Below are 43,968 nucleotides of genomic sequence, written 5' to 3'. Positions count from 1 at the left end.
GCGCGTGCTCGACGACGATCCCGCGCTCCTGCGCCACCCGGGTTTGGCGGCGGCGCTCGAGCGGCGGCTGGGGCAGGAGGAACGCGCCGCCCTGGCGAAGAACTGATGCAAAGTTCCCGCCTCCCCGGGCAGGATTCCTCGCCCCCAGGGCGCGGCAGCGCCCCTGAGAAGCTGATGCAAAGTTCCCGCCTCCCCGGGCAGGATTCCTCGCCCCCGAGGTGCGGCAGCGCCCCTGAGGGACTGGCGGGGGGCGCCGCGATGCCGAGCGGCTTCTCGCCCGTTCGCCGCGTCCTCGCTCACCGATCGGGGCGTGCGCCGGTATACTCGGTCCTTGTGCGCCCTTTCGCGGCGCCGCGAAAGGCTTCATCGACTGTGGACATCCTCGAGTTCGTGCTGCAGGTGCTGCTCGGTATCACCAGCCTCCTGCTGACACTGCTGATCCTCCTGCACAAGGGACGCGGCGGCGGCCTGTCGGACATGTTCGGCGGAGGCATGAGTTCCGCTCTGGGGTCGTCGGGACTCGCCGAGCGCAACCTGAACCGGTTCACGGTCGTCCTCGCTCTCGTCTGGTTCGTCGCGATCGTCGCGTTGGGCCTCATCACCAAGTTCCAGGGGATCTGATGGCTACCGGAGGAAACGCGATCCGCGGCACCCGCGTGGGTGCTGGGCCCATGGGCGAGCAGGACCACGGCCACCACGCCGACCGCGTCGCCGTCTCGTACTGGGATGCGCTCGGCAACGAGACCGTCCGCTACTTCGCTGCGGGGATCGCGGAGGAAGAGATCCCCGAGGTCATCGACTCACCGCACTCGGGGCTTCCCGCGGGGCGTGACAAGAACAACCCGCCGGCACTGGCCAAGACCGAGCCCTACAAGACGCATCTTGCCTATGTGAAGGAGCGGCGCACCGAGCAGGAGGCCGACGCCTTGCTCGAGGACGCACTGCAGCAGCTACGGGAGCGGCGCGGTCAGGGTTGAGTGATCCGGCTCGGCTCAGAACTCCGGGTCGATGAGTTCGGGAGGAACGCCACCGGCGGCGGCTTCATCGATGAAGAACAGCGTGCGCCTGCGTCCCTTGGCCCCGGCGGCGGGGACGGTCTCGTAGCTGGCGCCGGCCAGGGCGAGGCCGAGGGCGGCCGCCTTGTCGGTGCCCGAGACGACGAGCCATACGCATTGCGCCGAATTGATGACCGGACGAGTGAGGGTGATTCGCGCCGTCGGCGGCGTCGGGGCGTCGCGCACCGGCACGACGCTCCGGTCTGTGATCTGGATCTCCGCGCGGTCGGGGAAGAGCGACGCGATGTGCCCGTCGGAGCCGACGCCGAGGAAGCACACGTAGAAGTTCGGCCAGGGATGGATGGCGTCCCCGAATCGAGCCAGCTCGGCAGCGTAGGCGGCGGCCGCGGCATCCACCTCGGCGACGTCTTCGACGGCGGCGATGGTATGGACGTTGCGCGCCGGTACGTCGATGCGGTCGATCAGCGCGGCGCGTGCCGCGCGCTCGTGACGCTCATCGTCGGTGCGCGAAGCGAAGACTTCGTCGCTCCACCAGAAGTGCACGTGGGACCAGTCGATGTCGTAGCCCGAAGAGACGGCGCCGGCGGCGCGGAGCACGGCGGTCCCGATGGCGCCGCCCGCCAACGCGACGTGTGAGCGCTTTCCCTCGGCCGAGCGCCGCGCCAGGCGGGAGAGCAACCGTCCCGCAACCGCGTCTGCCAGCGCTTCGGCATCCGAACTGATCACGACCCGTTTCGTCGTTCCGAACTGCGTCATCGGAGCTCCTCGGACTCTGCGGAGGCGGGGGGGCCGATCAGCCCCCATCCTTGCGTGATCACTCGACCATACAGGAGGTCGGGATTGAGTCGACGCAACTCCTCGGCGAGACATTCGCGCAGCGTTCGCCGCGGTAGCACGATGTCGTGCGAAGGTTGGCCGGGCTGCGTCAGGGTCGCATTGATATCGTTGCTGCGCTCCAGCACGATGTCGCCGCTGGCGCGCGTCAGGCGCACCTTCTGGATCCCGTGAGCCCACTCCTCGGGCGTGGAGTACCGCCAGACGACGGGCACGTCGAGTTCGAGGCGCAGCCACGCCGCGAGCAGCGCCGTGGAGGGAGAGCTGCCGCCGCCGACGACCTCGACGGCGGTGATGGGCTCGTACGGTGGCTGGTCCAGCACGGCAGCGAGCTGCTCGCGCCAGTGCGTGAGCCGTGTCCAGGCCAGATCCGTATCTCCCGGCGAGTACGACGCACCCAGGTGCGAGAGGCGATCCGTCGTATAGGGCTCGGTCGACGCGTCGGTGATGCGACGCTGCGCCATGCGGCCGATGTCGGATGCCGACGGCACCTCCGGCGGGAAGTCAGGCCACCACGCGACGACGGGAGCATCGGGCAGGAGCAGGCCGGTCACGAGCCCCTCCTGGCCGGTGGCGGCCTCGCCGTGTGCACGCAGGACGACGACCTCGCTCGCCCCGGCGTCCCCGCCCACGCGGATCTGCGCGTCGAGCTTGGCGTCGCCCTCGGGCTGGGCGATCAGCACGATCACGCGCATCGGGTGCTCGCGGGAGGCGGCGTTGGCGGCCTCGATCGCCTCCTCCTGGAGGCCGTGGGTCGTCACGATGATGAGGGTCAGCACCCGGCCGAGCGCGACGGCGCCGCCCTCCTCCCGGACGCTCACGAGCGAGCGGGCGATCTTGGACACTGTGGTGTCGGGCAGGTCGACGATCACGGGCGCCTCCAGACGCGGCCGTCGCGGGCCATCAGCTCATCTGCGGACGGGGGACCCCATGAGCCGGGGGAGTACTGCTCCAGCGGTCCGCCCTGCGCGGTCCAGAAGTGTTCGAACGGGTCGAGGATCTTCCACGACAGCTCGACCTCCTCGTGCCTCGGGAACAGCGGCGGGTCGCCCAACAGCACATCGAGGATGAGGCGCTCGTACGCCTCGGGGCTCGACTCGGTGAACGCGTGGCCGTATCCGAAGTCCATCGTGACGTCGCGCACCTCGTTCGCCGCGCCCGGGACCTTCGAACCGAACCGGATCGTGACTCCTTCGTCGGGCTGCACACGGATGACGAGCGCGTTCTGGCCCATTTCCAGCGTCTGGTTGCGCTCGAACAGATGCTCCGGCGCCCGCTTGAACACGACCGCGATCTCGGTGACTCGGCGGCCGAGCCGCTTTCCGGTGCGCAGGTAGAACGGGGCCCCGGCCCAGCGCCGCGTCGCGATCTCGAGCTTCACGGCGGCGTACGTCTCCGTCGTGGACTCTCGATTCATCCCGTCCTCTTCGAGGAACCCGGTGACCTTCTCGCCGCCCTGCCAGCCGCCGGCGTACTGACCGCGCGCCGAGGCGAGCGACAGGTCGGCGGGCAGTCGGACGGCGGCCAGCACCTTCTCCTTCTCGGCGCGGAGATCGGCGGCGTCCATCGAGATGGGCTCCTCCATCGCGGTGAGTGCGAGCAGCTGCAGCAGGTGGTTCTGGATGACGTCGCGCGCCGCTCCGATGCCGTCGTAGTAGCCGGCGCGCCCGCCGACGCCGATGTCTTCTGCCATCGTGATCTGCACGTGGTCGACGTAGTTGGCGTTCCAGATCGGCTCGTACAGCTCGTTGGCGAAGCGCAGCGCGAGGATGTTCTGGACCGTCTCCTTGCCGAGGTAGTGGTCGATGCGGAAGATCGAGTCGGCCGGGAAGGCGACCTCCAGCGCGGCATTGAGCTCGCGTGCGGTCTGCAGATCGCTGCCGAACGGCTTTTCGATGACGACGCGGCGCCAGGCATCGGAGTTGGTCGAGCGGTCGTCGACGAGCCCCGACTGCTTGAGCTTCGTGGCCACGATGGGAAAGTCGCGCGGTGGAATCGACAGGTAGAACGCGTGATTGCCCATCGTGCCGCGCTCAACGTCGAGCTTCTCGACCGTCTCGCGCAGGCGACGAAACGCGTCGTCGTCGCCGAATTCGCCGGAGACGAAACGGATGCCCTGCAGCAGCTGCTTCCACGTCTCCTCGCGGAACGGCGTGCGCGCGTACTGACTCACCGCCTCATGGACGACCTGGGCGAAATCCTGGTCCTCCCAGTCGCGCCGCGCGAATCCGACGAGGGCGAAGCCTGGTGGCAGCAGTCCCCGGTTGGCCAGGTCGTAGACGGCGGGCATGAGCTTCTTGCGCGACAGGTCTCCCGTCACGCCGAAGATCACCAGTGCGCTGGGGCCTGCGATGCGGTTGAGGCGGCGGTCATCGGGGTCGCGTAGCGGATTGTGGTCGCGTGAAATCTCGATCTGCGGTCGCGGTGCGGCCGCACTCGATCCAAGAATCTCGACAGTCATCGAGGAACTCCTACTGTGCCGCTTCGAACAGCGACAGAACGTCGATCTGCGGGTCGGTGAGGGTGAGCGTCACGACGGGTCGGCCGCGCGCAACGAGGACATCAGCGTCGCCGGCGGCCTGCGCCGCGATCAGCTGACCGAAAGTGAATGGGCGGCCGGGGACCTCGAGGTCGACCTCGCCGGAACCGAGAATCTGCAAGAACACCCCGGTCGCCGGCCCCCCCTTGTGATACTGCCCCGTCGAGTGCAGGAACCGCGGTCCCCACCCGAACGTCGTCGGCCGGCCCGAGTCGGCCGCGATCAGTTCGCGCAGTCCGGCCAATTGCGGCACGGCGGTGCGATCCAGGTAGGCCTGCACCGCGACATACCCGGTGGGTCCGAGAACCCGCCAGAGCGCGTCGAGAACGCCGGCAAGTGTTCCCGGAGCGGCCAGCGCGGAATCGGAGACGCGCACCTCGACACCGTCGGCGCTGAACGCCGGCGCCACGCCGGTGGGGCGGACATCGAGGAGCCCTCGGGCGGCGGTCTTGGCGGACTCGACGTCGGGCTGGTCGAAGGGGTTGATCCCCAGCATCCGCCCCGCGATCGCGGTCGCGTACTCCCACACCACGAACTGCGCGCCGAGAGAACCGCTGATCAGCACCTCGTCCGGGTGCTGCTCCAGGATGCGAAAGTGCTCGGCGTCGTCCACCAGGCGAACCAGCTGCAGATCGGGCGGGGTCTCATCGACCTCGGGGGAAACCGGCAGCAGCACCACGGGGAGGATTCCGGTGCCGCTCTTGCCGGTCGACTCGGCGACGAGCTGCTCGATCCAGTCAGGCAGCCCCACGATGTGCGTGCCGTCGGTCACGAGTCCGAGCTTGTCGCGGCGCGCGCCGACCACGTCCGTGCCGGCGATCGCGGAGGCCAGGACGAGCGCGGGGTTGCGGGGGTCATCGATCGCGACCTCGAGAAGCGTCGCCTCCGCCTCGTCGAGCAGCTCGGCGATGTCGACCCCGGCCAGGCCCGCCGGCACGAGGCCGAACGCCGCGAGGGCGGAGTAGCGCCCGCCGACGTTCGGGTCCGATGCGAAGACGCGGTAGCCGGCGGCGCGTGCGGATTCCTCCAGAGGCGAGCCGGGGTCGGTGACGACGATGATCCGCTCCGCGGGATCGATGCCGAGGTCCCGCCACGCGGCCTCGAAGGCGCGTCGCACGGAGTCGGTCTCAATGGTCGAGCCCGACTTCGAGGACACGACCAGTACGGTCTCGGCGAGCCCGCCCGATTCGACGTCGCCGTCGATCGCGGACAGCACTTGACCGGGGTCGGTCGAGTCGAGGATCACGAGCGGCGCTCCCGCCGTCTGGGTGATGACTTCGGGTGCCAGCGACGAACCCCCCATCCCCGCCAGCACGACCCGGGTCAGCCCCCGCGCGACGAGATCGTTCCGCAGTTCGAGGATCGCGGGCACGAGCGGGCGCGACACCGTGACGGCATCCACCCATCCCAGCCGCCGCGATGCCTCCGCGGCGGCATCCACGCCCCAGAGATCCGCGTCGCCGGCGGTGATGCCGCTGGCGATCAGGCTCTCGACGAGACGAGGGAGTTCCCGCTCGACGACCTCCTTCACGCGGCCCGAGACGTGGATCTCGAAACTCACCGGACGCTCGCCGCCTGGGTGTTCTGTGATGCGAGGGCGGTGGTGACGGTGTTCTGGAGGTCGTGCCAGGAGGCGATGAATTTGTCGACGCCTTCGTCTTCGAGGACCTGGGTGACGTCGTCGAAGTCGATGCCGGCGGCGGCGAGGTCGGCGAACACCTGGTGGGCCGCGGCATACGTGCCGGTGATGGTGTCGCCGGCGATCACGCCGTGGTCGAACGTGGCCTGCAGGGTCTTCTCCGGCATCGTGTTCACGGTGCCGGGAGCGACCAGCTCCGTCACGTACAGGGTGTCCGGCAGGGACGGGTTCTTCACCCCGGTGGAGGCCCACAGCGGACGCTGCAGGTTCGCACCGGCCGCGACCAGGTCCTGCGCGCGCTTCGTGGCGAAGGTCTGCTCGAACAGTTCGTACGCGAGGCGGGCGTTCGCGATCCCCGCAAGCCCCTTCAACGCGGCCGCCTCCTCGGTACCGATAGCGGCGAGGCGGTTGTCGACCTCGGTGTCCACCCGGGACACGAAGAACGACGCGACCGAATGGATGCCAGACAGATCCAGGCCCGCAGCCTTGGCCTGCTCCAGCCCGGTCAGGTACGCGTCGATGACGGCCGCGTACCGCTCCAGCGAGAAGATCAGGGTGACGTTGACGGATATCCCCGCCGCGAGCACCTCGGTGATCGCGGGAAGACCCGCTTTGGTCGCGGGGATCTTGATCAGGGTGTTCGGGCGGTCGACCTTCGCCCACAGCTTCTTCGCCTCCGCCACGGTCCCGGCGGTGTCGTGCGCGAGAGTGGGGGACACCTCGATCGACACCCGCCCGTCGACCCCACCGGTCGCGTCGTAGACGGGACGGAAGATGTCGCACGCGGCCTGCACGTCCTCGGTCGTGAGCGCGAAGATCGCCGCATCCGCGTCGGCACCGGCAGCGGCGAGCTCGGCAAGCCCCGCCGCGTACGAGTCGTCGCTCGTGTTACCGATCGCGCCCTGGAAGATCGTCGGGTTCGTCGTCACCCCCGACACCGTCCGGGTGCGGATCAGCTCCGCAAGATTCCCCGTCGTGATCCGGGAACGAGACAGATCATCCAGCCAGATGCTCACACCGGCAGCAGCGAGGTCTTCAGTAGGGGTGCTCATGAGTTCTCCTTGACAGTGGCGCGCGCCGCGTCGGCGACGTGGTCGGCGGTGATGCCGAATTTCTCGAACAGGGTCTTGTAGTCGGCGGAGGCGCCGAAGTGGTCGATGCCGACGGTGCGGCCGTGGTCGCCGACGATCGCCTTCCACAGCGGGGTGGATCCGGCTTCGACGGAGACGCGGGCGGTGACGGATGCCGGGAGCACGCTCTCGCGGTAGTCGGCATCCTGCTCCGCGAACCACTCCAGCGACGGCGCCGAGACGACGCGCGCCTTGATGCCTTCGGCGGCGAGGGTCTCGCGGGCGGTGACGGCCAGTTGCACTTCGGAGCCGGTCGCGATGAGGATCACGTCGGGTTCAGCGCCGTCGGCCAGGTCGGGCGCGTCGATGAGGACGTACGCGCCCTTCGCGACACCATCGGTCGTGGCGAAGCCGTCCTCTCCGCGGGGGAAGACGGGGATGTTCTGACGGGTCAGGGCGATCCCTGTCGGGCCGCCGGAGGTGCGGCAAACGATCTCGAGCCATGCGGCGCTGGTCTCGTTCGCGTCGGCGGGACGCACCACCGCGAGGTTCGGGATGAGCCGGAGCGTCGACAGCTGCTCGATCGGCTGGTGCGTGGGGCCGTCCTCGCCGAGGGCGACGGAGTCGTGAGTCCACACGAACACCGACGGGATGTTCATGAGGGCGGCGAGCCGTACCGCGGGACGCATGTAGTCGCTGAAGATCAGGAACGTACCCCCGAACGGGCGGGTCGGGCCGTGCAGCTTGATGCCGTTGACGATCGCGCCCATCGCGTGCTCACGGATGCCGAAGTGCAGCACCCGCCCGTAGGGGTCGCCCGACCACTCGTGGGTCGACCACTCCGCGGGGATGAAGCTCTGCGCGTCCTTGATCGTCGTGAGGTTCGACTCGGCGAGGTCGGCCGACCCGCCCCACAGTTCCGGCAGCTGACCTGCGAGGGCGTTGATGACCTGGCCGGACGCCGCTCGCGTGGATACGTCTTTGCCGGGCGTGAACGTGGGGACCTGAAGGTCCGCGGGCAGCTCGGCCGCCTCCAGCCGGTCCAGCAGCGCCTTGCGCTCCGGGTTGGCCGCGGCCCACGCGTCGAAATCCGCCTGCCATGCCGCCCGCACCTCGGCGGCCCTGTCTGCGAGGGCACGCGTGTGGGCGATGACGTCGTCGGCGACGACGAACGAAGCTTCCGGGTCGAAGCCGAGCACCTTCTTCGTCGCAGCCAACTCCTCGGCACCGAGGGCGGAACCGTGGATCTTGCCGGTGTTCTGCTTGCCGGGGCTCGGCCATCCGATGATCGTCTTCAGGATGATCAGCGACGGCTTGTCGGTCACGCCCTTCGCCGCCTCGATCGCCGCATACAACTCGGCGACGTCCTCGACGTACTCGCCGGTGCCCTTCCAATCCACCGTCTGCACGTGCCAGCCGTACGCGTCGTAGCGCTGGGCGACGTCCTCGGTGAACGCGACGTTGGTGTCGTCCTCGATCGAGATCTGGTTCGAGTCGTAGATCGCGATCAGGTTTCCGAGCTCCTGGTGCCCGGCAAGGCTCGACGCCTCGGAGGTGACACCCTCCTGCAGGTCGCCGTCGCCGGCGATCACGTACACGAAGTGGTCGAAGGGGCTCGTGCCCTCTTCGGCTTCCGGGTCGAACAGTCCTCGCTCGTAGCGGGCCGCGTAGGCGAACCCGACGGCGGAGGAGAGTCCCTGACCCAGCGGGCCCGTCGTGATCTCGACGCCCTTCGTGTGGCCGTACTCCGGGTGACCCGGAGTCAACGAGCCCCACGTGCGCAATGCCTTCAGATCGTCGAGCTCGAGGCCGAATCCACCCAGATACAGCTGCACGTACTGCGTGAGCGAGGAGTGGCCGGCGGAGAGGATGAACCGGTCACGGCCGAGCCAGTGGGTGTCCGCGGGATCGTGACGCAGCACCCGCTGATACAACAGGTAGGCCGCGGGGGCCAGACTCATCGCCGTGCCCGGGTGGCCGTTGCCCACCTTTTCCACGGCGTCAGCCGCCAGCACCCGCGCGGTATCCACCGCGCGCCGATCGATCTCATCCCATACGAGTTCGGACACTCTCTGCCTTTCGTTCGAGCACGCGCGCTGCCCTTTCCCGGAGGGGGAGTAATCGTGGGGATGTGCGCAAGTGCTCTCAGCATATCGAAGCGGTATGCAGCCCGTCCCGTGTGACGGCGCGCGTCGGGGCCGCCGCGGGCGGCATGTCCTAGACTGGCACGGACCTATCGGACGGCAGGGGCGATGGATATCACCACGACGCAGCGGAGCGACAAGCTCGCGGCCCGACGGGGCATCGGCCGCACGGTGCGCGCGTACGTCGCCCTGACCAAGCCTCGTGTGCTCGAATTGCTGCTGGTGACGACCGTTCCGGTCATGATCTTGGCGCAGAACGGGATGCCGAGTGTGTGGCTCGTGCTGGCGACGGTGATCGGCGGCGCGATGAGCGCCGGCTCGGCGGCGACCTTCAACATGTACCTCGACCGCGACATCGACGCACACATGCACCGCACCGAGAACCGGCCTCTCGTCACCGGTGAGGTCTCGCCTCGTGGGGCGCTCGTCTTCGCGTGGGTGCTGGCGGTGGCATCCACCGTCTGGCTGCTGCTGACGACGAACTGGCTCGCCGCATCGTTGAGCGTCGTAGCCATCTTCTTCTACGTGGTGATCTACACGATGGTCCTCAAGCGTCGCACCGAGCAGAACATCGTCTGGGGCGGCATCGCGGGGTGTTTCCCCGTGCTCATCGGCTGGTCCGCCGTGACCGGGTCGCTGACCTGGACGCCGTTCATCCTGTTCCTGCTCGTGTTCCTGTGGACGCCGCCGCACTACTGGCCGCTGTCGATGAAGTACAAGGGCGACTACCAGGATGCCGACGTGCCGATGCTCGGCGCGACGCGCGACGGACTGCAGGTCGGGCTGCAGGTCATCCTGTACGCCTGGGCAACCGTCGCGTCGTCGCTGTTGCTCGTGCCGGTGGCGGGGATGGGGATCGTGTACACGGTCTCGGCCCTCGTGCTCGGTGGCTGGTTCATCGTCGAGTCGCACGTGCTGTACACCCGGGCGGTGCGCGGCGAGCAGATCAAGCCCATGCGCGTGTTCCACGCCTCGATCACCTACTTGACGTTGCTGTTCGTGGCGATCGCCGTCGATCCGCTGCTGCCCTTCTGAGCTTGGCGGCAGCCTCGGCTCGCGTCAGGGGCTCCCCTCGCACAATCGAGGAGATCTGCAGTTCTGCGGAGCCGCGCGGGCGTGTTGGTCCGCAGAACTGCAGATCTCCGCAGAAGTGAGAGTCGCGCCCGGCGCATCGCGTTCTCCACAGGGGGGTGTTTCGCGGGTTGTCCACGGATGCGGCCTGCGGTCGCCCACGCGCGTGATCGCCGCGGCAGAGTGACGGGATGTCGTCACTCACTGTGGTCTCCGCTATCCCACCCGCGATCGTCGCATTGCTGGCTGCCGTCGACGCGGTCGCAGGCGTCGCGCGCGTCCACGCGCTCGTCGCGGGAGGCCACTCCCGATACTGGATCGCCCGCTCGCTGGAGGCTGGGTACCTCGTGCGAGTGCGGCGCGATTGGGTCGCTCTCCCCACTGCCGACCCGGAACTGCGCGCGGCTGCGCGGTGGGGCGTCGTTCTCTCGTGCATCACACAGGCGCGCCGACTGGGATTGTGGGTGTTCGAAGAGGATCGCTGCCATGTCGCAGCAGCACCGACGTCGAGCAGCCGCAAGCCCGACCTTGCAACGGTGCATTGGGCAAAGCCCGCCGTGCCACGACCACCCGGGTCTCTGATCGACAGCCTCGAAAACGTCCTGGCACTGGTCGCCGTGTGTCAGTCGTTCGAGCGGGCGCTGGTCGTGTGGGAGTCCGCGCTCCAGAAAGGGCTCACGGATGCGGCGGCGTTGCGGCAACTCGCGCTCCCGGCATCCGCCCGGGCGATTCTCGACGCCGCGACGCCGTACTCGGACTCTGGGCTCGAGACCTTGTTCCGCACCCGGCTGAGTTGGCTCCGCTTGCCGCTCCGGGCGCAGATCTGGCTCTACGGCCATCGGGTGGATCTCTTGATCGGTGACCGACTCGTGATTCAGCTGGACGGGGGGCACCACGTCGGCTCTCAGCGCAGTTCGGACAATGCGCACGACGCGGCGCTGCTGGCTCGCGGCTACTACGTGCTGCACTTCACCTACGGGCAGGTGGTCAATGATTGGCCAGCGGTGCAGGATGCCGTCATGCGCGCGATCGCCGCCGGGTTGCACCTCGCGCGGTGACATCGGGCCTGCCGTGCACACAACAGCGGAGATCTTCAGTTCTGCGGAGCCGTTCGGTCGATGGCGTCCGCAGAACTGCAGATCTCCGCGAAAGTGAGAGCGAGGTGGAGGGGGAGTGGTCAGCGCGCGGGGGTCTCCGCGTCGGTTGATTCCGGCCTCGCAGGGTCGGGCTCCATGACGACGGGTTCCTCCACCGCCGCGGGCGCAACGGCGGCGACCTCTTCATCCCGAACCGCGGGGGTATCCGCCGCGGTGGGCTCCTCAATGTCAAGCTCGAGCTCGTCCACGGCGGTGGCGCCGGGGACGAGCGCACGGAGCGAACCGACCGTCAACGCGAGGGCGACGCCGATGAGGCCCGCGCCCGCGAGGATCGCGCCGACCACGGCCCAGATCTGGCCGACGTAGACATCGACGGCGGTCGCGGTGCCGTCGGTGATCGTGGTGGTCATGGTGCCGAGCTTGTCGACGAGCAGATACGTGCCGGCGCCGACCGCGACGACGGATCCGCCCACGAGCACCCAGAACGGGATGCTACGGCTCACACGGGGGGCGGTATTGGGCATGACGGGGCTCCTCTTGTCGTGTCACCGCGCTCGCGGCGACTCATCGACTATCCGCGAACCACCAGAGTAGGCGTGATGCGCCCCCTATGAGCTTGCTGTGGAACGAGGCGCCTTGAGCCTCAGCACGACGACGGTCATCGCCGCTGCGGTGAGGGCCGCGAGCACCATGTGAACGCCGACGGCGATCTCGGGCAGGCCGTTGCGGGCCTGGTAGAGGCCCACCGCGATCTGGACGACCTCGACGGCCAGCAGCGTCGATACCCACACCCGCGTCGGCAGATGCCGCACCCACGCGACCACCGTGAGCATGAGCGTCAGCGCAAGAAGCACATACCCCGGCCAGGCGTGAACGTGTTCCAGCACTGTCGCGTCGAACCCGTTGCGGCCCGCGGCGGCATCCCCCGAGTGTGGCCCCGCTCCCGTCGTGAGCACGCCGAACACGATCGTGACGGCGAGCACGAGCGTCGTCACGTGCACCGTGATGGCGTACCAGAGCGGCACGGCACGCTGCCTCGGCCCGGGCTCGGCGTATATCCGCACGACCAGCGCTGTCGTGACGCAAACGAGTGTGAGGGAAGCGACGTAGTGGAAACCGACGATGAACGGGTTCAGCCCCGTCCACACCGTGATGCCGCCCACGAGCGCCTGCGCGACGATCCCCGCCATCACGATCCAGGAGAGGACGAACAGGTCCCGTCGGCTGCGGCGCAGGCGCCACACCAGTACGAGGAGCGCGAGGGCGAGCAGGCCGAGCAGAGGGCTCATCAGCCGGTTGCCGAACTCGATGAGCGAGTGGATGCCTTCGTCCACCAGTGCGGGCGTCGGTACGAGCGATTCGGGCGTGCACAGCGGCCACCTGGGGCAGCCGAGGCCCGAGCCGGTGAGGCGCACGGCACCGCCAGTGGCGATGATCACCACGTTGCCGATGAGGTTCAGCCACGCGACGATGCGCAACGGCCTCCCGACGCGGTCGGGGAGCCCGGGGCCGGAGCGCCTGCCGAGGTCGGGCGTCTGCGGCGCCGGTTCCGGTGGTGCGGACGTCGGCTGCGAGGACATGTGGGTCGCCTCCGGATGTGCGCCCGATGGGGCGCCCAGCACGCCCTGTGCCGGGGTGCCTGCTGTAGACTGACGGGGTGGGAACGGCGGCGCTCGAGAAGCGTCGCGCTCACTGACAGTCTAGGCGCGCGGCCCGCGGGCCGACGACGAACCCCGTGTCAGCGAAAGACACTCAAGCGGCCCTGAAAGCGGCATCCCCACCTCGCTCACTCCCGAGGACGACGGAATGCCGGCGCGGATGACACCGTCGGGCACGAAGGAGGCAAAGTCATGTCGGATGTGCTCATCGACCGACCGGAACTCGAAGGACTCGGTGTCTACGAGTTCGGCTGGCACGACCCGGATGCTGCGGGAGCCAGCGCGAAACGCGGCCTCAGCGACGCGGTCGTACGCGACATCTCGGCGCTGAAGGCCGAGCCCGAATGGATGCTGAAGAACCGGCTGAAGGGCCTGCAGCTGTTCCAGCGCAAGCCCATGCCCACGTGGGGCGCCGACCTGTCGGACATCGACTTCGACAACATCAAGTACTTCGTGCGCTCGACCGAGAAACAGGCGCAGTCGTGGGAGGACCTCCCCGAGGACATCCGTAACACGTACGAGAAGCTCGGCATCCCCGAGGCGGAGCGCCAGCGTCTCGTCGCCGGCGTTGCCGCCCAGTACGAGTCCGAGGTCGTGTACCACCAGATCCGCGAGGATCTCGAGGCGCAGGGTGTCATCTTCATGGATACCGACACGGCGCTGCGCGAGCATCCCGAGTTCTTCGAGGAGTACTTCGGCACCGTGATCCCCGCCGGCGACAACAAGTTCGCCGCGCTCAACACGGCCGTCTGGTCGGGCGGCTCGTTCGTCTACGTCCCCAAGGGCGTGCACGTCGAGATCCCGCTGCAGGCGTACTTCCGCATCAACACCGAGAACATGGGCCAGTTCGAGCGGACACTCATCATCGCGGACGAGGGCAGCTACGTCCACTACATCGAGGGCTGCACCGCCCCGATCTACAAGAGCGACTCGCTGCACTCCGCTGTCGTGGAGATCATCGTCAAGAAGAATGCGCGCGTGCGCTACACGACGATCCAGAACTGGTCGAACAATGTGTACAACCTCGTCACCAAGCGCGCGATCGCGCACGAGGGCGCGACGATGGAGTGGATCGATGGCAACATCGGCTCGAAGGTGACGATGAAGTACCCCTCGATCTACCTCATGGGCGAGCACGCGAAAGGCGAGACGCTTTCGGTCGCGTTCGCCGGTCCCGGGCAGCACCAGGATGCCGGCGCGAAGATGATCCACATGGCGCCGTACACGCAGTCGTCGATCGTCTCGAAGTCGATCGCTCGCGGCGGCGGTCGCGCCGGTTACCGTGGCGAGGTGCGGGTCGCGCCCGAGGCGCACCACTCCGCCAACACCGTGCGTTGCGACGCGCTGCTGGTCGACACCATCTCGCGCAGCGACACCTACCCCGCGATCGACATCCGCGTCGACGACGTGCAGCTCGGCCACGAGGCGACGGTGTCGAAGGTCAGCGAGGAGCAGTTGTTCTACCTCATGAGCCGTGGGATGCCGGAGGACGAGGCCATGGCGATGATCGTGCGCGGCTTCATCGAGCCCATCGCCCGCGAGCTGCCCATGGAGTACGCCCTCGAGCTCAACAAGCTCATCGAGATGGGCATGGAAGGATCCGTCGGCTGATGACGACAGCGACTCAGGCCCCCGTCACCGACGAGAAGGGCCACATCGACCCTGCGGCATCACTGGTGGGCGCCGCCGGTGCCGCATTCGTCCCGGTGCAGACGCGCTCCGAGCGGCCGGCGTCGTTCGACCCCGCCGCCTTCGGGGTACCCACCGGTCAAGAGGTCAACTGGAAGCACACGCCGCTGAACCGCCTCGCCCCGCTGCTGCGTGACGAGCCCGCCGACGAGGACGCGATCACGGTGACCGTGACGGCCTCCGGCGCCGAGCTCGCTGCACCGCTGCGCGAGGGCGAAGCGCCGCGCGGTACGGTACTCATCCCCGAGGACCTGCCCAGCGCCATCGCGTCCCATCGCGCCGATGGTGCCGTGCACGTGCGCATCCCGGCCGAGGCCGAGCTCGATGAGCCGGTCGTCGTCGAGGTGGCCAGTGCGGCCGATGCCGCCACGGGGGAGTTGCACCGCGGCATCCTGCACGTGGTGATCGACGCGGGTGCACACTCACGCGCGACGGTGCTGCTGCGTCACGGCGGTGCTGTCGCGCTCGCCGAGAACGTGGAGATCCTCGTCGGCGAGGGTGCGCACCTCGAGATCGTGACGGTGCAGCAGTGGGCCGACGAGGCGGTGCACGCTGCGGCTCATGCCGCGCGGGTCGGCCGCGACGGACTGCTCCGTCACGTCGTCGTCAGCTTCGGCGGGGGCGTCGTTCGAGTGAACCCGTCCGTCGAGTTGGCCGGAGCCGGCTCGCAGGCCCTGCTCTACGGGCTTTCGTTCGCCGACGCCGGACAGCACCTGGAGAGTCAGGTGTACCTTCACCACAAGGGGCAGAACACGGTCGGCGACGTCCTCTACAAGGGTGCTTTGCAGGGCGCGTCGGCGCACAGCGTGTGGATCGGCGACGTCCTCATCGGGCCGGATGCCGTGGGCACCGACTCGTACGAGGCGAACCGCAACCTCGTGCTCACCGACGGCGCGCGCGCCGACTCGATCCCGAACCTGGAGATCGAGACCGGCGACATCCGGGGCGCCGGGCACGCGAGTGCGACCGGCCGGTTCGACGACGAGCAGCTGTTCTACCTGCAGGCGCGGGGCATCCCCGAGGACGAGGCCCGGCGACTGGTCGTGCAGGGCTTCCTCACCGAGGTCGTGCAGAAGATCGACATCCCGGCGCTGCAGGAAGAACTCACGGCGGCCATTGAAGCAGAGCTCGCTCTGACGGCGGGAGCGACCGCCGCGGGAGCGTCGGAATGACCGCACAGAAGGCGCTGAGCTTCAGCGACCTCGAGCAGGACACCCCCGTTCGCGTCGAACTCGACGGTGTTCCGATCGCCGTCGTGCTCGACTCCGAAGGCGAGGTGCACGCGATCGGCGACACCTGCACCCACGGCGATATCTCATTGTCCGACGGGTTCGTCGAGGGTGAGACGCTGGAGTGCTGGGCGCACGGTTCTGCGTTTTCCCTGCGCACCGGCCGCCCCCTGAACCTGCCGGCCTACGAGCCGGTGCCCGTCTACGAGGTCACGATCGACGGGGACGATGTCCTCATCGACCCGCACCTGATCAAAGAAGTGAACTGAAGGAATCTGACATGGCTGTTCTCGAGATCCGCGACCTGCATGTGACGGTCGAGACCGACGCAGGGGAGACCCCGATCCTCAACGGTGTGGACCTGACGGTGCGTACGGGCGAGACGCACGCGATCATGGGCCCCAACGGCTCGGGCAAATCGACGCTCGCGTACACGATCGCGGGGCACCCGAAGTACACCGTCACGGGTGGCTCGATCACCCTCGACGGCGAAGATGTGTTGGCGATGTCGGTCGATGAGCGCGCGCGTGCGGGACTGTTCCTCGCGATGCAGTATCCGGTGGAGATCCCGGGCGTGACCGTCACCAACTTCCTGCGGACGGCGAAGACCGCCATCGACGGCGAGGCGCCGGCGATCCGCGCGTGGACCAAGGACGTCAAAGAGGCGATGCGCAACCTCCGGATGGACCCCAAGTTCGCCGCGCGCGGCGTCAACGAGGGATTCTCCGGCGGCGAGAAGAAGCGTCACGAAATCCTGCAGCTCGAACTGCTCAAGCCGGCGATCGCCGTGCTCGACGAGACCGACTCCGGCCTCGACGTCGATGCGCTGAAGATCGTGTCGGAAGGCGTCAACCGTGCGAAGGTCGCGACCGACCTCGGCGTGCTGCTCATCACGCACTACACGCGCATTCTTCGCTACATCAGGCCCGACTTCGTGCACGTACTCGTGAAGGGTCGCGTCGCCGAGGAGGGCGGACCGGAACTCGCGGAGCGGCTGGAAGACGAGGGATACGACCGGTATCTCGAGCCCTCCGACGTGATCGAAGCTTAGAATCGAAGCATGACCGCGACGCTCACGCCGGAGAAGTACGACGACGTCACCGAGGCGCTCAAGGATGTCATGGACCCCGAACTCGGGATCAACGTGGTCGATCTCGGCCTGATCTACGACCTCGGCTGGGACGACGAGAACGATGCTCTCGTGATCCACATGACGCTGACGTCAGCGGGATGCCCGCTCACCGACGTGCTGGAGGAGCAGACCGCGCAGGCGCTCGACGCGGTGGTGGAGCGGTTCCGCATCAACTGGGTGTGGATGCCGCCGTGGGGACCCGAGCGCATCACCGACGACGGCCGCGACATGATGCGCGCCCTCGGGTTCGCCATCTGACGAAACGTCACCGGGCCATCGCGCGCGACGCCGATAGGCTCGTCGGGTGAGCATCGCGCCCCTGGAAGCCCTGCCCCTGGAGACGTTGCGTCGACGCAGCAGCACGAAGTGGCGCAGCTATCCGGAAGATGTGCTGCCGATGTTCGTCGCCGAGACCGACTTCCCGCTTGCGACACCGATCACGACGGCGCTGGCTGAGGCCGTCGCCATCGGCGACACCGGATACACGCCGCCGCGCCCCGGTGTGGCTGAGGCCTTCGCGGCGTTCGCGCAGCGGCGCTTCGACTGGCACGTCGACTCGCATCGCACGCGTTGGACAGCCGACGTCATGATGGGTGTCGTCGAGATTATGCGTGCCGTCACACGGCCAGGCGATCGCGTGATCGTGACCCCGCCGGTCTATCCGCCGTTCTTCGCGACGGTCGAGGAGGCCGGGGCTGTCGTCGAGGAGGTGCCGCTGACAGACACCGGCATCGGGTGGGAACTCGATCTCGTCGGGATCGAAGCGGCGTTCGTGGCGGGCGCGCGTGCGTTGCTCCTCTGCAATCCGCACAATCCGACCGGCACAGTGCATTCTCGGGAGGCGCTTGCCGCGGTGGCGGAACTCGCCCACCGCCACGGTGCCGTCGTCGTCAGTGATGAGATACACGGACCGCTCGCCTATGACCGCGCGGCGTTCGTGCCCTTTCTGACGGCCGGCCCGGCCGCCGCCGAGGTGGGGTTCGCCGTCACGAGCGCGTCGAAGGCATACAACCTCGCCGGGCTCAAGTGCGCCGTGATGGTGGCCGCATCCGATGAGAACGCCGAGGTGCTGCGGGGCCTGGCTTGGGAGGTGGAATGGCGCACAGGGCTTTTCGGTGCGCTGGCGAACAACGCCGCATTCGCACCCGAGTCGGATGTCTGGTTGGATGCACTCCTGGTGCGGCTCGACCTCAATCGGCTTCTGTTGACGGAGCTCCTCGCCGAGCAGCTGCCTCGTGCTCGCTACCGGGTGCCCGATGCCGGCTTCCTGGCGTGGATCGACGTGTCCGACTACGGATGGGGTGACGACCCGGCTGTGTCCATTCGGCGTGGTGCTCGTGTGGCGCTGCATCACGGCCCGTACTTCGGCAGCCAAGGCGTCGGTCACGTCCGCCTCAACTTCGGGTGCGGCCCGGACGTGCTCATCGAGGCGGTCGAGCGGATCGGCGCGTTCGCGCGCTAGCGCTCCGCCGCGTCGGTTAGACCTCCGCCTTGCCGAGCCGCCAGTAGCCCATGAAGGCGACCGCGCGGCGGTCGACGCCGTGATGCGTGACCAGTTGCCGACGCAGTGTCTTGATTCCGCCCGCCTCGCCGGCCAGCCACGCGTAGAGCGGCGCGCTCTTCAGCGCCGCCCCGCCCTTGGCCGTGCGCGGCACCTCCCACAGGATGTCGCGGTCGATGTCGATCTCTTCGACCTCGGCGCCTCGGCCGGAGGGGACCAGCCGTCGGGCAACATCCTCGACGCCGGCGATGAGGTGAGCGTGCCGGTCACCGGCCGCACGAGCAGCGATGCGGTATTCGAAACCGGGATGGACGGGAAGATAGGCGCCATCGTCGGCATCCGGCACTTCGAGCACGACGACGCCGCGCGCGTCGCGCGGCAACTGCTCAAGGATGACAGCGATGGCGGGCGCCGCCGTCTCGTCGCCGGCAAGGAGGATGTCGTCGGTGCAGGCAGGCGGGACGAAGTCGATGCCGTAGCTGACGCCGGTGTGCGACGTGGTCGGTGCGTAGATGAGCAGTTCGTCGCCGAGGCGCGCGGTCGCGATCCACGCCGACGCGGGACCGAGCACGTCGTGGGCGACCATGTCGACATCCACTTCCGGCGCCTCCGGGCGCACAGCCCGGGTCGTGTAGGTGCGGAACGGCGGGCGGGCATCCTCGCGCATCTCGCGCCACTGGGTCCACCAGTCCTCCCCTGTCGGCATCGTGTCGATGGGTGTCCTCGCAGTCGGAAAGACGATCTTGATGCGCTGGTCGAACCCGGGGTCGCCGTAGTCGGCGAGATCGGGACCGCCGAACGTGAACCGACGCAGACTCGGCGTGAGGTCGATGATCGCGGTGACGCGGGCACGGAAGAAGCGGCTCTGCGGGCGCGTCGGGCGCGTGGCGGTCACGGGGCTTCTCCTGACGGGGCGACGGTGGTGGGCAGCACGCGGTGACGTCCGCGAGGGAGGACCAGGGGAGTGCCGGAGACGGGATCGTCGATGACGAGCGCGTCGAGGTCGAAGACTGCTCGGACCATCGCGCTCGTGACGACCTCGCTCGGTGGGCCGGAGGCGACCAGGCGTCCCGAGCGCAGCGCGAACAGATGATCGGCATAGCGCGCAGCGAGGTTGATGTCGTGGAGCACCATCACGATGGTCGTGCCGCGGGTGCGGTTGAGGTCGGTGAGCAGGTCGAGTACGTCGATCTGGTGCGACACGTCCAGGAAGGTGGTGGGCTCGTCCAGCAGCAGAATGTCGGTCTCCTGCGCGAGGGCCATCGCGATCCACACCCGCTGGCGTTGCCCGCCGGACAGCTCGTCGACAGCGCGGTCGGCGAGCTCCAGAACTCCGGTGGCAGTGAGCGCCTCCGTCACAGCCCGGTCGTCCTCCGCGGTCCAGCTGCGGAACAGCTTCTGATGGGGGTGTCGTCCTCGGCCGACGAGATCGGCGACGGCGATCCCCTCCGGGGCGATCGGCTGCTGAGGCAACAGGCCGAGGGTACGGGCGAGTTCCTTCGTCGGGAGCTGGTCGATGCGCCGCCCGTCGAGGATCACGTTGCCTGTCTGAGCGGGGATCAGCCGCGCGATCGTCTTCAGCAGTGTCGACTTGCCGCACGCGTTGGCGCCGACGATGACGCTGATCGCGCCGGAAGGGAACTGCAGGTCGATCCCGTTGACGATGCGCGCGGCGCCGTAGCCGGAGACGAGCGACTCGGCGGCCAGGAGGTGTTGTGCAGTCATGACGATCCTCCACGACGGCTCGTTCGGATGAGCAGGTAGATGAGGTAGGGCGCACCGAGGATGCCGGTGATGACGCCGACCGGGAACTTCGTGTCGAACGCGAACTGGCCGAGCAGGTCGGCGGCCAGCACGAGGCAGGCGCCGGTCAGCGCGGCGGGCAGGATGACGGGCGTTCCCGGGCCGACGATGCGCGCAGCGATGGGGCCGGCCAGGAATGCGACGAAAGCGATCGGGCCCGTCGTCGCGGTGGCGAAGCAGGCAAGAGCGACAGCGGCGACGACGAGCAGGATGCGCGTGCGATCCACGCGCACGCCGAGAGCGGTCGCCGTCGCGTCACCGAGTTCGAGTACTCTGAGGTCGCGGCCGAGCAGCAGCACGATAGGCACGAGTACGATGACGGCCACCGCCAGCGGCGGGATGTCCTCCATTCGCGAACCGTTGAGACTGCCGGTCATCCACCGCGCTGCTACGGCGACGTCATACACGTTCGCACGGACGAGCAGGAAGGCCACGAGGGCATCCATCATTGCGCCGACGCCGATGCCGATGAGGATCAGTCGGCCGCCGGTGAACTCGCCGCCTCGCGCGGCGAGGTAGATGACGACAGCGGTGACGATGCCGGCGGCGAGAGCCAGGCCCATGCTGGCTGTGCTGCTCCAGTGCAGGATCACGAGCGAGAGGACGGCCGCCGCGCTTGCACCCGAGGTGATTCCGATGACATCTGGACTCGCGAGCGGATTGCGCAGCATCGTCTGGAACGTCGACCCGGCGACACCGAAGGCGATGCCAGCGAGGACGGCGGTCAACGCTCGCGGCAGGCGCAGTGTGCCCACGGTGAAAGAAGCACCGGGCACCTGCTGGCCGGCGAGCACCGCGAGAACATCGGAGACGGGGTAGATCGTGTTGCCGAGGACGAGCATGGTACCGAACAGGATGACCGCGAGAGTCGTGAGAGCGACGAGCGCGACGGTGCGTCGGCGTTCGCGCCGCAGGCGGCCGGAACGCACGACGGCGTTCGGGTTTGCCATGTCGTCCGGAAGTGTGATCAGCGTCATCACATCGCCTTGAGCCGGGTGCTGCGGGCAATGACGATGAGCACGGGCGCGCCGAGAAAGGCCGTGATGATCCCGGCCTCGACTTCGCCCGGTGAGCCGATCACGCGCCCGATCGTGTCGGCGAGGACGAGGAGGATCGCACCACCGAGGGCGGACAGCGGCAGCAGCCAGCGCTGGTCGCTGCCGGCGAGCAGGCGGACGGTGTGCGGAATCATGAGGCCGACGAAGCCGATCGGCCCAGCAACGGCCGTGACCGCGGCGCACAGCGCGACGCCGGCGATCGCCGCGAGGACGCGAATCCGCCCGACGTGCACTCCCAGCCCGACGGCGACATCGTCGCCCAGCGCGAGCGCGTTGAGCGCTGACGCGCACAGCAGCGCGACGACCGTCCCGAGGATCAGCACCGGCACGATGACGGCCATCGTGCCCCAGTCGGCGCGCCCGACATTGCCCACCTGCCAGTAGCGGAACTCGTCGAGGACGTTCTGGCGAGGCAGGAGGATGGCTGACACGATCGAGCTCAGCGCCGCGGTGGTCGCAGCTCCCGCGAGCGCGAGCTTGATCGGCGTCGTTCCGCCGGGACCGACGGAGCCGACGAAGTAGACGAAGAAGGCGGTGATGAACGCGCCCACGAGTGCGAGCCATAGGTAGCCGAAGGCGCTGGAAGTTCCGAGGAAGGCGATGCCGATGACCACCGCCAGCGCCGCGCCCGTGTTCACCCCGAGGATGCCGGGGTCGGCCAGCGGGTTGCGCGTGATCGCCTGCATCAACGCTCCGGACAGCGCGAGTGCGGCGCCGGCGAGCAGCGCGAGCACGGTACGGGGAATCCTGCTCTGCACAGCGATCGCGCCGATGTCGGTGGGTGTGTCGCCGCGACCCCACGACGCGATGCCATCGACGATCTCGGTCACCGAGACCGCTCGAGAGCCGAACGACAATGAGATCACAACCGCGACGAAGACCCCGGCCAGCAACGCGACGAAGACGACGACGCGACGCCGCGCGCCCACCGAACCGGTGGACGCGCGGCGCTGATTGACGGTGGTATGGGTCACTGGACCTTGGCTGCCGCGTCCTTGAGTTGCGACACGTAGTCGTCGAGGACCCACGGGATGGAGAGCGCAGTCGGGCTGACGCCGGCGCTGAAGGCGTCACCCATTCCTACTTCGACAACCGCCCCGGCCTTGACCGCAGGGAGGGTGCTCCACAGTGGGTCCGCCTGAAGCGCGGCGAGCACATCGCCATCGCCGTACGTGACGATCACATCGACGTCGGCCAGCTTGTCGGCATTCTCGGCGCTGAAGTCCTCGTAGAACGAGCCGCTCGCCGCGCCGTCGACCGCGACCTGCGGGAGGTCGAACCCGAGGTCACCGAGGAATGCGGTGCGCGCGTCACCACCCGTGTAGATGGATATCTTCGACAGGTCGGCAGCGCCGATGGCAAAGAACGCCGCCGTCGTGCCGGCGAAGTCGGCGTCGGCGGTCGCGTTCGTGATCTGGTCCTCCAGATCGGAGACGAGCTGCGCGCCCTCGTCGGCGAGGCCGAGGGCTTCTGCGTTGATCGTGATGGTGTCGCGCCACGAGGTGAACCAGGCGACATCGGGGTAGGCGACGACGGGCGCGATCTCGCTCAGTGTGGCGTAGCTCTCTTCGTCAAGGCCGGACTGCGCCGCCAGGATCACGTCCGGGTCTGTGTCGGCGATTGCCTCGAAGTCAGTGCCGTCGGAGGTCGAGAACAGTACCGGCTCGTCGCCGCCGAGCGCATCGATCGCATCCTGCGTCCAATCGTAGACACCCGGCTCGGCGTCACCGGTCCAGTTCCACACCTGCGTGTCCATGCCGACCGGGAGAACACCGAGGGCGAGCGCGACGTCCTGATTGCTCCACCCCACGGTGGCGACGCGCTCGGGTTTGGCATCGATCGTGGTCTCGCCGAGGGCGTGGGCAATCGTGATGGGGAAGCCGTCGCCGGGAGCGGCGGAGCCCGAGGAAGTGGGGGAGCTGCTGCCGGCGCAGCCGGTGAGCAGCAGGACGGCGGCCGTGACGGCGAGAGCGGAGCGGAGTCTGGGCACGGTGTTCCTTCGGGTAGAGCTGAAGTAAGGGCAGGCTTACATTAGTTCGCTCTGGGCCCGGGCGCCAGTCTTCTGCAGTTCGACTGAAGGATATTGGGAGACGCGAAAGGCCCCACCGGCGTGCGTAGACGTCGGCGGGGCCTGTGGAGAAGTAGGGACGGATCAGCCCTTCTTGCGGCCGTCCACGGCGCGGACAGCGGCCCACGCGGCGGGAATGAGCAGCGCCGCGAGAGCGGCCTTGATGAGCCCGCCGAGGACGAAAGGCCAGAGGCCGAAGGCGAGGATCTCGCTCAGCCCGTACGTGCCGCCGCCGACGACATTGAGGATGAATGCCATGTACGGGATGCCAAAGAGGAACGGGATGGCGCTGGCGAGGACGAACCCGGCGAAGGCGAGGAGCGGCCTGCGGTCCCACGCGCGCTCGGCGAACCACCCGGCGACGAAGGCGGCGAACACGAACCCGATGATGAATCCGAAGCTGGGCTTGGCGACGGCGGCGACCGTCCCGGTGAAGCCCGCGAAGACAGGCAGACCGGCGAGACCCGCCAGCAGGTAGGTCACGAGGGCCGCGGCGCCCCGGCGCGCGCCAAGTGCGGCGCCCACGACGACCACGGCGAGCGTCTGTCCCGTGATGGGCACGGGCCACAACGGCACCTCGACCTGGGCGAGAAGTGCGACGACCGCGGCGCCCGCAACGACGAGACCCGCGTCGAGGGCGAACGCGCGAGCGCGATCGGACGGCCGGGCGATGAGATCGGCCAGCACCGGGCGGCGGACGGGGACGGCGAGAGACATGCGCACTCCTTCGGACTCGTGTGGCCGGCGTGGGATGCCGGGTGTCGGGACTCAGCCTAGCTTTTCAGGGGCGCTGCCGCGCCGCGGAGTGGCGACAGCCGCGGGTCGCGGAGGGACACTTTCGTACGAGATCACTTCGCCGGCCGGCCCGATCGGCGAGGATCATGTTGACGACATGCGTTGTCGGTATCGCGCGCGAGACTGACGTTCGAGAGGAGAGGAGCACGCCATGACTCTGCGGATGGACCTGAACAGCGACCTGGGCGAACACTACGGTGCCTGGCGCATGGGCGATGATGCCGCCATGCTCGGGATCGTCACGAGCGCCAATGTCGCATGCGGCTTCCACGCGGGTGACCCCGCCTCGATGCTCGACACGCTGCGACTGGCAGCGGAGCACGGTGTCGCGGTCGGGGCGCATGTCGCCTATCCGGATCTCGTGGGGTTCGGTCGTCGCCCGATGCGCCTTTCGCGCGAAGAACTCCAGTCGGATGTCATCTACCAGATCGGTGCGCTGCAGGCTCTCGCCCGGGTTGCCGGCACGAAAGTGACGTACGTCAAACCCCACGGTGCGTTGTACAACAGCATCGCCTTCGACTGTGGCGAGGCGCAGCGGGTCATCGATGCGATTCGCTCGCTCGATCCCGAACTCGCGCTGGTGTGTCTCGCCGGTTCTCCGTTGGTCGAACAGGCGGAGGCATCGGGGCTGCGGGCAATCCCCGAGGCATTCGCCGATCGCGCCTACGAGGCGAACGGCGCGCTCGTCTCGCGCCGTGAGGTCGGCGCGGTGCTCCACGACCCGGCAGAGATCGCCGAACGGATGCTGCGGCTCGTGCGCTCCGGTGCGGTCGTCGCCCGAGATGGCAGCGAGATTTCCGTGCGCGCGGAGTCGATCTGCGTTCATGGCGACACCCCGGCGGCCGTCGAGATCGCCGAAGCGGTGCGCCGTACGCTGCGGAGCGCCGGCGTGACACTCACCGGCTTCATGAACACGAGCGCGGGATGAGTTCTCCGCTGCTGATCCGCCCCGCGGGCACCGTGGCACTGCTCATCGACTGCGGTGATCTCGACAGCGCGCGACGGGTGTTCGCCGCCTTGAACGCGGCGCGGGAGTGCGACGAGCTCAGCGTCTCTGAGCTGATCCCGGGGGCCGAGACGGTCCTCGTCACGGGAGGCGAGGCGCGTGACGGATCGAGACTGGCGCCGAAACTGCGAAGGATCATCGCCTCGGCGGCCGCCGGCGAGCTCCGCGCTCCCGCGCCGGTCGAGGAGATCATCCCGGTGCACTACGGGGGCGAGGACCTCGATGAGGTGGCTGCGCTCGTCGGCATGACCCCGCAGGAGGTGATCGGTCGGCACGTCGCGGCCCGGTACACGGTGGCGTTCACCGGATTCGCCCCCGGGTTCGCGTATCTGTCGGGCGGCGATCCTCGTCTCGAGGTGCCGCGTCGTTCCACCCCGAGGCCCCGCATCCCGCCGGGATCGGTGGGCCTCGCCGGGCGGTTCACCGGCATCTACCCTCGCGAAAGCCCGGGCGGATGGCAGATCATCGGTCGCACTGCACGCGTCATGTGGGACACCGATCGTGAGCAGCCTGCGGCGCTGTTGACCGGAGGCACGGTGAGATTCGTGGCCGAGCGCCAGACGATCGTCGGATCGGGTCGGGTCCCGCGGTCCCGGCAGTCGATGCGGACGGTGGATCGCCCCGTGCTCCGGGTGATCGAGCCCGGTCTTCAGTCCGTGATCGAAGACGAAGGTCGTCATGGTGTCGCGGGCATGGGCGTCGGCGAATCGGGTGCGGCGCCGCGGCACGCCTATCGGCGTGCCAACAGGTTGGCGGGAAACCGCGCGGGTGCCGCCGCGATCGAGCTCGGCCACGGCGGTTTCTGTATCGAAGCGCTGGCGCCGACAGTGCTCGCCCTTGCGGGTGCAGGCCGCGCCGGCCGCATCACAGGCCCGCTCGGAACGCGGGACACGCTGCCTGAGATCCCGTTTCGGCTGAGCGCGGGCGAGCGGCTCACCCTCGCGGTTCCGACGCGCGGGATGCGCACGATCCTCGGCGTGCGCGGCGGCGTTGCCGGACCGCTGATACTCGGCAGCCGGTCTCGCGACACGCTCGCGGACCTGGGACCCGAACCCCTCGCCGTCGGTGACGAGCTCGCGGTGTCCGGTGACGCGATCCACGCCGTCGGGATGCCGGAGACCCCAGACCCGCGCCCCCTTCCCCTGGCGGGGGAGGAGACCACGCTGAGAGTCGTGCTCGGTCCTCGCGACGAGTGGTTCGATCGGGAGGCCCTCGAGATCTTCGCCGCCGAGAGCTGGACCGTGACGCCGCGTAGCGACCGGGTCGGTGCGCGACTCGGGGGCACGCCCCTACGTCGCTCGGCGGACTACGCAGGCCGCGAGCTGGCGAGTGAAGGGATGGTCCTCGGTGCGATTCAAGTGCCTCCGGACGGTCAACCCGTGATCTTCCTCTCCGATAGGCCGCTCACCGGCGGCTATCCCGTCATCGCCGTCGTCCACGACGACGACAGCGAACTCGCCGCTCAACTGGCCCCTGGCTGCCGGGTGCGATTCACGCCGGTGCGACAGGCGATCACAGAGGAGAAGACCCGATGTCATCCATAAGCAAGATCCTGATCGCCAACAGGGGCGAGATTGCCGTGCGTGTGATCCGGGCGGCATCCGAAGCCGGCATCCGAAGCGTCGCGGTCTATGCGGATGATGACGTCGATGCTCTGCATGTCCGCTTCGCCGACGAAGCGTACGCGCTCCGCGGACGTACGCCGGCGGAGACCTACCTCGACATCCCGAAGATCCTGGATGCCGCGGCGCGCTCCCACGCCGACGCGGTGCACCCCGGATACGGCTTCCTGTCGGAACGGGCCGACTTCGCCCAGGCTGTCATCGACGCAGGCCTGCTCTGGATCGGCCCGGACCCCAGCACCATCGCGTTGCTCGGCGACAAGGCCCGTGCCCGGAGCCTCGCCGCCGGGGTCGGGGCGCCCCTCGTTCCTGGCACCGACGGGGCGGTCAAGGATGTCGAAGAGGTGATCTCGTTCGCTGCGGAGTTCGGGATGCCGATCGCCATCAAGGCGGTGTTCGGCGGCGGCGGGCGGGGCATGCGCATCGCCCGTGAGCGCTCCGAGATCCGAGAGGCCTACGACGCGGCATCCCGCGAGGCGGTCGCGGCGTTCGGCCGGGGCGACTGTCTCGTCGAGCGGTTTCTCGAGCGGCCGAGGCACGTCGAAGCACAGGTACTGGGCGACCGTCACGGCCGCGTCGTGGTGGTCGGCACGCGGGACTGTTCGCTGCAGCGCCGCAACCAGAAGCTCGTCGAGGAGGCTCCCGCTCCCTTTCTCAGCGACGAGCTCCGTGACCGCATCCATCAGTCCGCCGCCGATATCTGCGCCGCTGTCGGATACGTCGGAGCGGGCACCGTCGAGTTCCTGGTGGGCGAAGACGGCACGCTGTCCTTTCTCGAGGTCAATACGAGGCTTCAGGTCGAGCATCCCGTCACCGAGCAGGTGAGCGGGATCGATCTGGTCCAAGAGCAGTTCCGCATCGCGGCGGGCGAGCCCCTTTCGGTACCCGAGACCATTCCCGTGTTCGGTCACGCGATCGAGTTCCGCATCAACGCCGAGGATCCTGGCCTGGGGTACCTGCCCTCTCCGGGAACGATCGCGCGGTTCGACGTGCCAGGGGGCCAGGGCGTCCGGATCGACTCCGGTGTCGACGTCGGGTACGCGGTGCCGGGCAGTTTCGACTCCCTGCTCGCCAAGCTCATCGTCTGGGGCCGCGACCGTGGGCAGGCTCTCGCGCGCGCACGACGCGCTCTCGATGAGTTCCGTATCGAGGGCGTCGCGACGGTGCTGCCGTTCGACCGCCACGTCGTGACCGATCCCGCATTCACGGCGCCGTGCGGCGACTTCGCCGTGCACACCCGGTGGATCGAGGAGGAGTGCTCCGCGACGTTCGAGCCGGCGGTGGCTGTTCCCGCACCGGACCGACCTCGCATGATACGGATGCCGATCGAAGTCGACGGGCGACGGGTCGAGGTGGGACTGCCGGAGGCGTTCCTGTCCCGATTGTCGGCGGGTGCGGCGGGTACGCCCGAAGACGATGGCGGCGCCGACGACACCGCCCCGGAACCCGGCACGGTGATCGCCCCCTTCGCGGGGATGCTCACCGCGTGGCGGGTCGCGGACGGCGTCGCCGTCGCAGCGGGGGAGACCGTTGCGGTGCTCGAGGCGATGAAGATGGAAGTGCCCGTGCACGCACCACGTTCCGGCACGCTGCACCATTCGGCGGCAGCGGGCGACACGATTGCGGCGAACGGCGCGATCGGTTCGGTCGCGGAGAAGGGGGTGCCCCCTCCTGGACGCGGGAGGACAGGCGGGCGATCACGGGGATCGGCATCCTGAAGGACGCGAGGAGATCCCCGGGCTCGACGCTCGCCTGCAGGCCGTCCTGCCGGAGGGGTGAGCGGTCTCCGGGCGGCAGCGTCGCGCTCCGCGGAGTCGTCTCCCACCGACCGGGTAGAATCGATGGTCGGCCTGCCATTCGTCGCGGGGCCGCTCATCCCTCACTGCCGAAGAACGGACGTCCGCTGTGCTCGCCGTGCACGATCTCGAGATCCGCGTGGGCGCGCGCACGCTCATGTCGGGCGTGACGTTCCGGGTGTCCGACGGCGACAAGATCGGCCTCGTCGGGCGCAACGGCGCGGGAAAGACAACCCTGACCAAGGTGCTCGCCGGCGACCTCATCCCGACCGACGGCAGGGTCGAGAACTCCGGCGAGCTCGGCTACCTGCCGCAGGATCCTCGCTCCGGCGACCCGGAGATGCTCGCCCGGACGCGCATTCTCGATGCCCGCGGGCTCGGCAGCCTCGCGCTGCAGATGCACGAGGCGTCACTGCAGATGGGGGATGCCGACGAGAAGGTCGCCGCGAAGGCGATGCGGCGCTATGGCAATCTCATGGAGCGCTTCGAGGCGCTCGGCGGCTACGCCGCCGAGGCCGAGGCGGCATCCATCGCCCACAACCTGTCGCTGCCGGACCGCATTCTCGACCAGCCGCTGAAGACCCTCTCCGGTGGACAGCGTCGCCGCATCGAGCTCGCGCGCATCCTCTTCTCCGACGCGCAGACGATGATCCTCGACGAGCCCACGAACCACCTGGACGCCGACAGCGTCGTGTGGCTGCGCGAGTTCCTGAAGAACTACAAGGGCGGGCTCATCGTGATCTCGCACGACGTCGAACTCGTCGGTGAAACGGTCAACCGTGTCTTCTACTTGGACGCGATGCGTCAGGTCATCGACGTCTACAACATGAGCTGGAAGAACTACCTGCGCCAGCGGGTGGCCGACGAAGAGCGGCGCAAGAAAGAGCGCGCGAACATCGAGAAGAAGGCCACCGCGCTGCAGCTGCAGGCCGCCCGGTTCGGTGCCAAGGCGACGAAAGCCGCCGCCGCCCACCAGATGGTCGCCCGCGCCGAGAAGATGCTCTCGGGCCTGGAGGAGGTGCGGCAGGAGGACCGGGTCGCGAAGCTCCGTTTCCCCAAGCCCGCCCCGTGCGGCAGGACGCCGCTCATGGCGAAGAACCTCTCGAAGTCGTACGGGTCGCTCGAGATCTTCACCGACGTCGACCTCGCGATCGACCGCGGTTCGAAGGTCGTCGTGCTCGGCTTGAACGGCGCCGGCAAGACGACCCTGCTGCGCATCCTGGCGGGCGTCGACACTCCAGACACCGGTGTGCTCGAATCCGGCCACGGCCTCAAGATCGGGTACTACGCACAGGAGCACGAGAACCTCGACACGCACCGCTCGGTGCTCGATAACATGATGTCGGCGGCTCCCGACATCACGGCGACCGAGGCCCGCAAGGTGCTCGGCTCGTTCCTGTTCACCGGGGACGACGTGCTCAAGCCCGCCGGCGTGCTCTCCGGTGGGGAGAAGACGCGCCTGTCGCTCGCAACCCTCGTCGTCTCCAGCGCCAACATGCTGCTGCTCGACGAGCCGACGAACAACCTCGATCCCGCCTCTCGCGAGGAGATCCTCGGTGCACTCGCGCACTACGAAGGCGCGGTCGTGCTCGTGTCACACGACTCGGGTGCCGTCCAGGCGCTGAACCCGGAGCGCGTGCTCATCCTGCCGGACGGCGTCGAGGACATCTGGGGCCGCGACTACGTGGACCTCATCGAACTGGCGTAGCGCGTTACGACTCGGCGCTGCGCGTTCTACAGTCGCTCGGGCACAGTGATTCCGCCGCGCACTGTGTTGAAGCGGCTGCCGAACGGCGCTCAGCGCAGCGCGCTGTCCACGAGGGCATCCTCGTCTTGCATGTCGCGATCACGACGACGCTTGTCGCGACGCGGGGATGCGTCGGTGTTGGCATCTGCAGCATCCTCGCGGCGGTGGCGGATCTCAGTGCGGATCATGTACCAGATGAACACGAACCCCATCACGGCGAAGAGGATCCACTGGATCGCGTACGACAGGTACGGCCCGGGATCGTCCGACGGCGTCTCGAGCGGGTTCGGAGCCGTCACGGGCGCGGGATCCTCTGAGACCATGAGTCCGTAGGCGCTCGTGATGAGGTCGGCCCGGCCGGTCGTCTCTGCGACGAGCGGCAGGTTGATCGTGGGGACCTGGCCCGACGGCGCCGAACGTCCCGAGTTCGGCAGCGGCTCGCCCGGCTTCAACCGTGCGATCACCGTCACCTGCCCTGTCGGCGCGGTGGGAATCACATCGGGCTCCGGATGATCGTTCCCGGGCGATACCCAACCGCGGTCGACGAGAAAGACGTCGCCCTCGACGGTGCGAAACGGTACCAGGACCTCGAAGGCGCTCGTACCTCCGTGGGCGCGGTTGCGCGCCAACAGTGTCTCGTCCGAAAGGTACTCGCCGACGAGGGCGACCGGATGCCACTGGTCGGCCGGATCGAACGCGCCGTCGGCGCCGATGATCTCGCGAAGCGTCACCGGGTCGGCGTCGTAGTTCGCGGCGATCAGCGCCAGCTGCCGCTCGCGCTCGGCGCTTCTGGAGAACTGCCAGTTCGACAAGAATGCGCACGCGATGGCGAAGGCGATCGCGACGGCGACGTACCCGGTCCAGCGTAGCGCCGTGCCGCGATTCACGAAACGGCCCCCGTCTCGAACGCCGCGACCTCTACGGGAAAGTCGCGCGCGGCGAGGTAGTCGTGGAGGAACGTGACGTGCGCATCACACGCCGTCCACACCTTTCGGCGGTCGGCGGTGTGAATGCGGGGGTTGCGCCAGACCACCTGCCAGGTCGCGTTCGCGCGGCATCCGGCGCGCGAACACTGCGGCGCGCTCACGACGGATCCGGCGAGGAAGGGGGCGGTGTCCGTCGCGAGCCGGATTCCTGGATGCGGATCACTCCCGTCTCGGTCGCGGTCGGTGCCGTTGGCGCGGAGGACTCGATCGCGCGCTCCGGTGGCACCGCTCGCTGGGCCGGTGCGGTCGCGACGTTCGCGACCACGACCGCGACATACGGCAGGAAGCAGGCGCCGATCGCGAACAGCCACGTGTACCAACCGTAGGGAGTGATCACGACCATCAACACGAAGCAGGCGACACGGATCGCCATCATCGTGAAGTACTTGGTCATGCGCCCGTGTGCGTCGTCGCGCGGAGCGCGCGGCAACGACGTCGCAGACTGGGAAGCAGGGTTCTTCACGATCCCTCCAGGGTACGCCGCGTACGACTCGCTACGGTCGGAGCCTCAGGCGTAGCGGCCGTTGCCGTTCACGATCGCGAGGGGGATGAACACCGCGAAGAACAGGATCAGCCCGATCAGGACGAGTCCGATTGAAATCCATCCGATGACGGTGCCGGCGATGGCTATTCCGCGACCCTGCTCACCTGTGCGCTTGATCTGGCCGAGGGCGATGTGCCCGGTGATGATGCCCACGATCGAGCCGATGAGCGGAACGATGATCCATGCGGCGATCGAAGACACCAGCGACACGACAGCGAGCGCGTTGATCTTCGGACCAGGTGCGGCGTAGCCGTACGCAGATGCACCGTACGGCGCTGCGCCGTAGGGGGGCGCCTGTGGGGCGCCGTACGCCTGCGGCGCGCCGCCATACCCGGGTTGCGCGCCGTACCCAGGCTGTGCGCCGTATCCGGGTTGAGGATCCGGAAACGCCGGCGGCTGATAGGTCGGGGGTTGATACGCGGGGGGCGTGGACGGGGTCGGCGGGGGCGTGGCCGCAGCATCCGGCGCGTTCCAGGCCGGGTGTCCGTCGGCATCCGGCGTGGCGGGGTTGGTGGCATCGCTCATGAGCTTCTCCTGTCTCGCGTGGCCAGCCTACCGGGGCGCCTTCCGGGATGGACGGCAAGGGTCGGGATAGGCTGGGCCGATCCTCGCCCGCCCATCCAGGAGCATCATGACCCCCCAGCGCGTCGTCCTCGTCACCGGCGGAAACCGCGGCATAGGTCGCGCCATCGCGGAGCGCTTCGTCGCCGCCGGCTACCCGACCGCCGTCACAGCGCGGTCCGGCGAAGGCCCCGAGGGAACCCTCACGGTGCGCGCGGATGTCACCGACGCCGTATCGCTGGATGCCGCGTTCAGCGAGGTCGAGCGTGAACTCGGTCCGGTGGAGATCGTCGTCGCCAACGCCGGGATCACGAAGGACATGCTGCTGCTGCGTATGACCGAGGACGACTTCGACTCGGTCGTCGCGACGAACCTCGGCGGCACGTTCCGGGTCGTCAAGCGCGCGGCCAAGCGGATGCTGCGCGCAAAATGGGGGCGCATCATCCTCATCTCCAGCGTCGTCGGCCTCTACGGCTCGGCGGGACAGGTCAATTACTCGTCGTCGAAGGCGGCGCTCGTCGGCTTCGCGCGCTCGTTGACGCGTGAGCTCGGTGGTCGCGGCATCACGGCGAACGTCGTCGCACCCGGCTTCATCGAGACCGACATGACGGCGGAGCTCCCCGAGGAGACGCAGGCCGAGTACAAGCAAAGCATTCCCATCGGCCGGTTCGCCACGGCGGACGAGGTCGCCGGGGTCGTGACGTGGCTCGCCTCGGAAGACGCCGCCTACATCTCGGGCGCCGTCATCCCCGTCGACGGCGGTCTCGGGATGGGTCATTGACGGACGGTACGTCAACCACCCGGGGGCTTGCCGCCAGCCCCACCGGGTACCACAGCGACCGCGACCCCCAGCCTTCTCGAAGACTGTCCACGTTTGGGGATGGGCAGGCCGTGCCTCAATGACCTCCGCGCCGGACTGCCCCGGCGATCGCCTCGCCGAGGCGTTGCGGCTGCGAGAACTGCGGCCAGTGCCCGGTGTCGAGCCGCACGATCTCGGTGTCTGTGATCGCGTCGAACTCATGGGCGAACGGACCCCACTTCGCCAGGAGCGCGCGGAACTCGCTCTCGTCGTGATGCCCGGAGAGCACCGTGACGGGAACGTTGTAGCGCCGCGCGTCGGCGAGGACGATCTCGTCGGTCGCGACCCGCGTGGGGATGCTGCGGGTCTGCGATGCCGTCCGCACTCGCGTGTCCTCGTCGAGGTCGCCGACCTCCTCATCGTCGAAGAAGTCCCACCCCGGGAAGGGGATGACCGGCTCGCTCGTCTCGAACTCGCCGACGTTCGCGCCCGGTGGCGGCGGGACGGTGTCGACGAAGACGACTCGTGCCACGCGATCGGGCCGGGCATCGACGGCGCCCCAGGCGACGTTCCCGCCGCCGGAATGGCCGACGACCACGATCTCGCCGGTGGCAGCATCGATCTCGGCCACAACAGCGTCGATCCAGTCGGACAGGCCCTTGCCTTCTGCTTCGTGCGGTGAAGCACCGACGCCCGGCATGGTCAGCGGCCGAGGATTCAGGCCCGCATCGCGCAGCACCGGGACGACGTCGTCCCACGACGATGCGTCGAGCCAGAATCCGGGGATGAGGACGACGTCCGTGTTCTTGTTCATGTCATCGAGGCTACGCACGGGGTCCGACACCGGTCACCCCCTTGCGCGACGGCGGCGCCGCGGTCGTAGTCGCTCAGGGAAGGAGAGGGATGACTTCCCGGAGGTCCACCTCGCCGATCACGAGGTCGGCCTCCGCGCGCACCACGGGTTTTGCGTTGAACGCGAGTCCAAGTCCCGCGACGGCCATCATGCGCAGGTCGTTCGCACCGTCGCCGATCGCGATCGTGCGTCGCAGCGGGACGCCGGATGCCGCAGCCCATTCCTCCAGCGCAGCGGCTTTGCCCGGGGCATCCACGATCCCACCATCGACGGTGCCGGAGAGCGCCTCGCCGGTCACGGAGAGCCGGTTCGCGCGCCAGAGGTCCACCCCGAGCGGTGGTGCGACGGCGTCGAGGACCTCGTGGAAGCCACCCGAGACGACAGCCGCGAGGCCGCTGCGGGCGTGAATCGCTGCGATGAGCTCTGCCGCGCCGGTGGTGGGCTGAACGCGCGCGCACACGCGGTCGAACGCCGACAACGGTACGCCTTCGAGCGCACGCACGCGGGCGCGCAGGCTGGTGGCGAAGTCCACTTCACCGCGCATCGCCGCCTCGGTGGCGGCGGCGACCTCGGCGCCACGACCGGCCTCGTCGGCGATGAGCTCGATGACCTCATTGCGCAGCAGAGTGGAGTCGGCGTCGAAGACGACGAGAAAGCGGGGGGCCGGCACCCGTCAAACCTACCGGCCGGACCGGCGGAACCAGGTCAGCGGGGAATGAAGGCGTTCTTACCGACAACGGTGATCCCGCTGTCTGTGACGGTGAAGCCTCGGGACAGGTCGAGCTCGCGGTCGACCCCGACGCTCGCGCCCGGTTCGAGGACGACGTTCTTGTCGAGGATGGCGCGGTGCACGCGCGCACCCGATCCGACGTTCACGTGGTCGAACAGCACGGAGTCGGTGATGGTCGATCCGCCGCCCGACAACGTCCACGGACCGACGACCGACCGCTCCAGATGCGTACCACTGAGCACGGAGCCGAGCGAGACGATCGAGTCGATCGCATTACCCATCCGGCCCACGCCATCGCGCACGAACTTCGCCGGTGGGGAGTTGATCGCCTGCGAGTGGATCGGCCAATCCATGTTGTAGAGGTTGAAGATCGGGAGCGCGGAGATGAGATCCATGTGGGCGTCGAAGAACGAGTCGATCGTCCCCACGTCACGCCAGTAGTCGCGGTCCCGGTCGGTCGAGCCCGGCACATCGTTGCGCTTGAAGTCGTACACGGCAGCCTCGCCACGCCCGACGAAGTACGGGATGATGTCGCCGCCCATGTCGTGGTTCGAACCCGGCACCTCGCCGTCGGCCTCGACGGCGGCGATGAGCGCGTCGGCGTCGAAGATGTAGTTGCCCATCGACGCGAGCACCTCGTGTGGTGCGTCGGGCAGCCCGTTGGGGTTTTGGGGCTTCTCGAGGAAATCCCGGATCGTGGTGTGGTCGTTCGGGTCGAGATCGATGACGCCGAACTGGTTCGCAAGCGAGATGTGCTGGCGGATTCCGGCGACCGTCGCCTTCGCTCCGGATGCGATGTGGGCGTCGAGCATCTGCTCGAAGTCCATCCGGTAGACGTGGTCGGCGCCTATCACCATGACGATGTCGGGCTTCTCGTCGTAGATCAGGTTCAGCGACTGCAGAATCGCGTCCGCCGAACCCGAGAACCAGCGCTTGCCCAGTCGCTGCTGGGCGGGCACCGAGGCGACGTACGAGTTCAGCAACGCCGACATGCGCCACGTCTGCGAGACGTGGCGGTCGAGACTGTGGGACTTGTACTGCGTCAGCACGACGATCTGGCGAAGCCCTGAATTGATCAGGTTCGAGATCGCGAAGTCGATCAGGCGGTACTGCCCCCCGAACGGCACGGCGGGTTTGGCTCGGTCCTCCGTCAGAGGCATGAGTCGCTTTCCCTCGCCACCGGCGAGGATGATTCCAAAGACCTTCGGCGCTGCAGGCATGGCACCACACTATGCCCCCCGGGCGGGGTTGTACTACCGTTCGAACATGCGAGTCGACATCGTGACCAAGGAGTACCCGCCGGAAATATACGGAGGGGCGGGCGTCCATGTGACCGAGCTCGTCAGGGCTCTCCGCCAGACCATCGATGTGCAGGTGCGCGCGTTCGGCGCCGACCGCGACGAGACGGGCACGACGTCCTACGGCGTACCCGTCGAGCTGGCGACGGCGAACGCCGCGGTGCAGACCCTTGGGACGGATCTGGAGATCGTCGGGGACGTGGCGGGGGCGAATGTCGTCCACTCGCACACCTGGTACGCGAACTTCGCGGGGCACCTCGCGTCGCTCCTCCACGGCATCCCGCACGTGATCACCGCGCACTCGCTCGAGCCGTTGCGGCCGTGGAAGGCGGAGCAACTGGGCGGCGGTTACGCCGTGTCGAGTTACATCGAGAGAACCGCGTACGAGCACGCCGCCGCCGTCGTCGCCGTCAGCGGCGGGATGCGCCGCGACATCCTGCGCAGCTACCCGTCCCTGGATCCCGACAAGGTGCGCGTGATCTACAACGGGATCGACGTCGAAGGCTGGCAGCCTCGCGCCGATCACGCCCTTCTGGAGCGATACGGTATCGATCCGAACAGGCCATCGGTCGTCTTCGTCGGCCGCATCACGCGGCAGAAGGGACTGCCCTACTTCCTGCGCGCGGCGGCGCGGCTGCCGCGCGACGTGCAGGTGGTCCTGTGTGCCGGCGCGCCAGACACGCCCCAGATCCTGGCGGAGGTCGAGGGGCTCGTCCGTGATCTCCAGGGCCAGCGCGACGGAGTCGTCTGGATCGGCGAGTTCCTTCCGCGTGACCAGCTGTGCGCGGTTCTGAGCTCAGCGACGACATTCGTGTGCCCGAGCGTGTATGAGCCGCTCGGAATCGTCAATCTCGAAGCGATGGCCTGCGGCGCCGCGGTCGTCGGCACGGCAACCGGCGGCATCCCCGAGGTCGTCGTCGACGGTGTGACCGGCCGGCTCGTGCCGATCGAACAGGTGCAGGACGGTACCGGCACTCCCATCGACCCGGATCGCTTCGTCGCCGACCTCGCCGCCGTTCTGACCGAGGTCGTCTCCGATCCGGAGTGTGCCCGCGCGTACGGGGACGCCGGGAGGCGCCGCGCTGCGACCGAGTTCAGTTGGCAGGCGATCGCCGACGCCACGGCGGCTCTGTACCGAGAGGTGACCGCCACCAGTCGATAGGCTGGGAGCATGCCCCAGGTCCTTGAATTCGCCGATGTCGTCGTCCGCCGCAACGCCCGCAACATCATCGACCACATCGACTGGAGCGTCACGGACGATCAGCGCTGGGTGATCCTCGGACCCAATGGTGCCGGCAAGACCACTATCCTCCAACTGGCGGCGACGCTGCTGCATCCGACCACCGGCGAGGTCACGGTCCTCGACGAGCGGCTCGGGCGCACCGACGTGTTCGAGTTGCGACCGCGCATCGGCTTCGCCTCGTCCGCGATGGCGCGCCGGCTGCCGCCGGACGAGACCGTGCTCGACGTCGTGCTGACCGCGGCGTACTCAGTGCTCGGCCGGTGGAACGAGGAGTACGAGGCGATCGATGAGAAGCGTGCGCGCCGCGTACTGGGCGAGTGGAAGCTGGATCAACTCGCCGAGCGCACCTTCGGCACACTTTCGGAGGGAGAGCAGAAGCGCGTCCAGATCGCGCGTGCGGTCATGACGGACCCCGAACTGCTGCTGCTCGATGAGCCCACCGCGAGCCTCGACCTCGGGGCGCGTGAGGAGTTGCTGTCGCTCCTCGGCGGCTACGCACAGGCCCAGTCGACGCCGGCGATGATCATGGTCACCCACCATGTCGAAGAGATCCCGGTCGGCTTCACGCACGTGCTGCTGCTGCAGGGCGGCGCCGTCGTCGCGCAGGGTCCGCTGGCGGAGACGCTGACGGCGGAGAACCTGTCGGCGACGTTCGGCATGCCGATCGCTCTCACAGTGGCGGAAGGCAGGTTCGCCGCGCGAGCGAGCGGATGATAGACTTGTTCTTTGGTGCGTTCGCACCGCCGACTTTCCGCGTTCTGGCAGAATCCAGGGCATCTCAGGACAGGACCCACCCATGAAGACTGACATCCACCCCGCGTACCAGGCGGTCGTGTTCCGTGACCTCGGCTCCGGCGAGACGTTCCTGACCCGTTCGACGGTCACGAGCGACAAGACGATCGAGTTGGACGGCGAGACCTATCCGGTCATCGACGTCGAGATCTCGTCAGCCTCGCACCCGTTCTACACGGGTAAGCAGCGCATCATGGACTCGGCCGGTCGCGTCGAGAAGTTCAACCAGCGCTTCAAGAACTTCGGCGGCTCGAGCAAGTAGGGCGTCCCTCCTCTCGACGAAAGCCCCGCTCCCGGCGGGGGCTTTCGTCGTTTGCGCGCTCCGCTATTCAGGCGCGCTACCGCGCCGCGGGGGCGAGGAAATCTGCCCAGCGAGGCGGGACTTTCGCATCACCGGATCGGCCAGCTGCCGTCGAGGGTCTCGGAAGGGTCGAGCCTGCCGATACGGATGAAGTACTCGGTCAGGCTCTCCGCCTGCGCCCGCGCCCAGCCGATCTGCTGCGTGTGCAACTCGTGGATGGGCGCGTCGAGGCGGAAGCGCTCGGCCAGTGCCTGCGCGACCCGCCCGGCCGCGATCGCGTCAGCGGCGGCGTCGTGAGCGCCCGTGAGCGTCACGGCGTAATGGGCCGCGACCACCTCCAGTGTGCGTTTGCCCTTGCGGTAACGGTCGTGCGCTTTGTCGAGCACCAGCGGGTCGATCACCGGCGCGGGGTCAGCGATCGGCTCGATGCCATACCGCAGCGCCTCGTGCTTGAGCAATGAGAAGTCGAACGGCGCGTTGTACGCGACGACCGGGATGCCGGCGTCGAACAGTTCCCGCAGCGCCACGACGACCTCGGCCACCACGTCCGCCGCCGATCGCCCATGTGCCCGTGCGTGAGCGGTCGAGATGCCGTGAACGGCCGTCGCGCCCTCGGGGATCTCGATGCTCGGATCGGCCAACCACGATGCAGCCGATCGGGGCACGCCGTCGGGTCCGAGCACGCCGACGTGTGCCGTCACGATGCGATCGACCGTTACGTCGACCCCGGTGGTTTCGAGGTCGAACACTCCGACGGTGTCGCACCAGCGCGCGCCTGCGACCACTCGAGTCGGTCCGCCTGCATCCCTCGCCCCGGAAGCCCACTCGGCCGCATTCGGTTCGGGATCCTCCCACAGTGGGAGCGCCTGCCACGTTTCCATGCCCTCGACGGTATGTGCGGGCGCCGACATCGAGTCGGACCCACGCGGGCGGGTCCGTAGACTCGATGAGTGACCGTCGCCTCACCCTATGCCGCTGCCCTCGCGCGGATTCCGGTCGCCCGCCGCGACGTGACCATTGCGGGAGGAATCACCGCGTACTGGGAGTATGGCGACCCGCATGCGGCGGCGACCCTCATCATGGTGCACGGCTATCGCGGCGACCACCACGGGCTCGAGCCGGTCGTTGCATTCCTCGACGGCATCCGCATCATCTCCCCGGACCTGCCCGGCTTCGGCGAGACCCCGCCGCTTGCGGGAGTCGAGCACACGCTGCGGACGTATGCCGACTGGCTCACGGCCTTCGCGACCGCCATCGCACCGGGAGCGGACATCCTTGGCCACTCCTTCGGCTCTATCGTCGTGGCGGCGGCCGTCGCCGGGGGACTGGAGGCGCCGCGGGTGATCCTCGTCAACCCGATCGGCGCCCCCGCGCTGGAAGGCCCGCGCGGCATCCTCACCCGCCTCGCCGTGTTCTACTACTGGGCCGGTGCGCGACTGCCCAAACGCTTGGGCGACGCACTGCTGCGCAATCGGTTGATCGTCCGAGTCATGAGCGTCTCGATGGCCAAGACACAAGACAAGCGGCTGCGGACGTTCATCCACGATCAGCACGACACGTACTTCTCTCGCTTCGGCGACCGCGACGTCCTGCACCAGGGGTTCGTTGCCTCGGTATCGAACGACGTGCGCGCATTCGCGTCCCAGATCGCGCAGCCCGTGCTGCTGATCGCCGCCGAGAAGGACGACATCACCCCGATCGAGGCGGAGCGCCACCTGCGAACACTGTTCCCGCAGGCGGAGCTCGTGGAGATCGCCGGAGTCGGACACCTCATCCACTACGAGAAACCGCGCGAGGCGGCCGAGGCGATCAGGCGGTTCGTTGCGCCCGCCGGCGGCGGTACGCGTTGACATTCATGCGGTTGCCGCAGTTTCCGGTGTCGCAGTACCGCTTCGACCGGTTCTTCGAGAAGTCGATGTACACCGACTTGCAGTCGTCGGCGTCGCAGATGCGCACCCTGTCCCACTGATCGGAGCGGATCACGTCGACGAATGCCATCGCCGACTCGACGAGCATGCGGACCGACAGCGGCACGTCGGGCTCGGTGGCGTGGATGTGCCAGTCGAACTCGTCGTGGATCACGAGCTGCGGCAGCGCGTGACCGTCCCGTAGCATCGCGTTGACGAGGGGTACAGCGCTGTCGCGCCCGACGTTCCACAGCGCAAGCAATCGCGGCCGGTTCGCCCGTACGGCGGTCAGTTCTTGATCGTCGCGGCGGAAGGTGCCCGTGTAGGGGTACTCGCGGAGGTAGGCGTCGAAGTCCGCCTGGGTCACGAGGCGGTCGATGCCATCGATGTCGGTCTCGGGGAGAGTGTTCACGAGCGCGGCGGCAGCGCGAAGTGAAATCTCAGTGTCATGGATGAAAACCACATTGACTCCTGACCGCTTCGGGCGCTACCGTCACCAGTGTAAACACCAGTCACTAATGACAGGGACCGCCGGTGACTCAGACCGCTCCGCTCGATATCGTCGCGCGCGCCATTCCCGCCGCCGACGTGCCGCGGCGGCGCACCGCGGGACTCGTCATGGCCGTCGTCTCGGCGCTCGCGTTCTCGTCCAGCGGTCCGCTGGTCAAGCCGCTGCTCGAAGTCGGGTGGTCGATCTCGGCTGCCCTCATCGTGCGGATCGGGCTCGCGGGCCTCATCCTGTCGCCGGCGCTCATCCGCGCGATGCACCGGGAGGGCTCCTTCCTGCGCCGCCACGGTCTCGCACTGCTCGCATTCGGGCTGATGCCGGTGGCGGGGTGCCAGGTGCTGTTCTTCTCGGCGATGCAGCGGATGCCGGTGGCCGTCGCGCTCCTCATCCAGTACCTCGCGCCGGTCATGCTCGTCGGCTTCGTCTGGCTGCGCACCCGTCGCGCCCCGTCGCGCCTCGTCATCGTCGGCTCGATCGTCGCGATCGCCGGGCTTGTGCTCGTCGTCGATATCGCCGGTGCACACTTCGACCTCGTTGGGACCTTGCTGGCGCTGGGCGCGGCGGTCTGCGTGTGCGTGTACTTCGTCATGAGCGAGCGCACCGGCGACGACCTGCCGCCGCTCGCTCTGGCCTCGGGGGGTCTGCTCGTCGGGGCGCTGTCGATGGGCGTGATCGCCGCGACCGGCGTCATCCCCTTCACGGCGCCCGACGTCACGGTGGCGTTCCGAGGGGTCGAGGTCCCCGGCATCCTCGCCCTGCTATGGGTGGGCGGAGTGGCGACGACGCTCGGCTACGCGCTCGGCGTCATGGCGGTGCCGCGGATCGGTTCGCGGCTGGCGTCGTTCATCGGACTGAGCGAAGTGCTGTTCGCGCTCGGTTTCGCATGGCTGCTGCTGGGTGAGACGCCCGCACCGATCCAGTTCGTCGGCGGCGCGTTGCTGCTGCTGGGCGTCGTCCTGGTGCGGCTGGATGCCGACGAGACGGATGCCGTCAGCCGACAGGATGCGCCGCGTAGGAGCGCAGGCTGAGGCGGTCGCGCTCGACCAGGAAAGCATGCGTCGAACCGTTGGGCAGCCGCTCGCCGGCGTGAGGGAACTCACCGGCCGACGCGTGCCGGATGATCTCGCGGATCAGCGCGCCGTGCGCGACGACGATGACGGTGGGCGACTGCGGCGCGGTCGAGCGACGGGCATCGCGGACGACGCGACGGATGCCGGTGAGCGCGCGGCGGCGAACGTCCGGCCACGTCTCGGCTCGCGGTATCTCGGCCGTGTGCCAGTCGCCCCAGCGCCGGGCGAACTCGTCGACGGTGATTCCCTCGGCATCCCCGTATGCGCGTTCGCGCAGCTGTGGATACGTGCGCGGCTCGGCGACACCCGCGACCGTGGCGACGATCTGCGCCGTCTCGTGCGCGCGCGACAGATCGCTCGAAGCCACGACGAGCGGACCGGCATCGGCGAGTTCGTCACGCAGGCGCTCGGCGACCTCGCGAGCCTGTGCGCGTCCCGTGTCGTTGAGCGGGATGTCGGTCGAACCCTGGATGCGGCGCTGCGCGTTCCAATCGGTTTCGCCGTGGCGGACGAGGATGAGTGAGGTCACTGTTCGAGCCTACGTGAGCGCGGCATCAGCGCGCGGCGGGCAGCGCGCCGGCGAGCCGTCGCAGGACCTCGCTCGTGCCTGCGTCGATCTTGACGGTCGCGCGGCCGTCGCCGCGGGTCTCGCCGCGGTTGACGATCACGACGGGGAGCTTGCGTCGCCGCGCGCGCTCCAGCAGGCGGATGCCCGAGTTCACGACGAGCGACGACCCGGCGACCAGCAGGGCCTCACTCGTGCGGACGAGTTGCTCCGCCTCGGTGAACTTGGCGATGGGGATGTACTCGCCGAAGAAGACGACGTCGGGCTTGAGCATCCCGCCGCAGACGGTGCAGACCGGGACGACGAAGCCGTCGGTCGAGCCGGGCAGCACGTCGCCGTCGGGGCCGAGCTCGACGGCATCGGGGATGGCGATCCAGGGGTTGTCGGATTCGACTCGGGCAGCGAGGTCGCGACGGTCGAAGACCTGACCGCAGTGTGTGCACAGCACGCGGCGCATCGTGCCGTGCAACTCGACGACGCGGCGGCTGCCGGCGCGCACATGCAGACCGTCGACGTTCTGGGTGACGATGCCCGTCGCGATGCCGGCATTCTCCAATGCCACGAGCGCCTCGTGGCCGGCGTTCGGAGCGGCGGCGGCAAAAGCACGCCAGCCCAGATGGCTGCCGACCCAGTACCTGCGGCGCGCAGCCTCGCTGGAGAGGAACTGCTGCACAGTCATCGGCGTGCGCACGGGGGCGCCCTTGCCGCGGTAGTCGGGGATGCCCGAATCGGTCGATACTCCGGCGCCGGTGAGCACGGCGACGCGGCGGCCCGCCAGGGCGTCGATGGCGCGACCGATCGCGGCGGTCGCCTGCAGGTCCAGGTCGGTGAGGGAATCGGGGATCTGAGCGGCTGTGGGATCGAGCACGGTCGACATGGCCCCCTCCTCTCGCCGCCTCTCGCTGCGGACCTCTCGAGACTACGCGCCCCGCTTTTCGGGCATGTTACGAGGCGTGCCAGCATGGGGGCATGACTGTCGTGAAGGTCGCCGACCCTACCGACCCACGGCTCGCCGATTACCGCGACCTCACCGACGTGGCGCTGCGACGGGCGCTGGAGCCGGCCGGTGGCCTGTACATCGCCGAATCGGCGAAGGTCATCGCGCGAGCCGTGGCGGCGGGCCACCGCCCGCGGTCGGTGCTCGTGCAGGAGAAGTGGCTCGCCGACGCCGAACCGCTGGCGGGGACCGCGCCGGTCTACGTCGTCGACGACGCCGTCGCGGAACGGCTCACCGGCTACGCGGTGCACCGTGGGGCCCTCGCCGCGATGCACCGGCCCGCGCTGCCCGAGGTGGCAG

General features: G+C 68.5%; 45 protein-coding genes and 1 pseudogene. 21 read left to right on the top strand and 25 right to left on the bottom strand.

Going from position 1 to position 43,968, the window contains the following annotated elements:
• Positions 1–372: 372 nt before the first annotated feature.
• Entirely contained in the window at positions 373–621 is a 249-nt protein-coding gene (gene secG, locus WBP48_RS10435) for a preprotein translocase subunit SecG (protein ID WP_424439981.1), read from the top strand.
• Positions 621–977, top strand: a complete 357-nt coding sequence (locus WBP48_RS10430) for an RNA polymerase-binding protein RbpA (protein WP_424439978.1) — start codon at positions 621–623, stop codon at positions 975–977. Before secG ends, WBP48_RS10430 begins: the two co-directional genes overlap by 1 nt.
• A 15-nt stretch (positions 978–992) precedes the next feature.
• Here WBP48_RS10430 and pgl read toward each other — a convergent pair whose 3' ends face one another.
• Genes pgl through tkt form a run of 6 tightly spaced genes read right to left on the bottom strand, consistent with a single transcriptional unit; the run spans position 993 to position 9,167 of the window.
• A complete protein-coding gene (pgl, locus tag WBP48_RS10425; protein ID WP_424439975.1) occupies positions 993–1,772 on the bottom strand; it encodes a 6-phosphogluconolactonase in 780 nt (259 codons plus the stop codon).
• Complete coding sequence (locus WBP48_RS10420; RefSeq protein ID WP_424439972.1) at positions 1,769–2,722, bottom strand: glucose-6-phosphate dehydrogenase assembly protein OpcA; 954 nt, start codon at positions 2,720–2,722, stop codon at positions 1,769–1,771. Before WBP48_RS10420 ends, pgl begins: the two co-directional genes overlap by 4 nt.
• Positions 2,719–4,311: a glucose-6-phosphate dehydrogenase gene (gene zwf, locus WBP48_RS10415; RefSeq protein WP_424439969.1), complete on the bottom strand. Its 1,593-nt coding sequence runs from the start codon at positions 4,309–4,311 to the stop codon at positions 2,719–2,721. Before zwf ends, WBP48_RS10420 begins: the two co-directional genes overlap by 4 nt.
• A 10-nt stretch (positions 4,312–4,321) precedes the next feature.
• The gene (locus tag WBP48_RS10410) at positions 4,322–5,950 is read right to left on the bottom strand and encodes a glucose-6-phosphate isomerase (RefSeq protein WP_424439966.1); all 1,629 of its coding nucleotides are present in this window, start codon (positions 5,948–5,950) and stop codon (positions 4,322–4,324) included.
• A complete protein-coding gene (gene tal, locus WBP48_RS10405; protein WP_424439963.1) occupies positions 5,947–7,080 on the bottom strand; it encodes a transaldolase in 1,134 nt (377 codons plus the stop codon). The genes WBP48_RS10410 and tal overlap by 4 nt, the downstream gene beginning before the upstream one ends.
• The gene (gene tkt, locus WBP48_RS10400; RefSeq protein ID WP_424439960.1) at positions 7,077–9,167 is read right to left on the bottom strand and encodes a transketolase; all 2,091 of its coding nucleotides are present in this window, start codon (positions 9,165–9,167) and stop codon (positions 7,077–7,079) included. Before tkt ends, tal begins: the two co-directional genes overlap by 4 nt.
• Before the next feature lie 183 nt (positions 9,168–9,350).
• Between tkt and WBP48_RS10395 the strand changes: the two genes are divergently transcribed.
• Positions 9,351–10,277 carry a heme o synthase gene (locus WBP48_RS10395; RefSeq protein ID WP_424439957.1) on the top strand — a complete coding sequence of 309 codons (927 nt, stop codon included), beginning with the start codon at positions 9,351–9,353 and terminating at the stop codon, positions 10,275–10,277.
• 227 nt (positions 10,278–10,504) lie between these two features.
• Positions 10,505–11,371 (top strand): endonuclease domain-containing protein, encoded by an 867-nt coding sequence (locus tag WBP48_RS10390; RefSeq protein ID WP_424439954.1) that lies wholly within the window; start codon positions 10,505–10,507, stop codon positions 11,369–11,371.
• A 119-nt stretch (positions 11,372–11,490) separates the two neighbouring features.
• Here the strand turns inward: WBP48_RS10390 and WBP48_RS10385 are convergent, their stop codons facing one another.
• Positions 11,491–11,934: a dinucleotide-utilizing enzyme gene (locus WBP48_RS10385; protein ID WP_424439951.1), complete on the bottom strand. Its 444-nt coding sequence runs from the start codon at positions 11,932–11,934 to the stop codon at positions 11,491–11,493.
• 84 nt (positions 11,935–12,018) lie between these two features.
• On the bottom strand, positions 12,019–12,990 hold the full coding sequence (locus WBP48_RS10380; protein ID WP_424439948.1) for a COX15/CtaA family protein: 972 nt from the start codon (positions 12,988–12,990) through the stop codon (positions 12,019–12,021).
• Positions 12,991–13,260: 270 nt separating this feature from the next.
• Here WBP48_RS10380 and sufB point away from each other — a divergent pair, with 270 nt between their 5' ends.
• From sufB to WBP48_RS10350, 6 genes are read left to right on the top strand one after another with little or no spacing between them, the layout of a single operon-like run.
• Positions 13,261–14,679, top strand: coding sequence for a Fe-S cluster assembly protein SufB (sufB, locus tag WBP48_RS10375; protein WP_424439945.1), 1,419 nt, complete (start codon positions 13,261–13,263; stop codon positions 14,677–14,679).
• A complete protein-coding gene (sufD, locus tag WBP48_RS10370) occupies positions 14,679–15,929 on the top strand; it encodes a Fe-S cluster assembly protein SufD (protein WP_424439942.1) in 1,251 nt (416 codons plus the stop codon). Before sufB ends, sufD begins: the two co-directional genes overlap by 1 nt.
• Complete coding sequence (locus WBP48_RS10365) at positions 15,926–16,255, top strand: non-heme iron oxygenase ferredoxin subunit (RefSeq protein WP_424439939.1); 330 nt, start codon at positions 15,926–15,928, stop codon at positions 16,253–16,255. Before sufD ends, WBP48_RS10365 begins: the two co-directional genes overlap by 4 nt.
• Positions 16,256–16,266: 11 nt before the next feature.
• Positions 16,267–17,037, top strand: a complete 771-nt coding sequence (sufC, locus tag WBP48_RS10360) for a Fe-S cluster assembly ATPase SufC (RefSeq protein ID WP_424439936.1) — start codon at positions 16,267–16,269, stop codon at positions 17,035–17,037.
• A gap of 9 nt (positions 17,038–17,046) precedes the next feature.
• The gene (locus WBP48_RS10355) at positions 17,047–17,376 is read left to right on the top strand and encodes a metal-sulfur cluster assembly factor (RefSeq protein ID WP_424439933.1); all 330 of its coding nucleotides are present in this window, start codon (positions 17,047–17,049) and stop codon (positions 17,374–17,376) included.
• A gap of 46 nt (positions 17,377–17,422) precedes the next feature.
• On the top strand, positions 17,423–18,580 hold the full coding sequence (locus WBP48_RS10350; protein ID WP_424439930.1) for a MalY/PatB family protein: 1,158 nt from the start codon (positions 17,423–17,425) through the stop codon (positions 18,578–18,580).
• Positions 18,581–18,596: 16 nt separating this feature from the next.
• Here the strand turns inward: WBP48_RS10350 and WBP48_RS10345 are convergent, their stop codons facing one another.
• From WBP48_RS10345 to WBP48_RS10320, 6 genes are all read right to left on the bottom strand, one after another.
• The gene (locus tag WBP48_RS10345; RefSeq protein ID WP_424439927.1) at positions 18,597–19,514 is read right to left on the bottom strand and encodes a siderophore-interacting protein; all 918 of its coding nucleotides are present in this window, start codon (positions 19,512–19,514) and stop codon (positions 18,597–18,599) included.
• Positions 19,511–20,344, bottom strand: a complete 834-nt coding sequence (locus WBP48_RS10340; RefSeq protein ID WP_424439924.1) for an ABC transporter ATP-binding protein — start codon at positions 20,342–20,344, stop codon at positions 19,511–19,513. The genes WBP48_RS10345 and WBP48_RS10340 overlap by 4 nt, the downstream gene beginning before the upstream one ends.
• Entirely contained in the window at positions 20,341–21,399 is a 1,059-nt protein-coding gene (locus WBP48_RS10335) for a FecCD family ABC transporter permease (protein ID WP_424439921.1), read from the bottom strand. Before WBP48_RS10335 ends, WBP48_RS10340 begins: the two co-directional genes overlap by 4 nt.
• Positions 21,399–22,454: a FecCD family ABC transporter permease gene (locus tag WBP48_RS10330; protein WP_424439918.1), complete on the bottom strand. Its 1,056-nt coding sequence runs from the start codon at positions 22,452–22,454 to the stop codon at positions 21,399–21,401. Before WBP48_RS10330 ends, WBP48_RS10335 begins: the two co-directional genes overlap by 1 nt.
• Complete coding sequence (locus WBP48_RS10325; RefSeq protein ID WP_424439915.1) at positions 22,451–23,470, bottom strand: iron-siderophore ABC transporter substrate-binding protein; 1,020 nt, start codon at positions 23,468–23,470, stop codon at positions 22,451–22,453. Before WBP48_RS10325 ends, WBP48_RS10330 begins: the two co-directional genes overlap by 4 nt.
• A 162-nt stretch (positions 23,471–23,632) precedes the next feature.
• Entirely contained in the window at positions 23,633–24,265 is a 633-nt protein-coding gene (locus WBP48_RS10320) for a biotin transporter BioY (protein WP_424439913.1), read from the bottom strand.
• Between the two features lie 229 nt (positions 24,266–24,494).
• Here WBP48_RS10320 and WBP48_RS10315 point away from each other — a divergent pair, with 229 nt between their 5' ends.
• The 4 genes from WBP48_RS10315 (at position 24,495) to WBP48_RS10300 (ending at position 30,475) form a co-directional block, all read left to right on the top strand.
• Positions 24,495–25,271 carry a LamB/YcsF family protein gene (locus tag WBP48_RS10315; protein ID WP_424439910.1) on the top strand — a complete coding sequence of 259 codons (777 nt, stop codon included), beginning with the start codon at positions 24,495–24,497 and terminating at the stop codon, positions 25,269–25,271.
• Positions 25,268–26,893 (top strand): carboxyltransferase domain-containing protein, encoded by a 1,626-nt coding sequence (locus WBP48_RS10310; protein WP_424439907.1) that lies wholly within the window; start codon positions 25,268–25,270, stop codon positions 26,891–26,893. The genes WBP48_RS10315 and WBP48_RS10310 overlap by 4 nt, the downstream gene beginning before the upstream one ends.
• Complete coding sequence (locus tag WBP48_RS10305; RefSeq protein ID WP_424439904.1) at positions 26,881–28,689, top strand: acetyl/propionyl/methylcrotonyl-CoA carboxylase subunit alpha; 1,809 nt, start codon at positions 26,881–26,883, stop codon at positions 28,687–28,689. The genes WBP48_RS10310 and WBP48_RS10305 overlap by 13 nt, the downstream gene beginning before the upstream one ends.
• A 187-nt stretch (positions 28,690–28,876) precedes the next feature.
• Entirely contained in the window at positions 28,877–30,475 is a 1,599-nt protein-coding gene (locus WBP48_RS10300; protein ID WP_424439901.1) for an ABC-F family ATP-binding cassette domain-containing protein, read from the top strand.
• Positions 30,476–30,564: 89 nt separating this feature from the next.
• Here the strand turns inward: WBP48_RS10300 and WBP48_RS10295 are convergent, their stop codons facing one another.
• From WBP48_RS10295 to WBP48_RS10280, 4 genes are read right to left on the bottom strand one after another with little or no spacing between them, the layout of a single operon-like run.
• Entirely contained in the window at positions 30,565–31,401 is an 837-nt protein-coding gene (locus tag WBP48_RS10295; RefSeq protein ID WP_424439898.1) for an SURF1 family protein, read from the bottom strand.
• Complete coding sequence (locus WBP48_RS10290; RefSeq protein ID WP_424439895.1) at positions 31,398–31,601, bottom strand: hypothetical protein; 204 nt, start codon at positions 31,599–31,601, stop codon at positions 31,398–31,400. Before WBP48_RS10290 ends, WBP48_RS10295 begins: the two co-directional genes overlap by 4 nt.
• Positions 31,598–31,963 carry a DUF3099 domain-containing protein gene (locus WBP48_RS10285; RefSeq protein ID WP_424439892.1) on the bottom strand — a complete coding sequence of 122 codons (366 nt, stop codon included), beginning with the start codon at positions 31,961–31,963 and terminating at the stop codon, positions 31,598–31,600. The genes WBP48_RS10290 and WBP48_RS10285 overlap by 4 nt, the downstream gene beginning before the upstream one ends.
• Positions 31,964–32,008: 45 nt before the next feature.
• Positions 32,009–32,569 carry a DUF4190 domain-containing protein gene (locus WBP48_RS10280; protein ID WP_424439889.1) on the bottom strand — a complete coding sequence of 187 codons (561 nt, stop codon included), beginning with the start codon at positions 32,567–32,569 and terminating at the stop codon, positions 32,009–32,011.
• Between the two features lie 106 nt (positions 32,570–32,675).
• Between WBP48_RS10280 and fabG the strand changes: the two genes are divergently transcribed.
• Positions 32,676–33,386 (top strand): 3-oxoacyl-ACP reductase FabG, encoded by a 711-nt coding sequence (gene fabG / locus WBP48_RS10275; protein WP_424439886.1) that lies wholly within the window; start codon positions 32,676–32,678, stop codon positions 33,384–33,386.
• Between the two features lie 115 nt (positions 33,387–33,501).
• On the opposite strand, the gene WBP48_RS10270 is transcribed toward fabG, so the two are convergent.
• The 3 genes from WBP48_RS10270 to glgC all read right to left on the bottom strand — a co-directional run bounded on the left by WBP48_RS10270 (position 33,502) and on the right by glgC (position 36,207).
• Complete coding sequence (locus WBP48_RS10270; RefSeq protein WP_424439883.1) at positions 33,502–34,218, bottom strand: alpha/beta fold hydrolase; 717 nt, start codon at positions 34,216–34,218, stop codon at positions 33,502–33,504.
• 73 nt (positions 34,219–34,291) lie between these two features.
• Positions 34,292–34,927: a phosphoserine phosphatase SerB gene (serB, locus tag WBP48_RS10265; protein ID WP_424439880.1), complete on the bottom strand. Its 636-nt coding sequence runs from the start codon at positions 34,925–34,927 to the stop codon at positions 34,292–34,294.
• A 35-nt stretch (positions 34,928–34,962) separates the two neighbouring features.
• Positions 34,963–36,207 carry a glucose-1-phosphate adenylyltransferase gene (glgC, locus tag WBP48_RS10260; RefSeq protein WP_424439877.1) on the bottom strand — a complete coding sequence of 415 codons (1,245 nt, stop codon included), beginning with the start codon at positions 36,205–36,207 and terminating at the stop codon, positions 34,963–34,965.
• A 46-nt stretch (positions 36,208–36,253) separates the two neighbouring features.
• On the opposite strand from glgC, the gene glgA reads away from it, so the two are divergent.
• The 3 genes from glgA (at position 36,254) to WBP48_RS10245 (ending at position 38,582) form a co-directional block, all read left to right on the top strand.
• On the top strand, positions 36,254–37,447 hold the full coding sequence (gene glgA, locus WBP48_RS10255) for a glycogen synthase (RefSeq protein ID WP_424439874.1): 1,194 nt from the start codon (positions 36,254–36,256) through the stop codon (positions 37,445–37,447).
• Positions 37,448–37,456: 9 nt separating this feature from the next.
• A complete protein-coding gene (locus tag WBP48_RS10250) occupies positions 37,457–38,242 on the top strand; it encodes an ABC transporter ATP-binding protein (protein WP_424439871.1) in 786 nt (261 codons plus the stop codon).
• Between the two features lie 82 nt (positions 38,243–38,324).
• Positions 38,325–38,582, top strand: coding sequence for a type B 50S ribosomal protein L31 (locus WBP48_RS10245; protein ID WP_424439868.1), 258 nt, complete (start codon positions 38,325–38,327; stop codon positions 38,580–38,582).
• A 128-nt stretch (positions 38,583–38,710) separates the two neighbouring features.
• On the opposite strand, the gene WBP48_RS10240 is transcribed toward WBP48_RS10245, so the two are convergent.
• On the bottom strand, positions 38,711–39,502 hold the full coding sequence (locus tag WBP48_RS10240; RefSeq protein ID WP_424439865.1) for an exonuclease domain-containing protein: 792 nt from the start codon (positions 39,500–39,502) through the stop codon (positions 38,711–38,713).
• Positions 39,503–39,571: 69 nt separating this feature from the next.
• Here WBP48_RS10240 and WBP48_RS10235 point away from each other — a divergent pair, with 69 nt between their 5' ends.
• Complete coding sequence (locus WBP48_RS10235; protein ID WP_424439862.1) at positions 39,572–40,471, top strand: alpha/beta fold hydrolase; 900 nt, start codon at positions 39,572–39,574, stop codon at positions 40,469–40,471.
• On the opposite strand, the gene WBP48_RS10230 is transcribed toward WBP48_RS10235, so the two are convergent.
• Entirely contained in the window at positions 40,431–40,991 is a 561-nt protein-coding gene (locus WBP48_RS10230; RefSeq protein ID WP_424439859.1) for a CGNR zinc finger domain-containing protein, read from the bottom strand. The two genes, WBP48_RS10235 and WBP48_RS10230, sit on opposite strands and share 41 nt — an antisense overlap.
• Before the next feature lie 71 nt (positions 40,992–41,062).
• On the opposite strand from WBP48_RS10230, the gene WBP48_RS10225 reads away from it, so the two are divergent.
• Entirely contained in the window at positions 41,063–42,064 is a 1,002-nt protein-coding gene (locus WBP48_RS10225; RefSeq protein ID WP_424439856.1) for an EamA family transporter, read from the top strand.
• On the opposite strand, the gene WBP48_RS10220 is transcribed toward WBP48_RS10225, so the two are convergent.
• Complete coding sequence (locus WBP48_RS10220; RefSeq protein ID WP_424439853.1) at positions 42,027–42,635, bottom strand: histidine phosphatase family protein; 609 nt, start codon at positions 42,633–42,635, stop codon at positions 42,027–42,029. The two genes, WBP48_RS10225 and WBP48_RS10220, sit on opposite strands and share 38 nt — an antisense overlap.
• A gap of 25 nt (positions 42,636–42,660) precedes the next feature.
• Positions 42,661–43,548: a Sir2 family NAD-dependent protein deacetylase gene (locus WBP48_RS10215; RefSeq protein WP_424439850.1), complete on the bottom strand. Its 888-nt coding sequence runs from the start codon at positions 43,546–43,548 to the stop codon at positions 42,661–42,663.
• Positions 43,549–43,640: 92 nt separating this feature from the next.
• Here WBP48_RS10215 and WBP48_RS10210 point away from each other — a divergent pair.
• Positions 43,641–43,968, top strand: a pseudogene (locus tag WBP48_RS10210) (TrmH family RNA methyltransferase); the annotation flags it as partial.

The organism is Microbacterium sp. (assembly GCF_049661145.1).
In the GTDB taxonomy this organism is placed as follows: Bacteria; Actinomycetota; Actinomycetes; order Actinomycetales; family Microbacteriaceae; genus Microbacterium.
This window is presented reverse-complemented; position numbering and strand designations above follow the sequence as displayed.

Bases quoted from the DNA above. Each gene is read 5' to 3' on its own strand.
- WBP48_RS10430 (WP_424439978.1), top strand. From the start codon at position 621: ATGGCTACCGGAGGAAACGCGATCCGCGGCACCCGCGTGGGTGCTGGG.
- pgl (WP_424439975.1), bottom strand. From the start codon at position 1,772: ATGACGCAGTTCGGAACGACGAAACGGGTCGTGATCAGTTCGGATGCC.
- zwf (WP_424439969.1), bottom strand. From the start codon at position 4,311: ATGACTGTCGAGATTCTTGGATCGAGTGCGGCCGCACCGCGACCGCAG.
- tal (WP_424439963.1), bottom strand. From the start codon at position 7,080: ATGAGCACCCCTACTGAAGACCTCGCTGCTGCCGGTGTGAGCATCTGG.
- WBP48_RS10395 (WP_424439957.1), top strand. From the start codon at position 9,351: ATGGATATCACCACGACGCAGCGGAGCGACAAGCTCGCGGCCCGACGG.
- WBP48_RS10390 (WP_424439954.1), top strand. From the start codon at position 10,505: ATGTCGTCACTCACTGTGGTCTCCGCTATCCCACCCGCGATCGTCGCA.
- WBP48_RS10385 (WP_424439951.1), bottom strand. From the start codon at position 11,934: ATGCCCAATACCGCCCCCCGTGTGAGCCGTAGCATCCCGTTCTGGGTG.
- WBP48_RS10380 (WP_424439948.1), bottom strand. From the start codon at position 12,990: ATGTCCTCGCAGCCGACGTCCGCACCACCGGAACCGGCGCCGCAGACG.
- sufB (WP_424439945.1), top strand. From the start codon at position 13,261: ATGTCGGATGTGCTCATCGACCGACCGGAACTCGAAGGACTCGGTGTC.
- sufD (WP_424439942.1), top strand. From the start codon at position 14,679: ATGACGACAGCGACTCAGGCCCCCGTCACCGACGAGAAGGGCCACATC.
- WBP48_RS10365 (WP_424439939.1), top strand. From the start codon at position 15,926: ATGACCGCACAGAAGGCGCTGAGCTTCAGCGACCTCGAGCAGGACACC.
- sufC (WP_424439936.1), top strand. From the start codon at position 16,267: ATGGCTGTTCTCGAGATCCGCGACCTGCATGTGACGGTCGAGACCGAC.
- WBP48_RS10355 (WP_424439933.1), top strand. From the start codon at position 17,047: ATGACCGCGACGCTCACGCCGGAGAAGTACGACGACGTCACCGAGGCG.
- WBP48_RS10340 (WP_424439924.1), bottom strand. From the start codon at position 20,344: ATGACTGCACAACACCTCCTGGCCGCCGAGTCGCTCGTCTCCGGCTAC.
- WBP48_RS10335 (WP_424439921.1), bottom strand. From the start codon at position 21,399: ATGACGCTGATCACACTTCCGGACGACATGGCAAACCCGAACGCCGTC.
- WBP48_RS10320 (WP_424439913.1), bottom strand. From the start codon at position 24,265: ATGTCTCTCGCCGTCCCCGTCCGCCGCCCGGTGCTGGCCGATCTCATC.
- WBP48_RS10315 (WP_424439910.1), top strand. From the start codon at position 24,495: ATGACTCTGCGGATGGACCTGAACAGCGACCTGGGCGAACACTACGGT.
- WBP48_RS10310 (WP_424439907.1), top strand. From the start codon at position 25,268: ATGAGTTCTCCGCTGCTGATCCGCCCCGCGGGCACCGTGGCACTGCTC.
- WBP48_RS10305 (WP_424439904.1), top strand. From the start codon at position 26,881: ATGTCATCCATAAGCAAGATCCTGATCGCCAACAGGGGCGAGATTGCC.
- WBP48_RS10280 (WP_424439889.1), bottom strand. From the start codon at position 32,569: ATGAGCGATGCCACCAACCCCGCCACGCCGGATGCCGACGGACACCCG.
- fabG (WP_424439886.1), top strand. From the start codon at position 32,676: ATGACCCCCCAGCGCGTCGTCCTCGTCACCGGCGGAAACCGCGGCATA.
- WBP48_RS10270 (WP_424439883.1), bottom strand. From the start codon at position 34,218: ATGAACAAGAACACGGACGTCGTCCTCATCCCCGGATTCTGGCTCGAC.
- glgC (WP_424439877.1), bottom strand. From the start codon at position 36,207: ATGCCTGCAGCGCCGAAGGTCTTTGGAATCATCCTCGCCGGTGGCGAG.
- glgA (WP_424439874.1), top strand. From the start codon at position 36,254: ATGCGAGTCGACATCGTGACCAAGGAGTACCCGCCGGAAATATACGGA.
- WBP48_RS10250 (WP_424439871.1), top strand. From the start codon at position 37,457: ATGCCCCAGGTCCTTGAATTCGCCGATGTCGTCGTCCGCCGCAACGCC.
- WBP48_RS10245 (WP_424439868.1), top strand. From the start codon at position 38,325: ATGAAGACTGACATCCACCCCGCGTACCAGGCGGTCGTGTTCCGTGAC.
- WBP48_RS10240 (WP_424439865.1), bottom strand. From the start codon at position 39,502: ATGGAAACGTGGCAGGCGCTCCCACTGTGGGAGGATCCCGAACCGAAT.
- WBP48_RS10215 (WP_424439850.1), bottom strand. From the start codon at position 43,548: ATGTCGACCGTGCTCGATCCCACAGCCGCTCAGATCCCCGATTCCCTC.